The 52,850-nt window shown below is 35.9% G+C and carries 54 protein-coding genes and 1 tRNA gene (1 of these 55 only partly in view); 6 read left to right on the top strand and 49 right to left on the bottom strand.

All coding sequences use genetic code 11. The annotated features are described in order from the left end of the window. From KJA13_00565 to KJA13_00525, 9 genes are all read right to left on the bottom strand, one after another. On the bottom strand, positions 1–423 hold a 423-nt coding region (locus KJA13_00565; protein MBZ9577519.1), incomplete at its 3' end, for a hypothetical protein. Between the two features lie 183 nt (positions 424–606). Continuing rightward, positions 607–2,520, bottom strand: coding sequence for a peptidoglycan-binding protein (locus KJA13_00560; protein ID MBZ9577518.1), 1,914 nt, complete (start codon positions 2,518–2,520; stop codon positions 607–609). 202 nt (positions 2,521–2,722) lie between these two features. Then, positions 2,723–3,478, bottom strand: a complete 756-nt coding sequence (locus KJA13_00555) for a hypothetical protein (GenBank protein MBZ9577517.1) — start codon at positions 3,476–3,478, stop codon at positions 2,723–2,725. A gap of 57 nt (positions 3,479–3,535) precedes the next feature. Continuing rightward, positions 3,536–4,039 carry an RNA polymerase sigma factor gene (locus tag KJA13_00550; protein MBZ9577516.1) on the bottom strand — a complete coding sequence of 168 codons (504 nt, stop codon included), beginning with the start codon at positions 4,037–4,039 and terminating at the stop codon, positions 3,536–3,538. Between the two features lie 43 nt (positions 4,040–4,082). Beyond that, complete coding sequence (locus KJA13_00545; protein ID MBZ9577515.1) at positions 4,083–4,274, bottom strand: DeoR family transcriptional regulator; 192 nt, start codon at positions 4,272–4,274, stop codon at positions 4,083–4,085. A gap of 307 nt (positions 4,275–4,581) precedes the next feature. Beyond that, the gene (locus tag KJA13_00540; protein MBZ9577514.1) at positions 4,582–5,046 is read right to left on the bottom strand and encodes a hypothetical protein; all 465 of its coding nucleotides are present in this window, start codon (positions 5,044–5,046) and stop codon (positions 4,582–4,584) included. A gap of 472 nt (positions 5,047–5,518) precedes the next feature. Continuing rightward, positions 5,519–5,686 carry a hypothetical protein gene (locus KJA13_00535; GenBank protein MBZ9577513.1) on the bottom strand — a complete coding sequence of 56 codons (168 nt, stop codon included), beginning with the start codon at positions 5,684–5,686 and terminating at the stop codon, positions 5,519–5,521. A 53-nt stretch (positions 5,687–5,739) separates the two neighbouring features. Continuing rightward, positions 5,740–6,552 carry an S-methyl-5'-thioadenosine phosphorylase gene (locus KJA13_00530; protein MBZ9577512.1) on the bottom strand — a complete coding sequence of 271 codons (813 nt, stop codon included), beginning with the start codon at positions 6,550–6,552 and terminating at the stop codon, positions 5,740–5,742. Positions 6,553–6,560: 8 nt separating this feature from the next. Continuing rightward, entirely contained in the window at positions 6,561–7,085 is a 525-nt protein-coding gene (locus tag KJA13_00525; protein ID MBZ9577511.1) for an adenine phosphoribosyltransferase, read from the bottom strand. Between the two features lie 54 nt (positions 7,086–7,139). On the opposite strand from KJA13_00525, the gene KJA13_00520 reads away from it, so the two are divergent. Further along, positions 7,140–8,033 carry a hypothetical protein gene (locus tag KJA13_00520; protein MBZ9577510.1) on the top strand — a complete coding sequence of 298 codons (894 nt, stop codon included), beginning with the start codon at positions 7,140–7,142 and terminating at the stop codon, positions 8,031–8,033. Here the strand turns inward: KJA13_00520 and KJA13_00515 are convergent. From KJA13_00515 to KJA13_00400, 24 genes are all read right to left on the bottom strand, one after another. Further along, positions 8,030–8,755, bottom strand: a complete 726-nt coding sequence (locus KJA13_00515) for a trypsin-like peptidase domain-containing protein (protein MBZ9577509.1) — start codon at positions 8,753–8,755, stop codon at positions 8,030–8,032. The two genes, KJA13_00520 and KJA13_00515, sit on opposite strands and share 4 nt — an antisense overlap. After that, positions 8,756–11,482 carry an AAA family ATPase gene (locus tag KJA13_00510; protein MBZ9577508.1) on the bottom strand — a complete coding sequence of 909 codons (2,727 nt, stop codon included), beginning with the start codon at positions 11,480–11,482 and terminating at the stop codon, positions 8,756–8,758. It lies immediately after the preceding gene. Between the two features lie 81 nt (positions 11,483–11,563). After that, a complete protein-coding gene (locus KJA13_00505) occupies positions 11,564–11,851 on the bottom strand; it encodes a hypothetical protein (protein MBZ9577507.1) in 288 nt (95 codons plus the stop codon). After that, positions 11,844–12,077: a 4Fe-4S dicluster domain-containing protein gene (locus KJA13_00500; GenBank protein ID MBZ9577506.1), complete on the bottom strand. Its 234-nt coding sequence runs from the start codon at positions 12,075–12,077 to the stop codon at positions 11,844–11,846. The genes KJA13_00505 and KJA13_00500 overlap by 8 nt, the downstream gene beginning before the upstream one ends. 337 nt (positions 12,078–12,414) lie before the next feature. Further along, complete coding sequence (locus KJA13_00495; GenBank protein MBZ9577505.1) at positions 12,415–13,407, bottom strand: hypothetical protein; 993 nt, start codon at positions 13,405–13,407, stop codon at positions 12,415–12,417. A gap of 330 nt (positions 13,408–13,737) precedes the next feature. Beyond that, entirely contained in the window at positions 13,738–13,917 is a 180-nt protein-coding gene (locus KJA13_00490) for a hypothetical protein (protein MBZ9577504.1), read from the bottom strand. Between the two features lie 197 nt (positions 13,918–14,114). Next, the gene (locus KJA13_00485; GenBank protein ID MBZ9577503.1) at positions 14,115–15,425 is read right to left on the bottom strand and encodes a trypsin-like peptidase domain-containing protein; all 1,311 of its coding nucleotides are present in this window, start codon (positions 15,423–15,425) and stop codon (positions 14,115–14,117) included. A gap of 70 nt (positions 15,426–15,495) precedes the next feature. After that, positions 15,496–16,224, bottom strand: coding sequence for a glycosyltransferase (locus tag KJA13_00480; protein MBZ9577502.1), 729 nt, complete (start codon positions 16,222–16,224; stop codon positions 15,496–15,498). A 5-nt stretch (positions 16,225–16,229) separates the two neighbouring features. Beyond that, positions 16,230–17,222: a beta-galactosidase gene (locus KJA13_00475; GenBank protein MBZ9577501.1), complete on the bottom strand. Its 993-nt coding sequence runs from the start codon at positions 17,220–17,222 to the stop codon at positions 16,230–16,232. Positions 17,223–17,227: 5 nt separating this feature from the next. Further along, complete coding sequence (locus tag KJA13_00470) at positions 17,228–18,115, bottom strand: hypothetical protein (protein MBZ9577500.1); 888 nt, start codon at positions 18,113–18,115, stop codon at positions 17,228–17,230. Next, a complete protein-coding gene (locus KJA13_00465; protein ID MBZ9577499.1) occupies positions 18,103–19,392 on the bottom strand; it encodes a hypothetical protein in 1,290 nt (429 codons plus the stop codon). Before KJA13_00465 ends, KJA13_00470 begins: the two co-directional genes overlap by 13 nt. Before the next feature lie 277 nt (positions 19,393–19,669). After that, complete coding sequence (locus KJA13_00460; protein MBZ9577498.1) at positions 19,670–21,010, bottom strand: ComEC/Rec2 family competence protein; 1,341 nt, start codon at positions 21,008–21,010, stop codon at positions 19,670–19,672. 210 nt (positions 21,011–21,220) lie between these two features. Continuing rightward, entirely contained in the window at positions 21,221–21,907 is a 687-nt protein-coding gene (locus tag KJA13_00455) for an anaerobic ribonucleoside-triphosphate reductase activating protein (GenBank protein ID MBZ9577497.1), read from the bottom strand. 63 nt (positions 21,908–21,970) lie between these two features. Beyond that, positions 21,971–24,112, bottom strand: a complete 2,142-nt coding sequence (locus tag KJA13_00450; GenBank protein MBZ9577496.1) for a ribonucleoside triphosphate reductase — start codon at positions 24,110–24,112, stop codon at positions 21,971–21,973. Between the two features lie 170 nt (positions 24,113–24,282). After that, positions 24,283–25,212 (bottom strand): cell division protein FtsZ, encoded by a 930-nt coding sequence (gene ftsZ / locus KJA13_00445; protein ID MBZ9577495.1) that lies wholly within the window; start codon positions 25,210–25,212, stop codon positions 24,283–24,285. Positions 25,213–25,215: 3 nt separating this feature from the next. Beyond that, the gene (ftsA, locus tag KJA13_00440) at positions 25,216–26,424 is read right to left on the bottom strand and encodes a cell division protein FtsA (GenBank protein MBZ9577494.1); all 1,209 of its coding nucleotides are present in this window, start codon (positions 26,422–26,424) and stop codon (positions 25,216–25,218) included. A 3-nt stretch (positions 26,425–26,427) separates the two neighbouring features. Then, a complete protein-coding gene (gene ybeY / locus KJA13_00435) occupies positions 26,428–26,820 on the bottom strand; it encodes an rRNA maturation RNase YbeY (GenBank protein MBZ9577493.1) in 393 nt (130 codons plus the stop codon). After that, entirely contained in the window at positions 26,799–27,521 is a 723-nt protein-coding gene (locus KJA13_00430) for a hypothetical protein (GenBank protein ID MBZ9577492.1), read from the bottom strand. Before KJA13_00430 ends, ybeY begins: the two co-directional genes overlap by 22 nt. A gap of 2 nt (positions 27,522–27,523) precedes the next feature. Continuing rightward, positions 27,524–28,030 carry a GatB/YqeY domain-containing protein gene (locus KJA13_00425; GenBank protein ID MBZ9577491.1) on the bottom strand — a complete coding sequence of 169 codons (507 nt, stop codon included), beginning with the start codon at positions 28,028–28,030 and terminating at the stop codon, positions 27,524–27,526. A 33-nt stretch (positions 28,031–28,063) separates the two neighbouring features. Continuing rightward, positions 28,064–28,282, bottom strand: coding sequence for a hypothetical protein (locus KJA13_00420; protein ID MBZ9577490.1), 219 nt, complete (start codon positions 28,280–28,282; stop codon positions 28,064–28,066). A gap of 3 nt (positions 28,283–28,285) precedes the next feature. Next, a complete protein-coding gene (locus KJA13_00415; GenBank protein MBZ9577489.1) occupies positions 28,286–28,621 on the bottom strand; it encodes a histidine triad nucleotide-binding protein in 336 nt (111 codons plus the stop codon). A 65-nt stretch (positions 28,622–28,686) separates the two neighbouring features. Beyond that, entirely contained in the window at positions 28,687–29,949 is a 1,263-nt protein-coding gene (gene hisS / locus KJA13_00410; protein MBZ9577488.1) for a histidine--tRNA ligase, read from the bottom strand. A gap of 36 nt (positions 29,950–29,985) precedes the next feature. Then, entirely contained in the window at positions 29,986–30,531 is a 546-nt protein-coding gene (gene lepB, locus KJA13_00405) for a signal peptidase I (GenBank protein MBZ9577487.1), read from the bottom strand. A gap of 57 nt (positions 30,532–30,588) precedes the next feature. After that, positions 30,589–30,933, bottom strand: coding sequence for a hypothetical protein (locus KJA13_00400; GenBank protein ID MBZ9577486.1), 345 nt, complete (start codon positions 30,931–30,933; stop codon positions 30,589–30,591). A gap of 556 nt (positions 30,934–31,489) precedes the next feature. Between KJA13_00400 and pth the strand changes: the two genes are divergently transcribed. Continuing rightward, the gene (pth, locus tag KJA13_00395; protein ID MBZ9577485.1) at positions 31,490–32,002 is read left to right on the top strand and encodes an aminoacyl-tRNA hydrolase; all 513 of its coding nucleotides are present in this window, start codon (positions 31,490–31,492) and stop codon (positions 32,000–32,002) included. A gap of 4 nt (positions 32,003–32,006) precedes the next feature. On the opposite strand, the gene KJA13_00390 is transcribed toward pth, so the two are convergent. Beyond that, the gene (locus KJA13_00390; GenBank protein ID MBZ9577484.1) at positions 32,007–32,603 is read right to left on the bottom strand and encodes a hypothetical protein; all 597 of its coding nucleotides are present in this window, start codon (positions 32,601–32,603) and stop codon (positions 32,007–32,009) included. 190 nt (positions 32,604–32,793) lie between these two features. Here KJA13_00390 and dprA point away from each other — a divergent pair, with 190 nt between their 5' ends. The 4 genes from dprA (at position 32,794) to KJA13_00370 (ending at position 36,384) form a co-directional block, all read left to right on the top strand. Further along, on the top strand, positions 32,794–33,660 hold the full coding sequence (gene dprA, locus KJA13_00385; GenBank protein MBZ9577483.1) for a DNA-processing protein DprA: 867 nt from the start codon (positions 32,794–32,796) through the stop codon (positions 33,658–33,660). Positions 33,661–33,678: 18 nt separating this feature from the next. Further along, entirely contained in the window at positions 33,679–35,712 is a 2,034-nt protein-coding gene (topA, locus tag KJA13_00380) for a type I DNA topoisomerase (protein ID MBZ9577482.1), read from the top strand. Between the two features lie 13 nt (positions 35,713–35,725). Then, a tRNA-Leu gene (locus KJA13_00375) sits at positions 35,726–35,809 on the top strand. A gap of 47 nt (positions 35,810–35,856) precedes the next feature. After that, positions 35,857–36,384, top strand: a complete 528-nt coding sequence (locus tag KJA13_00370) for an exosortase/archaeosortase family protein (protein MBZ9577481.1) — start codon at positions 35,857–35,859, stop codon at positions 36,382–36,384. Between the two features lie 90 nt (positions 36,385–36,474). Here the strand turns inward: KJA13_00370 and KJA13_00365 are convergent, their stop codons facing one another. From KJA13_00365 to KJA13_00295, 15 genes are all read right to left on the bottom strand, one after another. Further along, positions 36,475–36,966, bottom strand: a complete 492-nt coding sequence (locus KJA13_00365) for a phosphatase PAP2 family protein (GenBank protein ID MBZ9577480.1) — start codon at positions 36,964–36,966, stop codon at positions 36,475–36,477. Next, positions 36,939–37,703, bottom strand: coding sequence for a bifunctional 5,10-methylenetetrahydrofolate dehydrogenase/5,10-methenyltetrahydrofolate cyclohydrolase (locus KJA13_00360; protein MBZ9577479.1), 765 nt, complete (start codon positions 37,701–37,703; stop codon positions 36,939–36,941). The genes KJA13_00365 and KJA13_00360 overlap by 28 nt, the downstream gene beginning before the upstream one ends. Then, positions 37,700–38,941 (bottom strand): serine hydroxymethyltransferase, encoded by a 1,242-nt coding sequence (locus tag KJA13_00355; protein ID MBZ9577478.1) that lies wholly within the window; start codon positions 38,939–38,941, stop codon positions 37,700–37,702. Before KJA13_00355 ends, KJA13_00360 begins: the two co-directional genes overlap by 4 nt. A gap of 158 nt (positions 38,942–39,099) precedes the next feature. Then, positions 39,100–39,333: a hypothetical protein gene (locus tag KJA13_00350; GenBank protein MBZ9577477.1), complete on the bottom strand. Its 234-nt coding sequence runs from the start codon at positions 39,331–39,333 to the stop codon at positions 39,100–39,102. A gap of 134 nt (positions 39,334–39,467) precedes the next feature. Next, complete coding sequence (locus KJA13_00345; protein ID MBZ9577476.1) at positions 39,468–40,844, bottom strand: threonylcarbamoyl-AMP synthase; 1,377 nt, start codon at positions 40,842–40,844, stop codon at positions 39,468–39,470. A gap of 40 nt (positions 40,845–40,884) precedes the next feature. Continuing rightward, complete coding sequence (gene leuS, locus KJA13_00340) at positions 40,885–43,344, bottom strand: leucine--tRNA ligase (protein ID MBZ9577475.1); 2,460 nt, start codon at positions 43,342–43,344, stop codon at positions 40,885–40,887. A gap of 349 nt (positions 43,345–43,693) precedes the next feature. Further along, positions 43,694–44,512 carry a TatD family hydrolase gene (locus KJA13_00335; GenBank protein ID MBZ9577474.1) on the bottom strand — a complete coding sequence of 273 codons (819 nt, stop codon included), beginning with the start codon at positions 44,510–44,512 and terminating at the stop codon, positions 43,694–43,696. A 100-nt stretch (positions 44,513–44,612) separates the two neighbouring features. Continuing rightward, positions 44,613–45,458: a hypothetical protein gene (locus tag KJA13_00330; protein ID MBZ9577473.1), complete on the bottom strand. Its 846-nt coding sequence runs from the start codon at positions 45,456–45,458 to the stop codon at positions 44,613–44,615. Positions 45,459–45,675: 217 nt separating this feature from the next. Beyond that, a complete protein-coding gene (locus tag KJA13_00325) occupies positions 45,676–46,851 on the bottom strand; it encodes a hypothetical protein (protein MBZ9577472.1) in 1,176 nt (391 codons plus the stop codon). Positions 46,852–47,301: 450 nt separating this feature from the next. Beyond that, entirely contained in the window at positions 47,302–47,643 is a 342-nt protein-coding gene (locus KJA13_00320; GenBank protein MBZ9577471.1) for a hypothetical protein, read from the bottom strand. A gap of 78 nt (positions 47,644–47,721) precedes the next feature. Continuing rightward, on the bottom strand, positions 47,722–49,167 hold the full coding sequence (gene metG, locus KJA13_00315; GenBank protein MBZ9577470.1) for a methionine--tRNA ligase: 1,446 nt from the start codon (positions 49,165–49,167) through the stop codon (positions 47,722–47,724). Positions 49,168–49,239: 72 nt separating this feature from the next. Continuing rightward, complete coding sequence (locus KJA13_00310) at positions 49,240–50,271, bottom strand: AI-2E family transporter (protein ID MBZ9577469.1); 1,032 nt, start codon at positions 50,269–50,271, stop codon at positions 49,240–49,242. Position 50,272: 1 nt separating this feature from the next. Beyond that, a complete protein-coding gene (locus tag KJA13_00305; GenBank protein MBZ9577468.1) occupies positions 50,273–51,538 on the bottom strand; it encodes an insulinase family protein in 1,266 nt (421 codons plus the stop codon). Positions 51,539–51,550: 12 nt separating this feature from the next. Beyond that, entirely contained in the window at positions 51,551–52,213 is a 663-nt protein-coding gene (locus KJA13_00300) for a glycosyltransferase (GenBank protein ID MBZ9577467.1), read from the bottom strand. Further along, positions 52,210–52,850: the final stretch of a glycine--tRNA ligase gene (locus KJA13_00295; GenBank protein MBZ9577466.1), read on the bottom strand. 688 nt of this gene lie beyond the right edge of the window; 641 of the gene's 1,329 nt are visible here — the last part of the coding sequence; the start codon falls outside the window, past its right edge — the gene reads right to left on this strand; its stop codon occupies positions 52,210–52,212. Before KJA13_00295 ends, KJA13_00300 begins: the two co-directional genes overlap by 4 nt.

Here is a 52,850-nt window from a genome sequence, read left to right as displayed (position 1 = left end):
ATAACCGGAAATTATAAAAGCAACTATTAAAAAAGTAGCTAAAAACATCTGCCAATCTTTCTTGCTTTTTAAAACAGAAATCAGCATTAAAAAGTACAAAACCCAAAAGCCAAATTGAATAACTCCGTCAGCTCTTTCAAAATTTGAGAAAAAAGAACGGCTTACACCAACTCCTAAAAAACCGGTAATAATCAAACCTGCTAAAAATAAAAGAGTGCTTATTACTAAAAGGTTTTTAAAATTTGGCCTGTATCTGGGCTGTTTTATTATTAAAGCGACCCAAAACAAAAAACAAAGCAATATTAATAGACGGAAAAGATACGCCTTGCCGGAAACAAAAGGGAAAAATAAATTCTTGGCTACTATAAAAGGCGGAACAGCCAAAGTGATAAATAGAAAAGATTTTGTCAGTTTCGTGAGCATTTTAATTTAAGATTATATATTTATTCCTTAGCGAATCAAGGTTCTTGAGCGAAGCGAGAGGTTCTTATTCATATTATTCTACTTTATTTAAATAATTTTTTCAAGCCAAAACAAAACTCCGGCCCCCACAAGGAGGGGTCGGAGTTTCTGATTCTTAAGTTCTGTCAAGAAACTAAAATTAGATTAATTCTTTGTCATAAGCTGTATCGGATCTGTCTTAAGCTTGGCCAAACCCCAAGTCTGAGTAGTGTAAAGAGAATCAAGCTCGGCATCGGTGGTCGCCCACTTTACATTCGTTAAATTCATAGCAGCGTTTGAAATACTACTACTAGAGAGATTATCAAGAACACCAGTAACTGTAAATGTTTCGGTTTCACCATTAACGATTTTCCAGGAATAGCTCTTTAAGTCAGCACCGCTACTAAAGACCCCTTGGGTAAGTTGGACACTGCCAGTATTAGTAGTTGTACCTGCTACAATACCACTGCTTGCCGCAGTAGAACTATATGTCCTGACGTAAATATCACCGCCATTAGCTGTAACATTCAGCTTAATTTCCGCAGGAGCCTGAGAATTATTGCTGGCATATGAAGTACCAGGAGATCTTATCGGTCCAATGGAACTACTACTCAAAGCAATTGTCGGAGCTTTCAAATAGAGATAAATACCTCCGGCATCAACAGTTGAACCGGTAATAGTGGCAGCAACAAAGGTACCAGCAGTCTCAGCGTTAACACCATTTGTATTAGCTTCCAAACTACAACTGGCATAAGCCCCTTCAGGATTAGTACCAGCTGCTTGTTTCTTAACATCTAACTTCACTGTTAAGGTTTTGGTGCTGTTTTTAGGAATAGTAAGGTCAATGTCTGCAAAAGTGGTTGAAACTGCATCACCGGTGCTGGTGCTGGCTAATATTGTATCGCCATCATAAAGTTTAGCAGTAGTGAAAACATTAGTATCAGTACCACTGGCAGTTGGTGCAACCACCATACTCCTAACAATAACATCAGCGGTTTTTGCTTTAAGATTAACTCTCATAACGGGAACATTCTCGCTAGCAGCGGTTGAGCTATATATGAACGGAGCTACATCTGGATTGTCAGCAGCTGCTGAAACCTCGATTTCACCTGTTACAGTAGCGTTAATAGTAAAGGTTCTCGTGCTAAGCGCGGAACTCGGAGAATACTGGTCTATAGCAGCTTCGTCTACACCTCGGAAAGCATTGGATTGAAAACTAACGACTATTGCCTTGCCGTCATCTATCTCAGTAGAAGTGTATAAGGCAGAAATAGTATCAGCCTTCACAGTAATAATCTTGTAGGTATCTTCGGCAATATCAATACCTAGACCAGAAATACGGACATCATATGCTGAACCAACAGTAACTTCTGAGCAGTCTTCTTCAGTTACATCAATGCTCTTGATAAGCGTACCGTCTGCATAGACAGAAAGCCCAGTGACGTATCTCCAAGGTCTGGTGTCAAAGCGGAGGTCAAGACGTTGAAGAGTAACATCAGAGTCAGTAGCTTTAACTTTAGCAGCAATAACAGAATTGTCGGTTGTATCAACATATATGTCTATACCACTAGCAGGGGTAGCGTATATTGTGGCTGTGAGATTACCTTCTTCCTCTTCCTCCTCTTCTTCCTCTTCCTCTTCACCGGCTGCAGCTAACGCGTCGTATTTTGCCTGGGAAATAGGGCCAAAATAACCCTTATATGCCCCATAGGCAACGCCATTGCCGTCCTGCCAGGCTCCTACGGCAGCTTTGGTAAGAGAACCATAATATTGGGTCTCATTGCCGGCAGAACCGGCACCACTAGCAGCTACAGTGTAGCCAGCGTCATTTAGATATTGCTGTAAACACTTAACATCCGCGCCAGTTGATCCCGGAGCAAGAGCCCTAGTAAAGGTGCAAGTAACACCTACACCTCCTCCATCCTCAAGGGCAGCTATGCTAGCTTGCAAATCTTCTAAACTAGTAGCTGCAGCTATAAGCGCTAACAGTTCGCTTACCGTTATTGCTTGAGCTGAAGAAGGAACAATCATAGCAACCATCGCTAATCCAGTAATCATCGCAATTATTTTCTTTTTCATAATTTTGTTTTCTATCAATTTAATTAGTTAATAATTCATTTGTCGTTATCGACCCCTGAGGTCTCGGTCTTTTGGGTATAAAAATTTTCTTTTGGCATCCCTCCTATGGGGGAACCCCACGTGGGCTTGCCCTCACACTAATGAAATTGGTAGTGAGGGCGCCAACTACTCAAAAAACCAAGATTAACGACTTCTTTAATTTTTAATTATTGTTGATTTGAAGTAAAATTTTCTCCAAGGCATCAGAATAATTCTCTGCCTCATAATCTTCTTTTACTTCAGCTAAAACTTCCTCTTGCTCTTCGGTTAAACTGCTATTTTCTAAATCTTCAATTAACCATTCTATCACTATTTTAGTTAGATTTGCTTGTTCTTTTTCTAATCCTGCTACTCCATATACTTCTATTAATATTTGCTTACTTTCTTCTAATTTTTGAGTTTGTTCAACAATTTCTTTTACTATTTCAGGATCTTTAGACTCCATTTTAGCCAAACTCTCCGCTGCTTTGGAAGCACTTTCCTGATATTCATTAATTGCTGGGGCTAAATTCTTTACTTCATTTTCCTGAGCAATCTTGGTTAAGTCATCCAAGCGCTTATTCGCCAGTTCAAGATCATGCTTTGGTTGGTCCTTTTCAGAAATAAAAACTACCTGGCCTTTTTCGGCAATCTTTTTTATAGAAAAAAGAGTGTCGCCAGGCACTGAATTTTGGGCAAAACCAAAAAGCCCAAACAAAATCGCCAGGACAAGCAAGGTGGCAAAAGCTGGTTTGTGCTGAAAAATAAACCTTTCTCCTCTCTGAATCTCTCTAATAAAGGAAATAAAAGAAAAACCAGAAACTGGTTTTTCCTCTCCCAAGACCTGTTCTTTAGTAAAAACAACCCAGTCCTGTCTGGGTTTAATCTGTTGAAGTTCTTGAAGTTTGCTAATAAGCTGTTTTTCAGTGAATTTAGCCATACTATAATAAGACGGATTTAAAGCTAAAATGTTACACCTATCGGTTATGCCTATCGGTTATCCATTTTCAACCTTATTTTTAAGGGATTTTAAAGCCCGATGGAGCATTACTCTGACCGCTCCTTCTGACTTATTAAGTATTTTTGATATTTCAGGTATTGATAAATCGTCTATGTAGTGCCAAATAACTACTTCTTGATACTCATCTTTAAGTCCAGTTAAAGCTGACTTAATTGTATCAAGGTCTGACCTTGATAAAGCTTGTTCTTCTAAATCTTCCCCAGGGTCAATAATTGGAACACAATCTGCTGAAACTGTCTGTGTCCTACCCTTGTCTCGATAATGGTCAATCACTAAATTACGGGCAATTTGATACAAAAAGGCCTGAGGATTCTCAATTTTCTTTTTATTATCTTTAAAGGACTGCCAACCCCGTAAAAAGGTTTCTGAACACAAATCTTGAGCAATTTCTTGAGAATTTACCTTAAAAAAGATAAAACGATAGATTTTATCTATACAATCATCGTATATTTGACTAAAAATTTTCCTTGGATTGTTCATTTTAGAGTAGGACAAAAATAACTTTGGGTAGGACATCTATGTCCTACTTTAATTTATAAAAAGTGTCGTTTCTCTCCCCTATTCTTTCAACCAGCTCCAGTTTTAATAACTGGTCAAAGTCTCTCCGCAGGGTTCTTTTTGATACATCAGGTAAAAATTCTTTAAGCTCGCCGACTTGAATTTTTTCTTTTTCTTTTAAAATTCCTAAAATCTTTTCTTTTCTGGAATCTAAGATCCTAGCGGAGGACTGTCCTCCGTTAACTTTAGCCAGTTCAGGTTCAAAACCACTCTCTATCTTATCATATTCTTCTTCAATTTCCAAGATATCAAAATAACTTACCCAATTCTGCCATCTAGCTACTTCAAAATAACTTTTAATAATTTCCAGGTTTTTTTTAATTTTGCTTGGATTAGAGACCAAATTAGCTAAAATCTCATCAGCTACTTCCCGCATCTTATACCTCAATGGCTCTTTCTTAGGAAAAAGCAAAGTCAGTTTATAAAGTTTATTAGTAAGCTCAATGAGATTTTCTTTGTTCATTTTAAGTCAATTTATCAAGTTCTTGGCTTAATTCTGCCACTTTCTCGGTAATCTCGTCAATTCCCTCTTGGATTTCAGTTAAAGCCATCAATTTTTTAACTTCTTGGTCTATTCTTTCCACCTCTTTGGCGATTTCATTAATTTCTTTCTGAATTCCAGCTAATTTAGGTTCAAAAATAATAATTGGTCCCCCTTGACCTTCCTGAACTTCCTCAACCAATCCTTCTTCTTCCTTGCCCGCTGAAGCTCCGTCAGGAGCGAAGGCGGGTCCTTTTTCCACCAAATTCTCAATATTAATTTCAGATAAATCCAGGCCTGAATCTTCGAAAAGCGATATTTTTGGACCTATCATTGCTTTTATCCTATCAAATGTGACCTCAGGGTTCTGCCAGAAAAAAACTCCAACAACAATAACCAAAAGCAAAACCAAAAAAAGAAAACCTTTATTTAAAATCTTAGAATCCATGTTTTCAACCAACAATTAATATTTCTTTATTTTACAATTCTTTAAGAACTAAACAAGAGAGTCAAGCTGTGGAAAACTTTTAGCAACAAACCGCCCCATAAAAATCATGGGACTTTTTTAAGATAGGACATTCCTTCCAAATGAGGTGTCCCACCTTGAATGAAAATAGTGCCAAGAAAAAAGACCCGAAAAGGTTTTAAAGCCCCAACGGGTCCGCTGCGAAACAACATTCCTCGAAAGGAGGAATCGAAATGAAAAAGTTAATAATCTAAAGAACTAACCTTATTCTATTTTACTAAATATCATAAAGGTTTGTCAACCTAACGCAGTCTAATCATATACAATTTTCTATCACCTGTCAGAAAAAGAGATCCGTTGTCACTTAAAAATAGGCTGTCTTATATCCCTCCGGGGATAGGATTCGAACTTAAATAAAAAATATTAAAGTTGCCTCGAAGCTGTGGAAAACTTATTAAATATCAAAGAACTTGTCAATTCCATTTATCAATACTTTGAGGAACTCTTGGCCAATCTGAGGGATTTGACTCTTTAAAATCCCTGTTCCAGCTAATACTCCCATTATAATTGCTACAAATATAGCGTAGGCATATATTCTTGGCTTGTTGTCTATGTCTATCATATTTATTCTATTATTTTATTATATCATTCTACCCCAAAACCCTGTCAGCATTTCTAACCTATTAAAGCCCGCTCAGCTTTACCACGACAGCCACAAGTTCTTCTTTCTGGGATATTTTTTATAATAGCTGATACTAATTTTTTCAGTTTGGCAGTATTCTTTTTAAAGTTTGCTAACACCTCTTCAATTGAAACCGGCTTTGTCCTACCTTTGGCATAAATTCCCACATCATAATCTGTTACTAAAGAAATATTCAAATAACAAATACCAAGTTCTGAAGCTAAAACCACTTCTGGATACTGGGTCATATTAACTAAATCTCCGCCCATTTGAGAAAAGCGCAAGCTATCAGCTAAGGTTGAAAATCTCGGTCCTTCAATTACTACCACTGTTCCTTTAGGATGAGCTTTTAGTTTTAATTTTTTTGCCTGGGCCAGAGCAATTTTTCTTGATTCTGGGCAATAGGGATAAGCCATCTCTATATGGGCTACTTGGGGGCCGTCAAAAAAAGTATCTTCTCTTTTTTTAGTCTGGTCAATAAATTGGTCACAAATCACAAAATCACCTGGCTTAATCTTTGCTTTTAAAGAACCCACGGCACTGGGGGCAATAATTCTCTCAACGCCAAGTTTCTTCATCGCAGCAATATTGGCTTGATAGGGAATTTTATGGGGAGGAAGTTGATGCTTTCTACCGTGCCTAGGCAAAAAAGCAACTTTTTTGCCAAATAAATTGCCGATGGTAATTTTATCACTGGGCAAGCCAAACTTTGTTCTTACTTCAATTTCTTTAGTTTTTCCTTCAAAAAACTCATAAAAACCAGTTCCGCCGATTAACCCGATCATTTGCTTTTTTTGTTTTGCCATAAATATTTTTATGATTGATACTTTACCAAAGACCTTATTCTATATCCCTTTAATTTTTTCCTGCCATTTAAAAAACTCAACTCAATCAAAAAGTCTATTCCAATAATCTTGCCTTTTAGTTTTTTAACTAAATCAATAGTTGCTTTCATTGTTCCTCCAGTAGCTAAAAGATCATCAATTAAGAGAACTCTTTCTCCAGCTAAAATAGTATCTTTATGCATCTCAATAGTGTTGCTTCCATATTCAAGAGCATATTTTTTAGAAACTCTTTTTAAGGGAAGCTTTCCCTTTTTTCTGACAATGGCTAGGCCTGATTTTAATTTGTAAGCTAAAGCTGCAGCTAAAATAAAGCCCCGAGCATCAATTCCAACAACCTTATCAATTCTCTTATTTAAATAAGGTTTAGCTAATTCATTAATAACTTTTCTAAAAGCTTTAGCATCTTCAATTAAAGGAGTAATATCTTTAAAATTAACTCCTTTTTTGGGCCAATCAGGAATCTCCCTAATTTTTGCTTTAATCAACTTTTCCATATCTTCGTTTTACCATACTTGATTTTAATACAAAATGATGTAAAATAGCATATTATGAAAGCAATTTATATTGTCTTAATTATTCTTGTTGCTCTTGTGGCTTATTCTTTTTTTGACCAATTTTTGAGCAGTGGGAACCTCCCCATCTATTTTCAGTTGCAGAAGAATTCTTCTCAAGAAAATTCTTCAAAAACAAATAATGCCCTTACGGCAACGGTTTCTGAGCCAATAAAACAAAGGTCAAATCCTAACCCAGCCCCGGAGCCAAGAAAAGAAGAAACAACAGAAAAAACAACAAATATCTCTCCTTATTCTGGAAAAGTAAAAATTTCAGGAATCCAAGCAAAAAGTCATTCCCATCGCTCTTTAATCACATTGAGTTATTGGCTTAGAGAAGGAGACGAAATCAATATTACCAAATGGCGCATCAAATCGCGCAAAAAAGAATTTATTATTCCTCAAGCCATAGAAAAATATAAATCCTACATAACTCCTCGTGATATCATTATCAAACAATATGGCAGAGTATATTTAATTGGCAGCTCAAATCGTTTGGGAAGAAATAAAAATTTTTGCCTTAATAAATGTTTCGGCTACCTTGATCCATACCACAGATTTTATCCTTCTATTCATACTTACTGTCCTAAACCAAGTTTAGAAGAAATTTCCCATCTTAATCCCTATTGCCAAGAATTCATCCTCCGCCTTCCAAGATGTGAAATCCCGGATTATTCTGATAACCTCAAAATAGACAGAGATTCAGAATGCACCTCTTATCTTAAAGATAACTTCAGCTATAGCAGCTGCTTTAAAAAATATTCAAAAGACAAAGATTTCCTAATGAACTATTGGTATGTTTATACAGTCACTAATATTGCCCACGAACTCCATGATACTGTTTATCTATATGACCAAAACGGCCTCCTGGTAGATAAATATCTTTATTAAAACCCAATGAAATCGCGGATTTTGCTGATTGGGATGGCTGTGACTTTTCCTCCTGAATCAATTGTGTTTAATCCTAACAATTCTCCCTTAATATTAAACAAAGCACTCCCGCTAAGAGTGTTTTTTTCAAAGATGTTAGTTCTAATATAACCATTTTTTTCATCTTGACTAAAGAATTTAACAATTCCTTCGTTAACCATTTTTAGGGGGCCGGTTTTTTCCCAGATTACCCCGACCAAAAAAACTCTTTCTCCTAATCTTAGTTCATCAAAATCAGCAAAGCCAACAGTGGCTAAATTTTTCTCCTCAACTTTTATTAAAGCCAAATTTGTTTTTGAATCTCTTTTTAAAATCTGCCAATTAGGCGTTTTGCCATCAACAAAAAAAACAAAATCCTCTCCTCGGGGAACAAGTTCTGCTAAAGTAACTATTAAACCATCTGAAGTAACAATTAAGCCAGAACCTGATAAAATTTTCCCTGATTTTAGTTTAGTCCTCACTCCAACCACTGCTTTTTCAATCTTTTCAACCGCTTCTTGAAGAGCAACGTTCTCCTGAATTGTTATTTTTTTAGTTTCACTAATGGAAACTGGAAAATTAGCAAGTTGATTATAAAAAAAAGACCCTTCTCCAAAATAAGGCCAGAGAATCTGGTCAGCAAAAATCCCCCCGACCATCCCAATTACAAAAATAACAATGATTTTTAGGATATTTTTTGACATTTAAACTGAAACTTTTTCTGTTTTCTTGCCAATTTTAACTAAGTCAGCTGGGGTTCTAATTATAATTTTTTTAGCTTCGCTATCAACTACCACTTCTTCTCTTTCTTTAACCAAGCCAGCTACAATCTTTAAAGATAAGGGGTCAAGAACTTTTCGCTGAATTACTCTTTTTAAGGGTCTGGCTCCTAAATTAGGGTCAAAGCCCTGTTCTGCCAAAAGCTCTTTTGCTTTTTCTGAAACTTTAATCTTAATTTTTTTACGTTCTAAACGCCCGGCAACTTTTTTTAATTCAAGGTCAACTATTTTCTTAATTTCTGGCCTGCCGAGATAATTGAAAATAATAATCTCATCAATCCTGTTTAAAAATTCTGGCCGAAAACTTTCTTTAAGGACTTCATTTACTTTTTCTTTTAAAGATTGCTTCTCTGCGCCTTCTCTTTCTCCCAGAAAACCAAGAGAACCCATTCTGGCAATGTGTTCAGAACCAACATTTGAAGTCATAATCAAAATAGCGTTTTTGAAAAAAGCTACTCTGCCTTTGGCATCGGTCAGCCGGCCATCTTCTAAAATTTGAAGCAAAATATTAAAAACTTCGGGGTGAGCTTTTTCAACCTCATCAAGTAAAACTACGCTGTAAGGTCTTCGACGAATAATTTCAGTTAACTGGCCCCCTTCCTCATAGCCCACGTAACCAGGGGGAGAGCCAATTATTTTAGAAACAGTATGTTTTTCCATATATTCTGACATATCCAGCCGCACTAAAGCATTTTCATCATTGAATAAAAACCCAGCTAAAGCTCTGGCGGTCTCGGTCTTACCAACCCCTGTGGGTCCCAGAAACATAAATGAGCCCAAAGGACGATTTTCTTCGGAAATTCCTGCCCGGGAGCGCCGAATAGCATTGGAAATGGCTAAAATTGCCTCTCTCTGACCAATAACTCGGTGAGAAATAATTTCCTCCATTTTCTCCAGCTTCTTTGCCTCCTCTTCCATCAATCTCATTACCGGAATCCCGGTCCATTTAGAAACAACCCGGGCTACATCCTCTTCTTCTATCTCTTCTTTTAAAATCTGGCGGTTTGTTTGAATTTTAGCTAATCCTTTTTCTGTTTTCCGAACCTCTTTCAAAAGCTCAGGAATTTTTCCATATTTAATTTCAGCTACTTTTTGGAGATTAGCTTGTCTTTGGGCAATTTCCGACTGAAAAGTAAGAGTATCTATTTCTTTTTTCAGCCCCCTGATTTTTTGAATTAATTCTTTTTCTGACTTCCATTTCAGTTCAAAAGCACGGGCTTTTTCTCTCAAATCAGCCAGCGACCGATTAAGAGCGGTTAATCTCTTTTTAGCTCCTTCTTTTTTAATTGCCTGTTTTTCAATCTCCAGTTTTTGAATTTCTCTTTTTAATTCATCAAGCTGAGCAGGCTCAGATTCAATTTCCAATCTAAGAGCTGACATTGCTTCATCCATTAAGTCAACTGCTTTATCAGGTAAAAAGCGGTCGCTTATATATCTAGAAGCGAGTTCAGCTGCCGCCACTAAAGCTGAATCTTTTATTCTCAAACCATGATGAACTTCATATTTTTCTTTAATTCCTCTTAAAATAGCAATGGTATCTTCAATTGACGGCTCCTGAACATAAATCGGCTGAAATCTTCTTTCCAAAGCCATATCTCTCTCAATATATTTCTGGTATTCTTTTAAGGTGGTGGCTCCGATTGCTTTTAGCTCGCCCCTGGCTAAAGCTGGTTTCAAAAGATTTGAAGCATCAATTGCTCCTTCAGCAGCTCCTGCTCCGACCAAAGTATGAAGTTCATCAATAAAGACAATATATCTGCCGGCTGCCCGATTAATTTCTTTAAGCAAAGCCCTAACTCTATCTTCAAATTCTCCCCGATATTTTGTTCCAGCAACTAAAGCTCCCAAATCCAAACCAATAATTTCCTTTTCTTTTAAACTTTCGGGAACATCTCTCCTAATAATCCTCTGAGCCAATCCTTCAACAATAGCTGTTTTTCCGACCCCGGCTTCTCCAATTAAAACCGGGTTATTTTTTGTTCTTCGGGAAAGAACCTGCATCAGGCGACGAATTTCATTTTCCCGGCCAATTACAGGATCAAGTTTTCCCTGTTGGGCTAAAGTAGTCAGATTCCGGGCATATTTTTCAACAACCTGGTATTTTGATTCTGGCTCAGGGTCAGTAATTCTTGTTCCTCCCCGAATTTGAGCCAAGGTTTTCAAGACAGTATCATAATCTAATTTGCCAAATTCTAAAGCGCTGGTGCCCTTGCCCGCCGTAGCCTCAGCGAAGGCAGGGCCCCCGGATTTCATAAAAGTGGCTTTATCTAAAATTTCTTTAGCTTTAGTTTCAGAACCAAGCAGGCCTAAAAATAAGTGTTCCACTGAGACAAACTCATCCCCCATCTTCATTGCTTCTTGCCTAGCTCTTTCTAAAACTTTTGCCATATCCTGAGTTAAATAAAACTGGCCAAAAGTTTGAGGAGCAGCAATGGCTGGAATTATATTTAAGGCGCCTTTAGTTTTCTTTTTTAAATTTTCTATATCAGCCCCCAACTTTCTAAGCAAAGTCAAAACAACACTTTCTTCCTGAGAAAGCAAAGATAAAAGCAAGTGCAAAGCATCAATCTGCTGTTGTCCTTTTCCTTGAGCAATAGATTGGGCAGAAAGTATAGCCTCCTGTGTTTTATGAGTAAAATTAGCTCCATTCATAATACTTCTTTTTAGCACAAATTATGCCAAAAATCAACAAAAAAAGCTCTGGAATACTCCAGAGCATATATTATTTAAAAATCACTTTTTTACTTTGATCTTGGATGTCTTTCCAATCAAAAATACTACGAGAGTTGCTATTAAGACACCAACAATATTTACTATTACAGAAGCTACACCGGTTTCCATTACTACAAAATCCCAGGCACCATAGTAAGGATCATCACTATCCCTTGTACGGGCCTGAATAATTGCAATAATAAGAAATATTATGGTTGTTACCAACCAAAGCCAAGGTACCACATTATAAAAAATCCAAACAATCGTCTCCATTTTCTTTCTCCTTTCTAAATTTTTCGCGTCAATCATATTCTTCTACCTTAATACAAGTGCCTTCTGGGCAAATCACACCGCAGTTAGCACATCCAGTGCAATTTTCTTGATTAACTACTTTGGCAAACCTATAACCCTTTTCATTGGTTTTTCTTTCTTTGGACATTTCTAAAACTTTTTTAGGGCAAAAAGTTACACAAAGTTCACAACCCTTACATCTTTCTTTATCTATTTCTATTTTATATCTTTTCTTAATTGCCATTCTTTTTCCTCTCTATAATTTTAAAAGTACGTTCTTTGCTCACCCTACAACATCATCAAAAATTTGTCAATTAAAAAAGCCCCTGGTTATTTCATCAGGGGCTTTTACTTTAAAAACGCAGATTACGGTTGGGTTTCACATCACTATTGGCTCGCAGATTCTGTTTGGGTTCCACATTTTCCATGGCTCGCAAGCTTTCCTTGGGTTTCAACAGACATCTGGCTCGCATACCTCCTCTGGGTTTCAAGTTTCCTGTGGCTCGCAAATTTTCTTTGGGTTTCAACAGATATCTGGCTCGCAACTACTCCTTGGGTTTCATATGTCCAATGGCTTAGAATCAAGCGACCTGTCTTTTCTTATTGGCCTTCAAGACATCTCTCCAGGTAACAATGTCCTCATGCTCAAGCTTGTCTTTTACATAAGGTCCGATTACTGACAACCCTGCCAGTTCCCTGGAGGCCACCCAGTAATGCTGGAGGAAAATCTTGACCATCTTGCGCCGGGCTCTGTTGTGAGCATGGAGTAATTTCAAGGTAGTATCACTTTTCTTATAGGGTTTTCCATAATTTCTTTGAAGCTGGCCCCGACTAAATCTCCGGTTAAGCTGACGTTCTTTCTCTTTGAGGTATATCTCGTAGTATACAGGTGACTTCTTTTTTATCAAACAGTCAGCGATATTCCAGGCAAACGTCTTCAACCGGCCATCATAATCATTCCTCCGGCCTTTCTTTCTTCTAGGAGCTACCCCTTGCTTGCCACATTTTGGGCACTTGCCGTTAACATTGGCAGGAACAGGTAGAATTTTATCTTCAGTCTCCTCAACGCACTCAGGACATATCAGGTGCAAACCACAATGCCTCCATAAAGACGATACTCTATCGTAGCGCTCGCAGTTAGCAAACTTAGCGATTAAATTTGAAGCAAGTACCCCACCAATACCAGGGACATGAGAAAGAAATTCTTTCCATACTGGCTCAGCTAAAATGAAAATTCTCATCGGACCTTTGTGGCTCTGTTCCAGTGATAAGGCCTTTTTGGCAAGCTCTAGGGCTTTACTTAGATAATCACTTTCCTCTTTGGTTATTTTACCTTGAGCAAACATCATCTCAATAAGCTTTAAAAGATTACCATCCCTGTACTTACTATCAAAGGTTCTTTCTTCTTTCTTTTCTTCTGGTTGGTCAAAGGGAATACCCTCGCTGATATGACGCACCAAGCTGCGAATCCTATTCATCGTACTTTTACGCACATCCTGATGGTCAGCGTATCCTCCTGCAATTGTTCTTCCAATTTCACTAATTACTCGGCTATCTTTTTTTGATTCTTTCATTTCAATTCTCCCTTCTGCGAAATTTTCGCAATAATATGTTGGGTTTCATTCTTGTCGTGGCTCGCAAAATTACTTTGGGTTTCAATGGAGTTTTGGCTCGCAACGTCCCTTTGGGTTTCATTTTCTGACTGGCTCGCATACACATGATTGGGTTTCAATCTTCCCTTGGCTCGCAGAATTCTTCTGGGTCTCACTGCCATTATGGCTTATATTATCAGAATCAATCCATATTCACCTCCTTTCTTGTTTTAAAAGAGCAGTTTTAATTCGTAAATTTGTATTTTAATTATACATTTTAATAAAAAATTTGTCAATTAAAAAAGCCCCTGGTTATTTCATCAGGGGCTTTACCTTTGGGTTTTGGGAATGATTGCATTTCCCACTACCTTTGCATGTTGGACAAACAAGTTTTTCATCAAACCTATTCCTACCACTACCTCTGCAACTAATACACTTGTTTGTTCCTTTACACCTTAAACAATTTCCTTCTTTATCAAATATTGCATCCATCTTTAACTCCTTTTTAAAGAACGTTAAAAATAAAAAGCCCTTTTTGAGAAAAGGGCTAATTTGGAAAATTTTATTTATTTTTACTCAAAATCCAAACCAGCCCTTCTTGCAAAAAAGGCAAAAAAGAAATTAAATCTTGGGCTAGTTTGTTTCATAATCCTTTATTTTTACTTATTCAAAAAAACTTGTCAAGTGGATTACTCGCTTCTCTCGCCTAGAGTGGCTTCAACGGTTATTTCTTCCCAGTCCCCGTCTGTTGAAGAAGGAGGTCTTAAAATTTTCAAAACTATTTCATCTCCGGGATTATATTTCATAATAATTTTTGCCAAGGTATTCTCAGCAGTAATTTTCTCATTATTAAACTCTAAAACAATATCCCCTTCTTTTAAACCAGCTCTCTGGGCAGCTGAATCCGGCCAAACAGCCGGCTCTCCTGGCCCTCCATCAACAATCAAAGCCCCATAATCTACTGATAAATCATTTTCTTCTTTAATCTTTTCGCTTATCAAAACATAACGAACTCCCAAAAAAGGATAGACAATTTTACCTAAACTTCTCACCTGCTCAATATCTTTTTTGGCTTTGTTAATCGGAATAGCAAAACCAATACTTTGAGCCTCCAAAGCCATCGCCGTATTTATTCCAACTACCTCACTTTTTAGATTCAAAAGAGGGCCGCCAGAATTTCCTTTGTTAATCGCAGCATCTGTTTGAATAACATCTTCCAGAGTTTCAACCAGTCCCCCACCCGAGGCTGTAATAGTTCTTCCTAAACCAGAAATCACTCCAACTGAAACAGTGTTTCGAAACTCTCCCAGAGCATTGCCAATAGCAATTACTGTTTGGCCGCTCTCTAATTTATCCGAGTTGCCTAATTTTACTGTTGGAAATGACTCTAAAACAAACTCGCCGCCATCATCTACTGTTTTTTCTTGTTCAATTCTCATTACTGCCAAATCCTGAATAGGGTCTCGAGCTAAAACTTTTGCTGAAAATTTTCTGCCGTCATTAGTAAAAACCGTGTATTCCGCCTCTTCATCCAAAACTACATGCTTGTTGGTCAAAATCATCCCGTCTTCGGAAACAATAAACCCTGTCCCTCCTCCAATTTCTTTTTTTTCAGTGCCCTTCTGGCGATACTGAGGAACCTGAAACCCAAAAGGACCCGGTTCAAAATATTCCTCAAAAATTGGTAAATCTTTGGAAATAATAATGCTAACGACAGCTGGTGAGGCATTTTCCACTACTTTAATAATTGTCTCTTCTTGAGAAGTTTGAGGAAGATATTCTTCAATCGTTTCTTTCTCAACAAGCTCTTTTTCAACCGCTGACGGTAAAATATTTAGTTTTTCTAAATAATCTTTAATCTGAAAATAGAAAAAAGCGCTAGAAATAGCTCCGGCTAAAAAACCAAAAATAATGGAAACGAAAACCACCAAAGCAATTAACTGAAGGGGTTTTTTCTTTTTCCAAGATAAATTAAATTTTGGCAAATCGTATATTGACATATTATAATTATTGCAGCCTACGTTGCAATTATAGCTTGTTTTTCCTTTTTTTTAAATAGTCCAAGGAAAATCAACGCACATCAATGTGGTCTTTTGTAAATGGTTTGCTAAAAAAATAGGCCCAAACCACATTAAGAATATACCTAATCAATATTTTTAATACTCCTTCTTTTTTTAGACGGCGAGCCGAACTTTCAACTGAAAGATGAAATTTGTATCGAACTTTACCTGTTTTTCTAATTCTTAAAGCAAGGTCAGTATCAAGTCCATAAAAAATTTTTTCATTAAAACCCCCCACTTTCTTAAAGGATTCTTTCTTTATAGCAGAATTGCCACTAGTTATGCTGGCTCCGAGATTTAAAAAACGATTAAAAATAAATTCTGTTGGCATAGCTATAAATAAAACTGCTAAAAGAAAAGTAAATTTTGGAAAAAATCCACCATCTTTATAAAGATAGGGTCCGGACAAAGCTACTAGTTTTGGGTTTTTATTAAACTCCTTTAAAATTTTTTCTAAATGGTTCGGGGGTAAAACTACATCGGCATCAACAAATACCAGAATTTCTCCCTTGGCCTCTTTTGCTCCCCGATTATAAGCAATGCTTAAACCCTTACGATTTTCGTTTATCAGCTTTACCTGGGGAAAATTATTTTTTACTATTTCTGGTGTTCTGTCAGTACTAACATTGTTAACCATAATAACTTCAAAATCAACCGTCTTTTTTAAAAGAAAGATAGATGCAAGACAATGAGAAATATATTTTTCTTCATTATAAGCTGGAACAATGATTGATATCATAATTTTTAAAACAACTTCTTTGCCTCCTCCCAGATTTCGGGCTTATTTTGTTTTATTTTCAGCCAATACCACCATTCGGTTCCCCAAAGATAAAATTCTCTGAGGCCGGTCTTTTTAGCAAATTTAATATTCTTCTGAAATCGCTCTAAGTCCATACTTTTTTCTTGTTCTTCTAAAGACGAATCATAAAGTAATTTGGGACCCCAGGGTTCTGTTTGGAGTTCAACGCAAATCACTTCTTTGCCAAAAATTCTCTTAATAATTTGGGCTTTTCTATGATAAAAAGTTGAAGGGAAAAAATGAGTAAAATAAATTTTAAATTCTTTAGACCAAACCCTCCTATAGATAGTTGTTCCAACCATATCTCCATATCTGGCTGCCCGAGTCCATAATGAAAATTCCCCACTCTCTGAAATTATTATCGGTCTTTTTCGTAAATCTAAGGATTTTACTAAATCAATTTCTTTTTTTAAGAATTTTTTATCATACCAGGGGCATTCTCCAAAAGAAAAAAATGGTTCGTTTTCCACCTGCCAATATTTAATTGCTTCTGACTCTCGGTAACGCAAAACAATTTCTTCAACCAACTTTAATATTTTTTCTTGCTGTTTTTCTTTACTTAAATTAACCGCCCATTCAGGAATATGACACTCTGGCCAACGAGGAGTTTTCATCCCTATTACCAAAATAATTTTCGCTTCTCTTTTTTCTGCCTCTCTAATTTGCCAATCCAAATCATCAAAATAATAATTTCCCTCCTCTCCTCCAATGAAATCCCAATGAGCAGCTATTTTAATATCTCTTGCCCCTAAATCATCCAATATAGCTAAATAGGTCTCTCTCCAGTCCAAACCTAATCCCTCAGTATGTTTTTGGGAAAAATTAACCCCCCAAATGATATTCTCTGCTTGTTTTGGAAAGCCAATGAAAAAACAGCAAATAATGATTAAAAATAAACCTAAAATTACAACTAAAAAATAGATAAACATTTTTTTCATTTTGTTTATTTAAATACTAAAAAAGCAAGCCCTAATCCTATAAGCAAAATAGCAATAACTTTCTGTAAAATAACTTTCTTTGAAAGCCCTTCTTTTAGAATTAAAGCTGTTAGAATAAATAAGAAAACATATTGGATGCCTTGAAGGGCATTAATAATAGATAGATAAGCCAATCCTGCCAAAGCAATTGCCCAATTTTGTAAAATAAAGGCTCCGGCTCCCATACCTTGATTAAAAAGGAAAAAAGCACTGGTTTTTTTACTAAAACTGGATTTCGCAGAAAAAATTTCCTTTCTGACTTCTCTAAAAAGAATAAAAAATAAGGCAATCAGAAAAGCGCTAATTCTTATCCAAATAAAACCGGTCCAAAAAGGAAGCATTAAATATACATATTTTGTTAAAACAAAGGTTAAAGCCAAAAGAAAAGCGGTAAGTGCCGAGATTTTAAGACTTTTTACCCCCCAAAATTTTTTAGCTGGCTCGATGGTAATCAAAACGCTTCCTAAAAGAAGAAAGAGAAAAGCTAACAACTCCCAAGGCCCTAAAATTTCTTTTCCTCCAGAAAAAGAATAAGTTAAAGCAAGAGTAAAAATCGGTAAAAATCCACCAACAGCTGGAATTATTCTGGAGACTTCAAACTTTTCCAAACCCTCATAAAGTCCTAAAAGGGCAAAGATATAAATTGCTCCTGTTAATAAACAAAAAAGTATCCCAAGAACCCCGGGGATTGAAAAACCAACAAAAGGAATCAAGAACAAAGCTAAAATCCCCAGAACCCCTACATAAAAAGCATATATCTTTGGATTTGGAGGACCTTTTAAAAGATATTTATCCCCCAAGGCAACAATCGCAAAAAGGAAATAAGCTAAAATTATGAGTGCTAACCAAAGCATATTTTTTTAATATTATAAGTTCCTAATTTTTCTACTTCAATAAATCCATCCAAAGCAGCTTCGGCAAATCTTCCGCTATTTAAATAATCAAAAATCCACTGATTAGCATACCTTGGATTTTCCTGTAAAATTCCTGCTCCTATTGCCCGCAGCCATTTCCGATTAAAATCCTCCTGAGACCCAATAGAGGGAGCAATGATAGTTGGAATTCCCAAGCCAGTGTAAAAAGATAACTCGCTTGGTTTCGTCCAAAGAATATCTGTTTTTCTTAATTTTTGATTGAAAGTTTCAAAATAATTTTCTATTTTTTCAGAAAAAACTATCTCAATAGTCCTATCCAGCTTATTCTCTAACCCAAGCTTCTTAATATTTTCCAGAAAATATTCTTTAACATTTTCTCTTATGCCAGCTGATAAGATTATCCTAATTCTTTCTTCTCTAATCTTTTCAGCCAAACTTTTGACATATTCAATGACTATTTCTTTTTGAGCTCCGGCTCCTCCAATAGAAAACATTACGGTTAAGGGATGGTCTGAATTTTTAGGAAGAGCTCCTATATGTTTATCAACCAATGGTTTGTACTTCTGATAAAATCTTCCTTGAGGATCTAAATTTAAAACCCGATAAGCCAAATCTTTCTTTAAAATTTCCTGTTTTTCTGTTCCAATATTTTCTATTGGCAAAGGAAAACCAGTTAAAAAAATATTCTCTTCTTTTACCCCGTAAAGCTTTAGCCGATTAACCACCCAGGAATTAGGGGCAAAATACTTTATTTTGCTTTTTGCTGGTTCCAAGGAAACCCAAGCCCTAGAAATATCAGCATCACAAACAACACAAAAAATATCTTCTGGGTAGTTAAAAACCTCAGCCATAAAAGCCGGGGTAAAGAAAGTGGTTATTAATGGTAAAGGATTCTTTTTTAACTTTAAAATTAAATCTCTCCCCCATCCTTTTTTAATTGTAGAGAAGATTTTTTTTAAGCTAAAGGTTGGTTTGGATAAATCTCGGTGAGGGTAAAAAGTAGGAATTTTTTGAAACTTATCAAAAATTGAGAAAGCTATATTACCAATTAAAGGAATTCTTTTAAACCTTGAAATAGATTCATAAAATCCCCTGGTTGACTCCCAGACTTTTTTATCCTTTTCTGGAATTCCCTGATAATCATTGGCGTTTATGACTTTTCCATCAGGGACAAAATTTCTTAAAGGATAAGCAGTTCTCTGATGGCCATAGCCCATATTAACTGCTACTATCCAAGCATTGTCGCTTTCAAACATATTATCTTATTATACCTTATTAATCCAAAATTTCTAAGGGATTTGACAAGCTCTTTTGCTATATTAAAATAAAGATAGGTCTTCGTACTCGGTGAGGAAAGGGATTTTAAAACGGTTTGCCCTTTCCTTGCCTCGTTGTTCTTTTAAAATATTAGTCCTATACATTTCTTTAATCAACCTCCTTCAAGAAATGTTATGCGGGAACCCGGTAAGGATTATATCCTTATCGGGTCTTTTTTCTTTCTAAAGAATTCTACGAGAACAGTTCTCGTAGAGATTAGTAATTCAGGAATTTCAGTTTTTCTCTTTTATTTAATCTCCAAGCCAGAAAGCCTAAAATTAGATAAGAAATTATCAGCCAAAGCCAGTGGACGTTTTCAAAAGTTTTGGCTGCCCACCCAGCCCGAGAAAAGAAATCTACAATTTTTGTTAGATAAGTTAATAAAAACCAGCAAGGCAAAGAAAGAATCATTCCCAAGGGTTGCCAGAGTATTCCTGCCAAGCCAAAAATAAAGCCGAAAGTCATAATCCAATAAACAAAGGGTAGAATTAAAACATTAGTTAAAGGAGCTACTAAAGATATCCTGCCGAAATTATAAACCAAAATTGGTAAAGTGAAAATTTGGGCAGCAAAGGTCATTGCTATAATCTCTTTTAACCTAACAAGCTTTTGGGGAATAAACCTTAGCCATCTTCTAAAAGTAGAGGATAAATAAATAATCCCCATTGCTGCTAAAAATGAAAGTTGAAAACCAACATCATTCAACAAAAGCAAAGGATTTATAACAAGCATTATTCCTGCTGCCATTACTATAGCCCGAGAACTTACAGATTTTCTGCCAATTTTTTGTCCTAGAAGAAATAAACCACCCATGATTCCTGCTCTGACACCAGATGCTTGAAATCCTGTCATAGCAATAAAAAGAAAGATAATAATTATTGAAATATAAAATGCCTGGCCCCGCCAAAATCCCAGCCAGAGCAACAAAGACATTAAAATGCCGCTTAGTATAACAACATGCATGCCGGAAACTGCTGTAATATGACGAACACCAGCAATATTTAATTTCTCTTTCAAATCCTGAGACATTCTATTTTTATCTCCTAAAAGCATTGCTCCTAAAATTGAACTTTTGGGAGGCGATAATGAGCTGTAAACGCCTTGTCTTAATTTATCTTTGAAAAATAAAATTCCTGCATAAGATGCAGAAATAAAGTTTTTATACTCTTCCCTACTTAACAATTCAACTTTTGGATAATAAACCACAGAATAGATTCCATCTTTAACTAAATAATTTTTATAATTGAAATCTTCAAAAATAGGAGGAGTTTGCAACTTACCTGTAATCTTTAATTCATCGCCGTATTTATACTCAGGATAACGTCCAACTGTTGCTAAAATCTTCCCCCTATCAACTTGTATTGTAAGCTTTATATTATTTTCTCTAACATCCGGTTCCTTCACTACTGCCCCAATCAAAGTAATTTCTTCTTCTGAATCGTTATATTTTCTTAATTCATAATTCTTAATTCTTAATTCCAACACTTGGTATCTCCAAATCCCTAAAATTAAAAAGACAAAGCAAAAGCAAAAATAAAAAATCTTTGATTTATCCACAGTTTACTTTTTACTTATATATTATAAAATAAATATAGTAACTTTAATTCTCTCTTTAACCTTTTTAGGAGGATCTAATTATGGTAAAGAGAAAACGGCTGGCTACGGCAAGTACTCACTTTTACTAAGTAAAGAAGAAAAACAAAAGTGAATTAGTCGTAGAGCACAGCCAACGAAAAGGCCGGGTTTATCTAAAAGCTCGGCCTGTTTTTATCTAATTTGACAAACTTCAAAAAATGGAGAAATTGCTTTTTTAATCTCCGAGAGATATTTTTCAGAATAAGGTTTTATTTTTTTAAATTTTGGGTCAATGGTTTTTTCTGGCCGAAAGTTTTGAAGATAATATTTTTTAGCTGGGGAAATCCATCTGGCAATTTTCAAGATATCTTTTTTCTCCAAAACAGTAGGTATTACCGTGGTCCTAAATTCACAATCTATTTTGTCTTCTTTCAATATTTTAATGCTTTTTTCTATATTTTCAACTTTTGAATATAGTTCTGAGTATTTTTCCTTGGGAAGTTTCACATCCATAGCTACATAGTCAATTAAATTATTATCAATTAACTTTTTTAGCATCGTTGGATTAGAGCCATTAGTATCAAGTTTTACTGAATATCCAAGTTTTTTTATTTCTTTGGCAAAATTTGGCAAATCTTTATTAATGGTTGGCTCTCCTCCACAGACCGTCACTCCTTTCAATAATCCTTTTCGTTCTTCTAAAAACTCAAAAAATTCTTTCTCTGAGATTTTAGGTTGCTTTTTAATTTTTTCTGGAAGAACAAGCTCCGAACTGTAACACCAGGGACAGCAAAAATTACAGCCAGCCAGAAAAACCGTGGCAGCTAATTTGCCAGGATAATCTATTAAAGTAAGTTTTTGTAATCCGCCTATAATCATTAGTTAATTAAATAAAAAAATCCCTTTAAAGTCAACGAGTTCAGGGATATACTTAGAAAGTAATTATACTTTTATTTTAAACTCTTTCCTCTCTTTAAATTCCCGGCGCTTGCCAATATGCCATTGGGACACGGGACGAATGTACCCCACAATTCTTGAATAAACCTCGCAAGGCTGCTTGATTGTGCATTTCGGGCAATAAAAGTGTTCTCCAGTCAAATAACCATGACTAGGACAGATTGAAAAGGTTGGGGTCAAAGTAATATAAGGTAAATGGAAATTCTCAAAAACTTTTTTAACTAAATTTTTAGCCATCTGGGAATCATGAATCCTTTCGCCCAAAAATATATGGAGAACTGTGCCTCCTGTATATTTACATTGAAGTTCATCTTGGAGTTTTAAGGCATCAAAAATATCATCAGTATAGTTAACCGGCAGTTGAGAGGAGTTTGTATAATACGGTGCTTCTTTTGTACCGGCAGTAACAATATCCGGATATTCGTCTTTGTCAGCTTTTGCCTGACGATAGCTCGTCCCCTCGCCAGGAGTAGCTTCAAGATTATATAAATTCCCGGTTTCCTCCTGATATTTAATTAATCTTTCCCGCATAAAATCCAAAAGTTCAAAAGCAAACCTTTTTCCCCGACGAGAACCTACATCCTCTCCAATAAAATTCAAAAGAGCTTCATTCATCCCTATTAACCCAATAGTTGAAAAGTGGTTTCCAAGGTAAGAATTTCGTATTTTTTTAACCGAAGCTAAATAAAATTTTGAATAAGGATAGAGGCCTTTTTCCATAAAATTATCTAAAGCTTTCCTCTTAATTTCCAAACTCTCTTTAGCTAAGTCCATTAGATTCTCTAATCTTTCAAAAAACTCTTTTTTGGTTTTAGAAAGATAACCAATCCGGGACAGATTTATAGTTACTACACCCAAGCTTCCTGTTAAGGGCTGTGATCCAAACAATCCTCCTCCTCTCATATAGAGTTCTTTCTTTGACAAACGAAGCCGGCAACACATCGAACGGAAATCCTCTGGACGCATATCTGATTGAATGAAATTCTGGAAATAATTAACCCCGTACTTTGCGGTTGCCTCCCACAAAGGATTTAGAGCCGGATTATCCCAATCAAAATCTTTAGTTATGGAAACTGTTGGAATAGGAAATGTAAAAGGTCTTCCTTTAGCATCACCTTCCATTAATTCTTCGTAAAAAGTCCGAATAAACATATCCATCTCTTCCTGAAACTCGCCATAGGTCTCTTTTTGGGGCTCGCCTCCAATAATTACTGGCTGCTTAGCCAGAAAAGAGGGTGGCTTAATATCAAGAGTTACATTTAAGAAAGGGGTCTGGAAACCAACTCGAGTGGGCACCATACAATTATATAAAAATTCCTGCATTGCTTGTTTAACCTGAGGGTAGCTTAAACCATCATAACGGATAAAAGGAGCAAGGAGTGTATCAAAATTAGAAACAGCTTGCGCACCTGCCGACTCACCTTGGACTGTATAGAAGAAATTTACCAACTGACCTAAAGCTGTTCTGAAATGTTTTGCTGGACGGCATTCCAGTTTTCCTGACACCCCTCTAAATCCTCTCTTTAGTAAATCATAAAGATCCCAACCCATACAATATGTACTAATACTTTCTAAATCATGGATATGGAAATCTTCGTTAAGAGCCGCTTCTCTTATCTCTTTAGGATAAATTTTGTTTAACCAATATTTCTTAGAAATATCTGTAATTGCATATTGATTCAAACCCTGCAAAGAAAAAGTCATATTAGCGTTTTCGTAAACCTGCCAATCAAGTTCTTGCAAATATTTATCAATCCTTTCGCTTGACTCATCAACAACTGCTACTGCCTCGCGGATTCTTCTTCTTTGCTCACGGTATAGAATATATGCTCGGGCGGTCTCAACTAAGCCATCCAAAATTAAAACTTCCTCAACAATGTCCTGAATCTGTTCTACTTGAGGAATTTCATCTTTTTTAAAGCGACGATTTAAAAATTTAACCACCCTATCTGAAAGTTTTTTTGACCTTTTCCCATCGCCCTGACCAGTTGCAGTTATGGCTTTAAAAATAGCATCAGTAATTTTTTCTTGCTCAAAATCTACAATCGTCTCATCCCTTTTTTTTACCTTCGTAATTTTTCTTTTGGAAAATTTTGGAAGGTGAACTTTGGTAATTCTATTTTTCATAAAAAATAAGAACCATGAAACGCTCTCGCGTTTCAGAACCTTGATTCGCTAAGGTATATAAATATATAGTCTTGAATTAAAAATCAATTATTCTATTTTAACTCATAAAAAAAACGGGTCAAGCCCCGTTAGAAACCAAAAACTGTGGATAAGTCCCTAATTTCTCTTTTTTAGAACCCTGTGGCGATTACCGTCACTTTTATCTCTCCTTTTTTTAGTTTCTCATTCTGAATTGCTCCAAAAATTACTTTTGCTTCTGGAGAAACCTCCTGAGTGATAATTTTAGCCACCTCATCTATTTCAGACAAACTAATATCTTTGCCTCCAGAAACATTAAATAAAACTCCCTTTGCTCCTTTGCAAGACAAACCAAGCAAAGGAGAACTAAGAGCTTTCTGAGCTGCCTCTTTTGCTCGCTCTGAGCCCGTAGCTTTTCCTATGCCAAACAGGGCAGAGCCAGAGTCCTTCATAATTGCTTTAACATCAGCAAAATCAATATTAATTATTCCAGGCAGGACAATCAAATCAGAAATCCCCTGAACTGCCTGTCTTAAAATTTCGTCACAAACCCAAAAAGCATTTAAAACTGTAGTTTTTGGTTCTAAGATTGAAAGTAACTTATCATTGGAAATACTAATTAAAGTGTCAACTTTTCCTCTAAGTTTTCTCAAACTATCCCGAGCAATTTCCATCCGTTGAATTCCCTCAAAAGAAAAGGGCTTGGTAACTACAGCCAGTGTTAAGGCTCCTGATTTTTTAGCGATATCAGCCACAATAGGAGAAGCCCCGCTTCCACAGCCGCCGCCCATACCGCAAGTAATAAAAAGCATATCTGAGCCGCTTAAAACTTCTTGAATTTCCTCTCTTTGTTCTTTAGCTGCCTCCTTCCCTGTTTCAGGATTCATCCCTGTTCCTAAACCCTTGGTTAAATTTTTGCCAATCCGAATTTTCTGATGGGCTTTAGTTCTCTGAAGGTCTTGGGCATCAGCATTTACGGCAACTAATTCCACACCTTTAATTTTACACCTCATCATCCGGGAAATTACATTTGACCCTGAACCTCCCACTCCAACTACTTTAATTTTTGTATTTGAAGTCATGGTCTATGGTATAAAAACTCTAAATATCTTTTTTAATTTATTTTTAATTCCTTTTCTAGAGCTTGGAAAATTCCCTTGTTCCTCTTCCGAATCAACTCCTTCTAAAATTAATCCATAAAGAGTAGATAAGCTCGGGTCCTCTTGAAAGGCGGGAGAAACTTGGGAAACTCCAATGCGACAGGGCAGTTTTAATTCTTTTTTCGTCAATTCTCTAATCCCTGGTAGCTTTGCTCCTCCTCCGGTTAAAACTACTCCAGCCGGAAGTAATCTTTGACGAGAAATTTTCTTTAATTCTTTATTAGATATCGCGAAAATTTCCGAAACTCGAGCTTCAATAATATCTGCTAATGCTTTTTTTGAAAAAATAAGTGGCTCTTCCTGCTCAATTTTTATTTTCTTTTTCTCTTTAGAAGACGCCAGGCAACTTCCAAATTCCAACTTTATTTTTTCTGCGGTATCAATATCTGTTTTGAGGCAAATGGCAATGTCACCGGTAATATGACCTGACCCGATAGGAAAAACAGCGGTATGGATTAAATTCCCTTCTTCAAATACTGCTAATCCGGTAGTCCCGGCTCCAATATCTAAAACGCAAACTCCCAATTCTTTTTCTCGGGGAGTTAGGACTGCCCGGGCGCTAGCTAAAGGATCAGGAAATAAATAGTTAATCTGGAAACCGGAATTTAAAATACTTTGGCTGGAATTTTTTAAATAAGGAGAAAAGCCACAAAGAATCAATGTTTCTGCTTCTAATCTTACTCCTTCCATTCCTATCGCCTCCCTCACCCCTCCCTCTCCATCAACAATAAACTCTTTGGGGAAAACTTCAATAATTTCTTTATTTGAAGGAAGAGAAATAGCCTGGGCAGCCTGTAAAACCCTTGCAATATCTTCTTCTGAAATTTTTTGGTCGGCTCGAGAAACAGAAACTAATCCTCGAGAAGAAGTGCAAAATATATGCCCTCCTCCAATGCTGGCATAAACGTTGTCTATTCTTCGGCCACAATCTTGCTCAGCTTTTTCCTTTAAAGAAGAAACAATTTCTGCTACTTTGGGAACATCAATCACCACTCCTTTTCTAATTCCCAAAGAAGCTTGCTGGTTATAGCTCAAAATTTCAAAATCTGCTTCCCCGGGTTTTTTAGAAACAGTAAGCAGCTTTATACTACCTGAGCCAATATCTAAAGCAGTTATAATGTAAGGCCTTGGCATAAATTAAATTTGAGATAAATAATAACTTTGTTTATTCTCCATTACCTCAGCTTCTTTTTTAGTTTTTTCGTGCTCATAACCCAAAAGATGTAAAATACCGTGAATTAAAACCTGAGCTAATTCTTTTTTAAATGTTGAATTATATCTCTTAGCATTCTTCTTAACCTCCCTGAGGCAAATAACAATCTCATTTAATCCATTATCAAAAGATAAAACATCCGTTACCTTGTTCTTGCCCCGATATTTCTTATTTAGTTTTCTCATTTTCCCCTGGCCAACGAAAACGATAGATAAACCAACTTCTTTTCTATCTTCACCTTTTAAAACTTTTTTTGCAACCCCTTTTAAAAATTCCTCATCAACAGAACTGGTAGTTAAGTTGTTAATTTCGAGCATTTTAATTGTTTTAGGTTCTCATAAATTAAGAAGCTGAAAGTAACAGAGAACGGGGTAATAAATATGTAAATAATATTTCTAACAAAAGGAATGAATCCAACAATGCAAAGAACTAAGATAATAAGAAAAGTTAGCGCCAGATATCTCCAAAAAACCTTCCACCAATATCCTTTTATTAATTGCTTACTTCTAAAAAGAGCCTTCATTCCTTTTATATCTTCTGAGACTAAAACATAGCCCGCTAAACTAAACCAAAGACTAAAGATAATTCCAGGAATAATAAAAAGCAAAAAACCCACCATTGTAATAAGCCCAACCAAAATAGAAATCCACCAATAGGAAAGTATTTTAGACCAACCCTTAGTAAATGATTCTTTAATGCCAATTTTCTGATCTCTTTCTTTGATAGCATAGAGCAAAGCTATAGACGCCCAAAGATTAACAACAAACGCCATAATCCCCAAAACAATCATTACTGACAAGGTAAGGGGTAACAAAATAAGGCCTAAGGATTTATAAAAGGCAATAAATGATAAATTAAAAAATAAAGGCAAAAGAAAAAAGGGGATAAAAAGCAAATAAACAAGAAAGGGGATAACCGCTATTCCAAGAAAAACTCCAATCCTACTTTTATAAATCTGAAAGGTTTTCCTTAATAATTCACCTGGCCCAACTAGAGATGAAACCTGTTGATTTTCCATATTTATGTCTCTTCTGTGGTTAATAACTCTTTTACAACTTTACTTACTAGTCCTCCATCTGCTTTTCCTCTAACTTGAGGCATCATCTCTGCCATCACCCTTCCCATATCTTTTATTTCCGTAGCCCCAACTTTTTCAATAACTTCTTTAGCTATTCTTTTAATTTCTTGTTCCGAGAGCTGCTCTGGCAAATACTTTTCTAAAACTTCCATTTCTGCTTTTTCTTTTTCAGCAAGCTCTTTTCTTTCGCCTTTCTCAAATCCTAAAATCGCTTCTTTTCTTTTTTTAATCTCAGAAGAAATAACTTCAATTACTTCCTCGTCTGTTAAATTAGATTTCTCAGCAAGTTCTTTCTCAGTTAATTCTGGCTCCTCTTTGGAAATTTTATATCTCTTTTCCTTTTCCTTACTCAAAATAGCAGCCAAAAGCATCCGCAGAGTAGAACAGGTGATTTCATCACCTCTTTTAAGAGCTTGATTAAGATCGCTTTGAATTTTATCTTTTAGCATTAATCTGCTTACCCCGTTAGAAGTCAAAGATTTCTAACGGGGCTTACCTAATTTTTCTAATTTCTCGTATTCTCTTTTCAATTGTTCTCTTCTCAGAGCTGATCTTTTTTTCATCTGACGACTTTTTGCTCTTCCCCTAAAACGGGTTTTTCTGGCCCGAAGCAAAATCCCGCTTTGTTTCATTCTTCTTGAAAAGCGGCGAACTAAGCTCTGTGATGTTTCTCTCTCTTCTTTTTTTATTTCTAAAGGCATATTTCAAGGCATCCTCATTGGTCTTCCAGCTAAGAGATGCAAATGTAAATGGTCAATTAGCTGCCCAGCGCTCCTGCCAACATTAATTATTAATTTATAGCCCTTTAAGTCTTTTTCTTTGGCTATTTTTTTGGCAGTTAAAATTATCTCCCCCATTAATGTTTTATCTTCAACTCCAAGATGGTCCACTGAAGGAATGTGTTTTTTAGGAATAATTAAAAGGTGGACCGGGGCCTTGGGATTAATATCTTCAAAGGCCATAATTTTTTCGTCTTCATAAACAAAATCTTTGGGTATCTCCTTATTTGCAATTTTACAAAAAATACAATCTCTCGTCATATAAACATATTAACATTTAAACAAAATTCAAATTCAGAATGTTTAGATGTTTAAATGCTAAAATGTTAAGATGATTTCTTTAGTTTCTTTCTCATCGTTGCTACTACTTTATCCAGCTTCACTATTTCCTGCTTCCCGCTCTTCATATCTCTGATTATAATTATCCCTTCCAAAGATTCTTTCTGTCCAAGAATAAGAGTATATCTTGCTCCAACTTTATCAGCTCTGCTCAACTGGGCTTTTAAAGAATCCCTACCAAAAGATTCAGCAACCCTTATTTTTGCTTTTCTAAAATCTTCCAAAAGCTTCAAACTTTTCCTCTTTGCTAAATTACCAAGTTGAGCTAAAAATATCTGAGCTTCAGCTTCTTTATCCGCCCGTTTTATCTCTTGGGACTTCATCAAATTTATAATTCTTTCTATTCCGACTGCCGCCCCGCAAGCTGACGTTTCCTTTCCCCCCAAAAGCTTAACTAACCTATCGTATCTTCCCCCGCCTGCTAAAGCGTTCTGGGAACTTTCTTTCTTTTCAGCTGCCCCAGGAAAAATTTCAAAAACAGTTTTAGTATAATAATCAAGGCCTCTAACTAAATAAGGATTAAGATTATAAGGTATTTCAATTTCGTCCAAAAATTCCAAAACCTCTTTAAAATGTGAGTGGCATTCTTCACAAAGATGGTCAAGTATCTGAGGCGCCTCAGCTTTTATGGGCTGGCATTTTTCTTCTTTGCAATCTAAAATTCTTAAAACATTTTCTCTAAGCCGTTTTTTACAATCAGCACACAATGAGGCTTCCCTTGTCCTGAAATAATTTGCTAAAAGTTTTTTATAGTAGGGCCGGCAATTACTATCTCCAATACTATTTACCTCAACAATTAAATTCTTTAATTTAAGTTCTCGCAAAATATTATAAAAAATCTGGATAATCTGAGCGTCTATTACCGGACTTTTTTCTCCTAAAACCTCGAAGCCGAATTGCCAAAATTGACGGTATCTGTCAGCCTGGGGCCGTTCATGGCGATAACAAGGGCCAAAATACCAAAGTTTTAATGGTTGAGGCAAGTTTTGCATGCCATTTTCAATATAAGCCCTAACTACCGGAGCAGTCCATTCTGGTCTCAAACTCAAAGAATCTCCTCCTTTGGTTTTTAAACTATACATTTGCTTTTTTACAATGTCAGTGGCCAATCCAATCCCTTTGGAAAAAAGCTCTGTTTCTTCAACAATGGGAGTATCAATTTTTCCAAATCCATAAAAATCAGCAATATTGGAAACTATATCATAAATCTTTTGATAATATTTCTGCTCTTCTGGTAATATATCGCGCATCCCGGTTGGACGTTGAAACTTGGGTTTTCTCATAAATCAATACGAAGGGGCCTCAAACTTGGCCGCAGCAACAAATGGCCAAGCTCTGAAAATTACCCGGCCAATAATATTTTCTTCAGGCAAGGCCCCGAATCTTCTTGAATCAAAAGAATAAGAACGATTATCGCCCAAAACAAAATATTCATTTTCAGCCAAAATAACCTTGGTATTTCCTGATGTCGATAAATCAGAAAAGAGATATTCTGATTCGTCTAAAACTTGGGAGAAGCCATCCTTATAAATTATTGTCTCACCATCTTTAATCTCCACGGTTTCTCCTGGAAGACCAATAACTCTTTTGATAAAACGTTGGGAAGGATTTTGGGGAGATTTAAAAACTACTACCTCTCCTCTCTGAGGAGTCTTAAAGCGATAGCTAATCTCATCTATAATCAAATAATCGCCATTTTCAAAACTCGGGTTCATTGACTGACCCCTCACAAAAAACGGTTGAAATAAAAAATATCTAATCGGAACTACTATTACAGCAGCAATGACAACTATTTTTGCAATCTCCCAGATGAATATGAAAAACTTTCTCATGATTTTTCTATTATAGCAAATATTATTTATTTATGCAATAAAAAATAAGGGCTATTTCTAGCCCCTTTTATCCTCTCCTAAGTTCACTGCCTCTGTCTCTTCTTTTTTTTCTTTAAAAATCGATCCAAATATTCCCTCTATCTCTTCTTTGATGCCCTGCATAATCTCCTGTATAAATTCTTTGGTTTCGGTGTCCAAAATATCTGAATTCTCTTCAATTATACGAAAAACACGAGGGAAAATTCTCTGAATAATTTGCCCATCTACAGATAAAAATTTTGTGAGTCTCTTATCAACCCGTTTAATTTTCTCCTCAAGTTTAGTAATGCGTATATGCGCCCATATACCTACTAAAACTATTATACCAAAACCAAAGATCAGCCATGGAATCATTGCTCCCATTTCAGGTCTCCTTTCATTTTTGATTAATAATACTCTTAAAGAACGATATCCTCCCTTCTAACAAAATTATTAATCCTTGTCAAATAAAAAGAGCCGAGGTATTATCTCGGCTCACAAAGCAATAGACATATTGTCTTTGCTTGGCCACGCTGCCTGTTCTATGGGAAATTGTCGTTACAACAGGATGATGGCCTGCTCGAGGCACCTTCGTCTTAGCCCCTTAGCTACAACTGCCAGGTCTTTCTTCTTTTTTGCCGAACCGTAGAACAAAGTTTTCTCGTACATAATTTCTACCCAACCTTTCTTAACATGTTTGTTCATCGAAAGATTCATAACATTTTTGTTTAGCCCTGACAAGCTAAAAAACTAATTAACCTCCTTTCTTATACCCTGTTGACAAAACATAAAAACTGGTTTTGTACATCATTCTACTCCAAGAGCCAGATTGCTTTTTCAAAGGAACAATAAAGAACTGTTTTTTTAGTATAATCCCGTTAAAAAATCCTGTCAATAGTAATTTTTCCACAAGAATAATTATTTGGTATAATAATACAACATGACAATTATTGTAGGTCTTGGGAATCCCGGGAAAAAATATATATATACTCGGCATAATATTGGTTTTCAAGTTGTTGATGAATTTGCCAAGGAAAATAATTTCCCTGAATTCAGATTATCTAAAAAATTCAACTCTCTTGTTTCAGAGAGTATTTTAAATAATGAAAAAATAATTTTAGTCAAACCCCAAACTTTTATGAATAAATCCGGCGAAGCAGTGAGCGCTTTAATTAACTTTTACAAAACTAAAGAAATAATTATAATTCACGACGATATTGATTTGCCTTTAGGAAAAATTAGAATTTCTAAAAATAGAGGCGCAGCTGGCCACAAAGGCGTGGAATCAATAACTAAAGAAATTGGCACCAAAAACTTTACAAGATTCAGAATTGGAATTTCACCCAAAATAGGAAAATCAAAAAATGTAGAGAAATATGTTCTTCAAAAATTTGACAAAGAAGAAGAGAAAATAATAAAACAAGTTATCAAAGAAGCAATAAAAAAAGCTTAGCCAATCATTTAGCTAAGCTTTCGGCACCAACGATATTCAATTCAACAAAATAAATTACTGCCTTTTTCTGCTTCTGGCCCCTCACCCAAACTTCACCATCTACTGCAACTGCTCGTCGGATTGAACGTTCCGGTCTAGCCTCATCTTCGAGGACTACAATTTTAGGATTCTTCTTTTCTGGCTCATTTTCTTCAGCTTCTCTTACAGGTATCTCTAAAGTTACAAAATCACCAGGAAAAACAGGACCAAGAGACTTGATATGAGCTTCTCTAAAAGGAGCTAATTTACCATTAAGTTTAGGATACTCATCTGTTTGTTGGACTAACCAAACTCCCAAAAGCTGAGCTGCCATGTCTCCAAACTCCATTCCTCTAGTGATTGGCTTTCCGCCAATTTCATGTCCCGCGCAGATTTCTGGTCTCATTAAAAGTTCACCAATAATTTTCTTGCGAGTGAATATAGCTCGGTCCAAAAGAAGCATTCTTCCCGTATGAGGAAGAGTTGACTTGATCTGTTCTGTATCAATAACTCTTTTTTCCCTCTTTAAAAAACTGGCCCCGCCTATAATAAACCTTTTTACTCTTTTTTTAGCGTCTTTCATTGCCGCCTTCTCCTTTCTTTATAATTTGTCAATGTGCTTTGTAATTTTAATTCAAGATTAAATAATCATACAATAGCGAATCAAGGTTCTGCGGGCAAAGCGAGCAGGTTCTTATATAATACCAAAGAATTAAAAGAATTTCAAGTTTTTTTTATTTTACCCCGTTAGAGGTTAATGTTATGATTTAAGAATGGAAAAAATAACAATAGAAGACAAGGATTATCCAGAACAGCTTAAAAGAATCAAAAAAGCACCGAAAATTCTCTATTTTAAAGGCGAAATTAAACCAGATGAATTATGTTTCGCCGTGGTCGGCACAAGGAGATGCTCTTCTTATGGAAAGCAAGTAGCCCTGGAAATTGCAGGTAACTTAGCTGAATCTGGACTTACTATTGTTAGTGGTTTAGCTCCGGGAATTGATACTTTTGCCCACACAGCAGTAGTTGAGCAAGGAAGAAGAACAATTGCTGTTCTTGGCACCGGTCTTGATGAAAAAAGCATCTATCCAAAAGAAAATATTAAATTAGCCAGAAAAATTGTTGATTCAGGAGGCCTTTTAATTTCAGAATATCCTCCGGGAACAAGAGGTACTCGCTTCACTTTCCCTGACAGAAATCGAATAATCTCAGGTCTTTCTTTGGGAACATTAGTAATTGAAGCTAAAGAAAAAAGCGGGGCTTTAATTACTGCTAATTTTGCTTTTTCTCAAAAAAGAAAGGTATTTGCCGTGCCAGGCCCAATTTATGCTTTAAACTCTCGAGGCCCCCACATCCTGATAAAAAAAGGAGCTAAGCTCCTTGACAAAGCTGATGACATCTTGCAAGAATTAAATTTACCCGCCCACCTCGCTTCGCGAGGCGAGGTGGACGGGTATGACAACCAAACTCTTGAAGAAAATCTGATTTTAAATACTCTAAAAGAAGAATCCTTGTATATTGATAAAATCATTGAAAAAACAAAATTAAAGGCAACCATTGTAGCCAGTACTCTTAGTGTTTTAGAAATAAAAGGAAAAGTGAGAAACTTAGGAAGAAATATTTATGCCTTACGGCGTTAATCGAAAATTGGAAATTTTATGAACCTCGTTATTGTCGAAAGCCCAACTAAATCAAAAACCCTTCAAGGCTTTTTAGGGCCCAACTATACAGTTAGGTCTTCTTTTGGGCACATCCGAGATTTGCCGGAAGATGAGCTTGGTGTGGATATTGGAAAAGATTTTAAACCAAAATATATTATTCCTCTAAAATCAGAAAAAGTTATTCGGACTCTAAAAAGCGAAGTTCAAAAAGCCAAAATAACTATTTTGGCTACTGATGAAGACAGAGAAGGAGAAGCTATTGCCTGGCATCTTTCCCAAGCTCTTGATTTAAAAAAACCAGAAAGAATTGTTTTTCATGAAATTACTAAATCAGCAATTGACCAAGCCCTGAAAAATCCCAGAGGAATTAACAAGGATTTAGTTGACGCTCAACAGGCACGAAGAATCCTAGACAGAATTGTTGGTTATAAACTCTCGCCTTTTTTATGGAAAAAAGTGGCCCGGAGGTTATCTGCTGGAAGAGTCCAATCAGTCACGGTAAGATTAGTGGTGGGAAGAGAAAAAGAAATTGAAAATTTTGTTCCTCAAGAGTATTGGACAATCGAAGCTTTGCTTAAAAAGCAGAAACAAGAAAACAAATTTAGCGCCCTGCTTGTCAAAAAAGATGATAAGGCAATTCCCAAACTTGGTATTAAAACAAAAAAAGAAACAGATAAGATTGTTAAAGATTTGGATGGAGCTGAATATAAGGTTGGAAAAATTGAGAAAAAAGAAGTAAAAAAGAATCCCCTACCGCCATTTACTACCAGCACTCTCCAACAAGAGGCCTGGAAAAGATTTAAGTTTCCAGCAAGATTTACAATGGGTCTTGCACAGCAACTTTATGAAAAGGGACATATTACTTATCACCGAACCGATTCTTTAAATCTTTCTAATCTTTCTCTCTTTGCAGCTAAAAAATTTATTGAAAAAAATTTTGGCAAAGAATATTGGGCAGGATTTCTAAGAAAATATAAAGCAAAAGGCAGGGTCCAAGAAGCTCATGAAGCAATCCGTCCTACCTTTGCCCAAAAAACACCAGAACAGATAAAATTAGAGAAAAACCAGCAAAAACTCTATGATCTTATTTGGCGGAGATTCATTTCATCACAAATGGCTCAGGCGAGATTCGATTCGACTGTCGTCGAAATCGAAGCAAGAAACAAATATACTTTTCGAGCTAGTGGGCAGATTATGAAATTTGATGGATTCTTAAAAGTTTATCCCCTTAAGTTTGAAGAAAATGAATTACCTGACTTAAAAGAAAAAGAAATATTAGATTTAATCAAACTTATCCCCTCTCAACATTTTACCCAACCTCCCCAAAGATATAGTGAAGCTACTTTAATCAAAGCTTTGGAGCAAAATGGAATTGGTCGCCCTTCAACCTATGCCCCAATTTTATCAACAATTCAAAACAGAAATTATATTGAAAAAGATGAACAAAAGAAATTCTGTCCAACCGAAATTGGAATAGTGGTTAATGACCTTTTAGTAAAACACTTTCCCAAAATTGTAAATATTAAATTTACCGCGGAGATGGAAGAGGATTTAGACGAAATTGCCCAAGGAAAAGAAAAATGGGTTGAAGTTTGCCAAGATTTTTATGGCCCTTTTGAGAAAAATCTCCGGAAAAAATATCAAGAAGTTGATAAGAAAGATATTACTGAAAAGCCGACTAAAAAGAAATGTCCGAAATGTGGAGCTCTTTTGGTAATCCGCTTAGGGAAATTCGGAAGATTTTATGCTTGTCCCAATTTCCCAAAATGTAAATATACTGAATCCTTAGAAGAAAAAACCTTGGGGATAAAATGTCCTAAATGCGGCAAAGGAGAAATTACTGAGAAAAGGACTAAAACTAGGAAAGTATTTTATGGCTGCAATCAATTTCCAAAATGCGATTTTGCTTTGTGGGACAAGCCTATAAATGAAAAATGCCCAGAATGTAATACACTATTAATTGAAACAAAAAAGAAGCAAATCAAGTGCTCCAATAAAGATTGCCAATTTGAGAAAAAAGTGGTAGAATAAGAAAGTTAAAAAAGCCTGGGTGGCGGAATTGGTTTACGCGCATCGCTCAAAACGATGTGAGAGCAATCTCATGTGGGTTCGAGTCCCACCCCAGGCACAAAAAATAGAACGTTAAAAACTTTATACTTGAAAGCGAGGAATAAAATGACAAACTCTAAAATATCTAAAATTATTGTGTGGTTTCTGGCCAGCTTAGTTTTAATTGCCTTTCTTCAGTCTTATTGGTCCACACTTGAGGATGCCGTAGCAAAACCTTTAGTGCGCTGGACTGTTTTATCAACCGTATTCGGCTTGGAGATAATAGGCTATGAAATTATCCAAGAAGATAATATTATCCGTATCGGTGATATGAGAGTTAAAATAACCAAAGGCTGCAATGGATTGAAAATAATAATTGCCTTTTTGATGTTCAGTAGCTTAGTGACATTGTTGGTTAAATCTTCGTGCTGGGAAAAACTAATTGTCCTGGCCTCAAGCCTGCCCATTGCTCTGCTTTGTAATACAATACGAATAATAATCATTATGCTCGCTTTAACTCTCGGTAACGAGCATTGGGGGAAAATAATCCATGACTTTAGTGGAATTGCTGTGCCAGTAGGGTTAATAGCGATATATACTGAACCTTGGTTTTTAAAAAAACTTACCACTCCTCCAATGAAAAAAAGCCCATAATAATTACACGGAAAAAAGTTGAATAAAGCATCTCAGCCAAAAATAAATGCCTCGTTCGCGAGGCATTTTTTTATTATTGAGATAATTGCTTTATTTGAAAATCTTATATAGCAACCAGCCAGAGAGAATGCCAATGAAAGCGCCAGCGAGAATATCAGTTGGCCAGTGGATGCCGGTAAAAATTCTAGCTAAACAAATCAGAAAACTGGCTATAAAAAATAGAATTCCTATTTTTTTATTATGAAGATAGACAATAAAGGAAAGAGCGAAAAAGAAAGCTGCATGACCAGAAGGAAAAGAAGCTTTGTTATGAGTCAAAAGCAAATTAACATTGTTTTCAACAAAAGGCCTTGACCGTGACCAAAGCCAGCGAATAAGCTCTACAACAATAAACCTTGCCAAAACAGCAGAAATAATTGCCTGAAAAACCATCTTCCAGTACTTTTTAAGTTTCAATAAAAATAAAAGCAAACAAAAAACTACAACATATTCAAAATATTCAGCGAGATAAATACCTAAAGTATCAAGCCAAAGCCATCTACCAGCGAATTGATTTATTTGTTGGAATAAGTATAAGTCCATACTAAGTTTTTAAGCAAGCAAGCAATGGTCATAGGACCAACGCCTCCGGGAACTGGAGTAATATAGCTTGCTTTTTTAGAGACGCTTTTGAAATCTACATCGCCGGCTGCTTTCCTCTTTTTATTGTGAGAAAAACCAACATCAATTATTACTGCTCCTTTTTTAACCATATCTCCGGTAATAAAACCCGGTCTGCCCACTCCGGAAATTATAATATCTGCTTTTTTGATTTTATTAATATTGTAGAACTTGATTTTTTTATTTTTAAACCATTTAGCCAAGGGTCTCCCAACCAATCTTCCGTGTCCTACTAAAACTATGGTTTTTCTTTTCAAAGAAATTTTATACCTCCTCAAAATATAATCTATAGCGCAAACAACCGGCGAAACAGCTTCAATATTTTTTTCTGAAGGAACAAGGCTTAAGAATTCTTGAACATTAAATTTCTCTGGCAAAGGCAATTGAATTACAACTCCAGAGATAGTAGGGTTTTTGACAATTTTCTTAATTTCTTTTTTCAGTACTGAGTTACTAATCCTTGCTGGAAATCTAAATAATTCAAAATCAATCCTAACAAACTCACAAGCTTTCTTTTTTTCTCTAATAAAGATCTTTGAAGCTGGGTCCTTTCCAACAAAAATTACAGCTAATTTCAATTTCAGTCCCTTTTTTTCTATTTCTCTTTTAAGGTTCTTCAAAATCTTCTTAGATATTTTTTTCCCATCTAGAATCTTCATGGCAAAAGAAATTTTCTACAAAGTTTTTTAACTTCTTTCCTAACTCTTAAACAATTTTTAGCATCAGAAATAACTTCATTAATCCAAAAAGTAATTTTTCTCATTTCTTTTTCTTTCATTCCCCTGGTTGTTATAGCTGGTGTGCCTAAGCGAATTCCAGAAGGATTAAATGGAGGATTGGGATCAAAAGGAATAGTATTTTTATTAACAGTAATGCCAGCTTTTTCCAGCCGGTTTTGAGCTTCTTTTCCTGAAATTTTCTTATTCCTCAAATCAATTAAAATTAAATGATTATCAGTGCCAGCAGTGACTAAATCAAAGCCATATTTTAAAAGTTCTGAAGCTAATATCTTACAATTTTTCACAATCTGCTTTCCATATCTTTTAAAACCTGGTTTTGATGCTTCTTTTAAGCAAACAGCAATAGCAGCTATATTATTTTCATGAGGACCACCTTGAAGACCAGGAAAAACTGACTTATCAATCTTTTGAGTAAGCTCTGGATTTTTTTTTAATCCTTTTCTAGTAACCATTATCATTCCACCCCTAGGACCTCTTAAAGTTTTATGAGTAGTAGTTGTAACAATATGAACATAAGGAACAGGACTGGGATGAACTCCAGCAACAATTAATCCTGCGATATGAGCGATATCAGCTACAAGATAAGCCCTGACTGAATCAGCAATCATGCCTAATTTTTTCCAGTCAAAAATCCGAGGATAAGCAGTAGCTCCAACCCAAATAAGTTTTGGCTTTGCTTTTTTAGCTAACTTTCCTATTTCTTGATAATTAAGCAAATTTGTTTTTTTATCAACTCCATACTGAACAGATTTAAAATACTTTCCGGAAAAACTTACTTTCCAGCCATGGGTTAAATGGCCTCCATGAGGAAGAGACATTCCCATTACAGTATCTCTTGGCTCTAAAAGAGCGAAATAAACTGCTTGATTTGCTGGTGAGCCAGAATAGGGTTGAACATTAACATGAGCTACTTTAAATATCTTCTTTGCTCTTTCCTGGCAAAGGGCTTCAATCTTATCATAGAATTCCAAGCCAGCATAATATCTTTTTTTAGGATATCCTTCAGCGTATTTATCAGTTAAAACAGAACCCAAAGCCTCTCGTACCGCTGGAGAGGTATGATTTTCAGAAGGAATCATCTCCAGCGTAGTTTTCTGCCTTTCTTTTTCTTTTTCAATAAGCTCTGCAATTTTTGGGTCGATTTTACTAAGCTCCATATTCTTTTATTTTACTACATTTTCGATTAATGTTAAGAGAACTGTTCTCGTAGAGCTCTACAGGAACAGTTCTCAAAATATTAAAAAATCAAAAATAAAAAGGCCGAGCATCACCTACTCGGCTCTGGTGTAATGTGCAGTGTTTGAAATGTACTTTATCATGTGGCTTTCTTAATACCTTTCTTAACGGCTTCCTTAATCCATAAAAGTCCAATACTTGTGAAAGTTATACCAGGCACAGCTGCCACAATCCCAGCAATCGCTGTTTTACTCGGATCAGATGCTTCCCCGGAAAAAGTTATATAAATTAATGCTACCGCGAGCATCAGAAAGAAAATTCCTGGCATCAAAATCATTTTTACTTTCATTTCTACTTTCGTTCCTACTTTCATTTTTCATCTCCTTGATATTTATCTACTATTGGTTTTTAATTAACATTTTGCGAAGTTATAACTACTTCACCATAACACTTACACTGTGTCATAGGTTGACAGATTTGTCAGGGATTTTGCCGGGAGATATACTATTATCTCCCCTTTCTTAAAATTTTAGGTTTCTTCTCACTAAAATCAACTACGGTTGAAGGGAAACTTTTTGACAGGTTGCCGGCATCCAAAATTAAATCTGGTTTAACTTCTTGTTCCTCAAATTGTTCTAAAATTTCTCTAATTTTTGTTGAAGAAGCTCTGCCAGAAATGTTAGCTGAAGTGCTAGTCAGAGGTTTGTTTATTTTTTTAAGAATTTGGGCAACTAATTTATAATCCGGGATTCTTAGACCAATTGTTTCCTTCCGGCCAAATAATGTTTTTGGTAAACTGCACCTTTCTTTCCTTTTTAAAGCTACTGTTATTTTCCCGGGCCAAATTTCTTCCAAAAATTCTTCCAAATTTTTGTTCATCAGAGCCAGCTTTTTTGCCATCTTCATATCCTTAACAAAAATAGGGATAGCTTTTTTCTTATCTCTTCTCTTTATTTCAAAAACTTTCTCTACTGCTTTATCATTAGTGGCATCAGCCAAAAGTCCATAGACAGTATCTGTAGGACAAACTACAACCTGTCCCCTTTCAAGAAATTCTACAGCTTTTTCAACTACATCTCTCGCCCGGTAAGAAATAATTTCAAAATCTTTGTGTTTCCAGAAAAGTTCTTTAAACTTTTTAAAAGACCTTAAAAAGTAAGAAATCTTTATTATATCTGCCGGATTGCCAAAATCCAACCAAAAATCCTTAATTTTCTGAATTTTCACTTTCTTTTTTCTTGCCAAAAGATTAATAGCATCTGTAATTTCGTACTCGCCCCGAGGAGATTTCTTAATTTTTCCAAGCTTATCAAAAATATCAAAGGTAAATTTATAAAGGCCGGTATTAACTAAATTACCTATAAACTCTTTTGGCTTTTCAACAATTTTTAATAAAAATCCATCATCTCCAACAAGAACACCATATTTTTCAGGATTTTTTTGATAAATACCGGCGACATAACTATGATTTCCTCCAATATTCATTGCTTTTAAATCTCTAACAGAATAAAGATTATCTCCGCAAAGATAAATAAATTGGCTTTTTTTAACAATGTCTTTAACACACATCAAGGGACAGGCAGTGCCATACATTTTATCTTTTGGTCCTAAAATCTCATACTGACTGACCATCCTAATTTTATACTGACTCTTTCTTAAACTTTTAAGAGGCGGTTTGTATCTATTTAAAAATTCTTCTATTAACTCTTCTTTAAAACCAGTCACCAAAATCAAATCTCTATAACCTGCTAAAAAAAGATTATCTAAAAGATAAGCTAAAAAGGGTCTTTTTTTGACCCTAATAAGATGTTTAGATTTTTCTTTGGTAAGATGAAGCATGCGAGTCCCCTGACCCGCAGCAGCAATAACTACTTTTTTAATCATAGAAGCATGTTTAAAGTGACACTTTGGTAAATTAATTTTTTCATACTACAAAATTAATTAATTTTCCAGGGACAAATATTGTCTTTTTAATTTTCTTGCCTTTTGTCCATTTTATTATTTTTTCTTGGATTAAGGCAAGCTCTTTTGCTTTCTTTTCAGATATACCAGCTTCGACTTCTATTTTACCACGAATTTTACCATTAATCTGAATAACTAAAATTACTTTCTTTTCTTTAATTAATTTCGGATTATACTTAAGCCATTCTTGATTACAGCATAATCCTTTAATCTTTGCTCTATACCAGAGCTCTTCTGTAATATGCGGAGCAAAAGGGCACAAAAGAATCAAGAGTAATGAATAATAATTCAGAGAAATCTCTTTATAGCTACCCATTTTGTTAGTTAAAACCATTAAAGCAGAAACCGCTGTATTATATTTCAAGCTCTCAATATCCTCCCCTACTTTTTTAATTGTCTTGTGAACTAATCTTTCCAACCCAGGGCCATCGCCTAATTTTTGGCCAACTTTATATTGCAATTTCCAAACTTTCTCCAAAAACCTTCTTACTCCTTTTACTCCTTTTGTATCCCAGGGAATCATCTGCTCAAAAGGGCCCATAAACATTTCATAAACTCTCATAGTATCAGCTCCGTGTTCTTTTACAACCTTTTCGGGATTAATCACATTGCCTTTTGATTTTGACATTTTAATTCCTCCTTCCCCGAGAACTATCCCATGAGAAGTTCGTCTTTTATAAGGTTCTGAACCAATAGATTTTGGCACAGCTTTAATATCCCATAAAAATTTGTAAATAAAACGAGAATACAATAAATGCAAAGTAACGTGTTCCATACCGCCATTATACCAATCCACCGGCATCCAGTGTTTCAGCAACTTTGGGTCAGCTAATTTCCTCTCATTTTGAGGATCACAATAACGAAGATAATACCAATTAGAACCGGCCCAATTTGGCATCACGTCAGTTTCTCTTTGCCCTGGGTCCCCACATTTAGGACATTTAGTATTCACCCAATTTTTAACTTTTGCCAAAGGTGACTCACCTTTTTCAGTTGGCTTGTATTCCTTAACTCTGGGCAATTTAACTGGTAGATCGTCTTCCAGCACCGGCTGCCAGCCACACTTCTCACATTTTACCATTGGTATTGGCTCACCCCAGTATCGCTGTCTGGAAAAAATCCAATCTCTTAGTTTGTAGTGAACTGCTTTTTTAGCTAAATCCTTTTTAGCTAACCACTGGCCCATCCTCCCTCTGGCATCTTCTGATCTCATTCCAGTGAAACGTCCCGAGTCGATTAAAATACCTTCTCCTTCATAAGCTCTATCTAAAACTCTGGGTTTGGCATTTTTGGGTTTGATGACCTCAATTATGGGAAGATTATAGCGTTTAGCAAAATCAAAGTCACGCTGGTCGTGAGCTGGCACTGCCATAATTGCCCCGGTTCCATAATGCATTAGCACATAATCTGCCACAAAAATAGGAATTTCCCTGTTATTAACCGGATTTATAGCTTTAACGCCTCTAAGTTTTATACCAGTTTTTTCCTTATCTTCGGTAGTTCTCTCTTTCTCTATTTTCTTTTTTGATTTTTCAATATAATCTTTAACCTGTTTATAATTTGTAATTTTATCTTTAAGTTCTTCAATTAATGGATATTCCGGTGCTAATACTAAATAGGTACATCCAAACAAGGTGTCTGTCCTAGTAGTAAAGACGGGAATTTTGAATTTTGCTGGATTGAACGAAGTGAGAGACTCCCCGGAGGGTTGGTTTTGAATTTTGAATTCAACTTCTACTCCCTCTGACTTGCCTATCCATTCTTTTTGGGAAATCTTAACTCTTTCTGGATAATCAACCTTATCTAAATCTTGAATTAATCTCTCAGCATATTTGGTAATCTTCAGCATCCACTGCCCTTTTTCTTTTCTGACTACTTTCTCCCCGCACCGTTCACACTTGCCGTCAACTACCTCCTCGTTAGCCAAGCCAATCTTGCAACTCGGGCACCAGTTAATGGGCATTTTTGCTTTGTAAGTTAAGCCCTTTTTAAATAATTGGACAAATATCCATTGAGTCCATTTATAATAAAAAGGGTCAGTAGTATTAATCTCTCTGCTCCAATCAAAAGAAAGGCCTAAGTTTTTCTGCTGGCGTTTAAAAACAGCTGTATTTTTTTTAGTGGCGATTGCCGGATGAATTCCGGTTTTGATAGCATAGTTTTCTGTTGGCAAACCAAAAGCATCCCAGCCCATGGGAAATAAAACATTAAAACCTTGCATTCTTCTTTTCCGAGCCAAAACATCCATAGCAACGTAGCCTCTGCAATGACCAACATGAAGGCCTTCACCAGAAGGATAAGGAAACTCAACTAAAACATAAAACTTTGGCTTTTTTGACCTATCAAAAGCCCGAAAAACATCCAATTCCTCCCACCTCTTCTGCCACTTTTTCTCAATTTTCCTCGGATTATATTTCTCCATATTCTAATTTTTTATCATAACATAATTAGCTTTTTTAAAAAAGTTGACAATCTAAAAATAATGGCATAATATAGAAGTAGTTACTTAAACAAGTAAATAATAGTTTATCTCTCTAAAAAAGAAGGGCACTAAAATGAACCCAATGAACCCAACCACCCTAACCATTGTATTAATTATTAGTTATATTATAATCTTTGGAGTTCCTTTAATACTTTGGGTTTTCTTTCTGAAGGCTCAAAAAGAATCTAAAAACTCCCAAAATAAAAAAATTCAGAAAAGGCCTGTTCGTGAAATCGAATAGGCCTCTTTCTTTCGGAGCTAAGCTAATTCGAGGAGCTAAGCTCCTTAATTATATTCCGAATAAATTTTTGGCGTTTTGGGAGGTAGTTTCAGCCACTTTTTGGAAATCTAAGTTTTTTATTCTGGCAATGTCTTGAGCAATGTATTTTACAAAAATCGGCTCGTTACGTTCAACTCCTGCTTGTGGTGGCGTAAGATAAGGACAATCGGTTTCTATTAGAATTTTCTCCAAAGGTGCTTTCTCAATCACCTCTTTTAAATCTAATTTGTAAATTATCCCATTAATTCCCAAATAAAATCCCATTTCTAAATATTCTTTTGCTTGGTTCCAATTTCCAGTAAAGCAATGGATAACGCCTGGGACTTGATGATTTTTCAAAATCTCCAGCAAGTCATTATGGGCCATTCTACAATGGAAAATTACTGGCAGATTTAATTCCTTAACTAAATCTAATTGTTTCCAGAGAACTGTTCTCTGTTTTTCTTTAAATAATTCAAGTTTTCTTTTTGTTTTCGGCTTGTAATAATAATCCAAACCAATCTCTCCAATTGCTACTACTTTTTCTGACTTCGCAAGCTCTTTATATCTTTCGTTATCAAAATCCTCTCCGCTCGCTACAAAATTACCCTCTTCGGGATCAGTTTTTATTTTGACTATTCCAGCTGTTGAATAAATAGGATGAAGCCCAATTGTTGCATATATACCTTTTTCATATTTTTCAGCAATCTCAACTGCTCTTTTGCTTGTCTCATATTTTGAGCCAACATTTATCACCCAAACATTTTCAGCCAAAGAACGCTCAATGACTTCATCTAAGTCACCTCTAAATGCATTAAAATTAAGATGCGCATGAGTATCTATTAGCATTACTCTATCTTATCAAAGACGAAAATGATTTCAAATAAAAAGCGCGGATGAGTATTGACTAATCAATATTCCCACGCTTTAAGTACGGTATATCTATGAATTAAATATCGGGGATAGCTTTTCTTGCAGCCATTTCTGTTTGTAATAAATCATAAGCTTGCTGTATATTATTGTCTATGATCGCATACAAAATCCCAAGACGGCGAAGCTCGCTACCATAATATACAGTAAGCCGCGAACACTCTTCCTCACTGATTTCCACGGTATCAGAATCTTGCAAAGCCTCGTTCCGATAGCAAGTCGCGTTTAGATCTGTTCGAAACGTTCTAAGTTTTTCTTCATCAACGATTTCTTGATACTCAAAACGAGCAAGGTACAAATAAACTATCGCTTTTCTGTTGGCCCGATATAGCGCTTCAAAATTAGCCACATTTGAATCATTGGCACATGTCTCTGCTTTCTCATGCGCTTCCTGAAGCGAATCCTTGATAGCAGTTTGTATTTCCTCAGATATAACTTCGGATTCAAAGGTAATAATTGATTCATCTGTGAACGGCTTCGTTTTGGTGAAAAATTCAGCGATTGCTTCTGAAGCCTTTTCTATAGCCTCACGAGCGTTTAGTTCATCGGCTTTTTCCAAATCCCTCACTACACGTTTCAGGTCTCCCGCAATATTACTCCTTGAAAAGAAAAACAACAAGGGTATATGCCGATTCTCCATGTGTCTGACATATTTATATAATATCTCCACATAATCAGCTTTAGCCTGAATATAATCCATACCTGGCTCAGTCGTAAACTCAATAGACAAAATAAGACTGTCGGTCACGTTGCGTAAATTTAACGCCCTTGCCTCTCTTCTCACAACACCAATAAGATAGAGACAACATAAAATCAAACAGGCTACTACCAAGATTCTGATTGTATTTGTTTGTTTGCTAATCATTTTTTCTCCTTTCTGATTTCTGAAATTCTATATCCATATTCACTTGTTAAAAAAACAGTCTTTGATTGCCTACATTACCAAACCCATAAATTTCTGTCAAGTTTTTTAACAAGTGAAAAAGCGCTCCGTTAAGATAAGAAGCGCTTTATAGCCGTAGGGATATTCCCCTTTACTTTGGTTTACTCTTGCTGTTGGCAACAACCGTAGCTATGAATAGCTACGAGCCGTCTCCGATGAGCTCCCAACTCAGCCGGGGATAATCCTGACCTTCGAGAATCCACCAGATATCCTCGGTGCCATTTACGCTCTCGACTAGAAAATCCCAGCCAGCATCAGAAAACGTGCTCTCGGTCTGCATCTCGGCCGTTGTTTTACCCGTCCCAGCACTCGCTGTCTGTCCGCTGGTTTCAATATCCCAGAAAGAAGCCATAACCTCACCACCCCAAAAATTTTCTCCCACCAGGCCACCGACATAACTATCTCCCGAAACGTAGCTGGTTGAATAGCAGTTGATGATTGTGCCAGAACGATTATATCCCGCCAGGCCTCCGACATAACCATCTCCCAAAACGCTGCCGCTCGAATAGCAGTTGGATATCGTACCATATGTGCTCCCCAAGTAGCCTTCGTACCCATTTTCTCCCACAAGGCCACCGACACGCCGATTTCCCAAAACATAGCTGGTTGAATAGCAGTTGGTGATTGTGCCCTCATTATTTCCCACCAGGCCGCCGACATCTGTTGTTCCTGAAACGCTGCCGGTTGAATAGCAGTTGGTGATTGGGGCACAATCATTGAATCCCGCCAGGCCGCCGACACGCCAATTTCCCGAAACGTAGCTGGTTGAATAGCAGTCGGAGATTGTTCTCCACTTATTCCATCCCACCAGGCCGCCGACTTCGTCATTGCCAGAAACGCTGCCGCCCTGGGCATAGCAGTTGGTGATTGTGCCAATATTGATTGCGACCAGCGAGCCAACGCAATTTCCTGTTCCCGCATCAATATTTGGGTCAATCAATCCCAAATCCTTAATTACTGCATTTCCTCCCATAACGTACCCGAAAAGTCCTATGTAGTCTGTATCCGTAGAAGTGTAGCTGAAGTTTGAGATTATCTTGCCGCTGCCGTCAAAAACGCCGGTAAATGGCTTGTGGTCTTGCCAAGTTCGATAGTATCCGATGATGTTAAAATCTGTTCCCGTAACGCCGCTCAAATCAATATCTGCCATGAGCTTAAAGTGCCTGTCCCAATCGTTGGGCTCGGCCCCAATTGCATTCACCTGCTCGGCCGTGTAAATCAGGTAAGGGTCACTGGGGTCTCCGGTGCCGCCGCCGTATTGTGCCTCGGCCGATCGGCCGAATAGAAAGATGGCAAGCAATACAAGTAACGGCATTGTTAATTTACTGCTTTGTTTGCAAGTTATTAATTGAGGCCATTTGCATGAAGTAAACATTTTCTCATTCCTCCAAAGAACTCTGTTAATCTTCCTAACAATATTCCTATCATTTTACAAAACCTTAAAAAACACTTTTGCTTCACTTTCACCTCTTTTCTGAAATTCTATATCCATATTCACTTGTTAAAAAAACAGTCTTTGATTGCCTACATCATACCAAATCCATAAATTTTTGTCAAGTTTTTTAACAAGTGAAAAAGCGCTCCGTTAAGATAAGAAGCGCTTTATAGCCATAGGGATATTCCCCTTTACTTTGGCTTACCACACCTTTCACAATTACCGTTTTTCTTAGTAAGTGTTCTTCTGTTACAGATATTACAATGCGTTTTCTTCTGACTAGGACGTCTATTTCTCTGTCCCATTCAAATCCTCCTTTCAATATCTTTGTTAAATAACAAGTTCAACGCTTCCATCTTTAACCCATTCATTGCTAGCGCTTAAAAAATCGTGGAGCTTCTTTTCATCATCAATTGATATTATCACTTTGTTATCTTCAACAGCGAAATGTCTTCCGTCACTATATTTCTCTCGCAGCTCCTCGGGAGATTCTATTTCATCACTAAGCCGACAGCTAAAACGAAAATACTCAGCTTCTGATAAAACTTTTTTAGTAAAAGAAGAAAGGTTTCCATCATTTAAATTAAGTTTTGGAAACACTTTACTAATCTTATCTTTTTCGCCAAGGATAACCTTCCTTAATTTCTCTCTCAATTCCTGGAACCCATCCATAAAAGACCTCCTTTCATTTTTAGCTTTCTTTATTTAATTATTAAGCACGCTAATTTTAATTTTAAACAAGCAAAAATATTAGTCAAGTCTTGGAAATAACAGTTTGCCTCTTTTGTTTTTAAATTTTCCAGATTTTTCATCTCTCTCTATTCCCTTAGTAATTCTCTCTGAGGTCTCTGGTAAAAACGGCTGAAGTAATTCAGCTATATTATTCAAAATAACTAATAAATTACCTAAAACTTGAGGAGAATTTTCTTTTTTCTCCCAAGGCCTTTCCTTTTCAATATATTTGTCACAAAAACTAATCAAATCCCAAATTGCTCTCAATGCTTCATTGAATTTAAATTCTTCTAATGCTTTTTTATAATTTCCCCGGGTTTCTTTTATTTTGGGCTCTACGATTTTAAGATTATCTTCTTTAAAACTTACCCCTTCTGCCATTACTCTAACTCTGGCAAGCAAGTTTCCGATTCCAGATGCTAAATCAGAATTATATCTTTGCTCAAATTTTTCATAAGTAAAGTCGCCGTCCTCGGTTGGAGGAATTTCCCGCAAGAGATAATATCTAACAGCATCTATTCCATATTTCTCAACAAGCTCAAAAGGATCGATCACGTTCCCCAAAGATTTTGACATCTTCTGTCCCCCCACAGTAATAAACCCATGAACAAATATCTTCTTTGGCAATGACAATCCTAAAGATAAAAGCATACCTGGCCAAATTAAAGCATGGAATTTTAATATATCTTTTCCGATACAATGTACATCAGCTGGCCAGTATTTCTTGAATTTGTCACCATTCTCTGCGAAACCTAAGGCTGAAATATAATTCGGGAGCGCATCTCCCCAAACATAGATTATTTGGGTATCATCATCTGGGACTGGGAATCCCCAATATTTTTCTTTTGCTCTGGAAAAACTAATATCCCCAAAACCTGTTTTAATATAACCTAAAACTTCATTCTTTCTGGTTTCGGGAATAATTTTCAATTCATCTTTTTTTATTGATTTTTCAATCTGATTCAAATATTTAGAAAGACGAAAGAAATAGTTTTCTTCTTCAACTAATTCTGGCTCTATCTGATGATTTGGACATTTACCATCCACTAAATCTTTTTCTGTAATAAATGCCTCACAACCAGAACAATAAAAACCTTTATACTTTTTTTTGTAAATATCGCCGTTTTCTTTTAATTTTAACCAAATTTTTTTTACTGTTGGCCAATGCCTTTTTTCATCAGTAGTCCGAATAAAATCATCGTTAGAAAGGTTTAACGTTTTTTCTAATTTTTTGAATTCTGCTGAAATCTCATCAGTAAATTCTTTTGGATCTTTGCCAGCTTCTTGTGCTGCTTTTTTAATTTTTAAGCCGTGCTCATCTGTTCCAGTTAAGAAAAAAACATCCTCGCCTAAAATGCGGTGATAGCGCGCCAAAACATCTGCCTGAACCGCCTCCAGGGCAAATCCTATATGAGGCGGGGCATTGGTATAAGGAATACTGGTTGGAATATAAAACTTTTTCATATATAAGACATTCTATAATCTTAAAAGGAGGGTTTAACCTCCTTTTATTTTAGCATAATTTTAAGTTTTTATCTAAACCACTTCGGCTTTTTTGTCTTTTCTTTTTTGGAGGAATTCGCGGAGGAATTCAAATAATATTCCAGACAAAGGAACAGCTAAAATTGCTCCCAATAATCCCCAAAGTTTTCCTCCAACAACTAAAGAAATTAAAACTAAGGCAGGAGGAAGCCCAACAAATTTTTTCATCAATATCGGAGACAAAATACTATTTTCAATCTGCTGAATGAGGGCAAAAGCAACTAGAACAAAAATAGCTTTAAACGCCTCCGTTGGGAAAATAATCAAAAAGAGGATAATACCGGTTAAAAGAGGCCCCACATAAGGAATAAAATTAAAGACACCGGCGAACAATGCTAAAGTGAAAGGATATTTTACATTAAAAAGTAAAAAAGCAACATAAGAAACAACTCCAACAAATAAACAAGCTAATATCCTTGCCCCAAACCAACCTGAAACTTTTTTTTGGCATCTTGTCCAAACATCTAAAACCTGCACTTCATATTTTTTGGGGAAAAGAAGAATTAAAGCCTTCTCAATCGTTTTTTCTTCCAAAGAAAGAAAAATTGCCGTAATAATAACAAATAAAGTTGTGAAAACTCCACCAAAAATAGTAAATAAAACACTAAAAATATTATCTGCCATTCCTTCCAAAGTACCTCCCAGAGCTTTTAGAAAACTCTCAATATTTTCAAATGCCTGAAAGCCAAGCCCTTTTAGGAGAGGAGAAATTTTTTCAAAATACTGGGGGAAAGATTGCAAAAACCCTTGAATTTCAGAAGCAAATAAAGGGGTTACTAAATAAACTAAAAGACTTAAGAGCCCAAAGAAGCCAACATAAACAAGCACGACCCCAAGAATACGGGGGATTTTTCTTTTCTGTAAAAAATTAATGGCTGGATTAAACAAAACTGAAATTGTCAAAGCAAAAATAAACCAAATCAGAATATCTTTAACTGAATAAAGGACGTAAAAGCAAACAGCAGCAATAGAAATTTTCAGAATTGTTCTCCAAGAGATGTCTAAAATTTTTTCTGTCTGATCCATATTAAATCTTTAATAGTTTTTCGAACCTCTTTTTATTTTTAAACGGTCCTATCAGGGCTAAATTTAATTTTTGGGGCTGAAAAATATCTTTGCTAAGTTTCAAGATATCATCAGTACTTACTTTATTAATTTTAGCATAGATTTCTTTTTGGGTTAAAATTTTATTTTCCAGAAGTTCCTGTATTCCGTAAAAAGATGCCTGAGCATCAGAAGCTTCCAACTGTAGGGTCATTTTCCCTTTGATATAATCTTTTACTTTTTTCAGTTCAGCAGCCGGGATTTTTTTCTGAGAAATTTTTTTGTATTCTTTCAAGATAGTTATGATAGCTTTCTCAACATTTTCATTATCAACACCTGCCTGAGTAACCAAAAATCCGGTATCCGGGTCAACCGAAACCTCAGTGGTTATATAATAAGCCAAGCCCAATCTTTCTCTTACCCTAATAAATAATCTTGAGCTCATCATTCCACCTAAAATTATTCCCAAAATCTCTTGAGCGTATCTCAAAGGATGAAAAAGATTATATACTCTCACTCCCAAGCAAAGGTGAGTTTGGTCGGTCTTTCTTTCTTTTAAAAGACATTCCGGTCCTGTTTGTCTTTCAATAACTTTCGGTTTTTTTAGAACTCCGGCACTTTTTATCTTGGAAAAATATTTTTTAACTTTCTCTATTATCTGAGAATCTTTTATTTTCCCTGCTATGCAAACAATAGTATTTGGAGCAACATATTGAGTTCTCAGATAATCTGCCAATTTCTGGCGAGAAATACCGAGCACGGTTTCTTTAGTTCCGGCAATATTCCAGCCAGCAGGCTGGTCTCCGTATAAAAGTTCTCTCCATAAAATTTGGGCATAAGACATCGGGTTATCAAAGAGCATATTAATTTCTTCAAGAATTACCCCTTTTTCTCTTTTAATTTCTAAGGGATCCAATTTGGAGTTTAAAAAAATATCAGAGACCCAATCTAAGGCTAAGTCTAAGTGGCTGACATCAAGCTTTGCAAAATAGCCAGTATATTCTTCACCGGTAAAAGCATTGTAAATTCCGCCCACCTTATCTAAAGTTTCAGCAATAGCTATGGTATTGGGACGTTTTTTTGTCCCCTTGAAGAGCATATGTTCTAAAAAATGAGAAATACCATTTATTTCCTTTTTCTCATATTTGGAACCAGTCCCAGTCAATACCAAAACAGTCACTGCTTGAGTGCTTTTTTGAGGAACAGTAATAATCCTTAAACCATTTTTAAGAGTAGTTTTTTTAAACATTTATTCACCTAGTTAAAACTCTTTTCTATTCGTTAATATTAAAACTCTAATTTTAAAAAGTTGCCAAAACATTTTCATTCTATTTTTAAACCCTTTTAGCAAACCCCATTTTTTCTCTTTTATTACCACGGTTAAATCTTTTAATTCAGGATAAAGCACTTTTAATTTTTTCTTCCGGCAGTAATAATTCAAAGATGTTTCAACAGCAAATCCCTGGATAAATCTTTCAGGTATGCTCTCAAATACAAAACGCTTCATTGCTCTTTCTCCTCCAACAGCTAAAAGAGGATCAATTTTAATAAAAAGCTTTGGTAGACCCCCGTAACGTTGCCTTGCTCCAACGCACATTACAGCCCTATTTTCTAAAACAGGCCGGACTACTAAAGAAACGTGCTCTGTTGTCAAACCAATCAAATCAGCATCAAAAAAAGCTATTATATCAGCATCAGTGCTTTCTACTCCTTTTTTCATTGCATTCCCCTTACCACTGCCTCCTTTTTTAGGCAATTTTATCACTTTAACCCCCATCTCTTCACCTATTTCAGCTGTCCTATCTTCAGACCCATCATCCACTAAAATAACTTCATCAAGATCTTTTGATTTTAAAAGCACTTTCAAAACATTCCCTATATTTGCCTCTTCATTTAAAGCCGGAACAATAGCCGCAACTTTCATTTTCCTAGTTTTTCTTTTAAAACTTCTGCTAAATCTTTAATTTTTACTCTTTTTTGCTTCATTGTGTCGCGGTTTCTAACAGTTACATCATCCTGCTCTAAGCTTTCAAAATCCACGGTCAGGGCAAAAATAGTCCCTATTTCATCTTGCCTTCTGTATCTTCTGCCAATTGAACCAATCTCATCATACTGACACATAAAATAGGGCTTTAATATCTGATAAACTTCTTTTGCTTTCTTTACCAATTTTGGTTTATTTTTCACCAATGGCAAAATTGCTACTTTGATTGGAGCTAAAGATTTATGGAGGCGAAGCAAAACCTCAACCTCTTTTGCAGCTTTAGTAGTTTTTGTCCTGCCGCCGCTTACCTCCTGATAAGCATCACACAAAAAAGCAAAAAGAGACCTATCTACCCCAACCGAGGTTTCAATAATATGAGGGAAATATTTTTTCTTGGTTTCCTCATCATAATATTTCAAATCCTCTCCGCTGTGTTTTGAGTGATTAGATAAATCCCAATCCACTCGATTATGAATTCCTTCAATTTCCTGCCAACCAAAAGGAAATTTATATTCAATATCCAAAGCCCTCTTTGCGTAATGAGGAAGTTCTTTTTCAGAAACCTCTTTTATTCTCA

The sequence above is a fragment of the Patescibacteria group bacterium genome, from assembly GCA_020148045.1.
GTDB lineage: Bacteria > Patescibacteriota > Minisyncoccia > Minisyncoccales > GWA2-38-27 > JAHCRG01.
The sequence above is the reverse complement of the archived record's forward strand: the minus strand, read 5'-3'. Positions and strand labels throughout refer to the sequence as shown.

What these genes read in the sequence shown, in the direction of transcription:
- KJA13_00560 (MBZ9577518.1), bottom strand. Translation starts at nt 2,520, where the DNA reads ATGAAAAAGAAAATAATTGCGATGATTACTGGATTAGCGATGGTTGCT.
- KJA13_00555 (MBZ9577517.1), bottom strand. Translation starts at nt 3,478, where the DNA reads ATGGCTAAATTCACTGAAAAACAGCTTATTAGCAAACTTCAAGAACTT.
- KJA13_00550 (MBZ9577516.1), bottom strand. Translation starts at nt 4,039, where the DNA reads ATGAACAATCCAAGGAAAATTTTTAGTCAAATATACGATGATTGTATA.
- KJA13_00540 (MBZ9577514.1), bottom strand. Translation starts at nt 5,046, where the DNA reads ATGGATTCTAAGATTTTAAATAAAGGTTTTCTTTTTTTGGTTTTGCTT.
- KJA13_00535 (MBZ9577513.1), bottom strand. Translation starts at nt 5,686, where the DNA reads ATGATAGACATAGACAACAAGCCAAGAATATATGCCTACGCTATATTT.
- KJA13_00530 (MBZ9577512.1), bottom strand. Translation starts at nt 6,552, where the DNA reads ATGGCAAAACAAAAAAAGCAAATGATCGGGTTAATCGGCGGAACTGGT.
- KJA13_00525 (MBZ9577511.1), bottom strand. Translation starts at nt 7,085, where the DNA reads ATGGAAAAGTTGATTAAAGCAAAAATTAGGGAGATTCCTGATTGGCCC.
- KJA13_00520 (MBZ9577510.1), top strand. Translation starts at nt 7,140, where the DNA reads ATGAAAGCAATTTATATTGTCTTAATTATTCTTGTTGCTCTTGTGGCT.
- KJA13_00515 (MBZ9577509.1), bottom strand. Translation starts at nt 8,755, where the DNA reads ATGTCAAAAAATATCCTAAAAATCATTGTTATTTTTGTAATTGGGATG.
- KJA13_00510 (MBZ9577508.1), bottom strand. Translation starts at nt 11,482, where the DNA reads ATGAATGGAGCTAATTTTACTCATAAAACACAGGAGGCTATACTTTCT.
- KJA13_00505 (MBZ9577507.1), bottom strand. Translation starts at nt 11,851, where the DNA reads ATGATTGACGCGAAAAATTTAGAAAGGAGAAAGAAAATGGAGACGATT.
- KJA13_00500 (MBZ9577506.1), bottom strand. Translation starts at nt 12,077, where the DNA reads ATGGCAATTAAGAAAAGATATAAAATAGAAATAGATAAAGAAAGATGT.
- KJA13_00495 (MBZ9577505.1), bottom strand. Translation starts at nt 13,407, where the DNA reads ATGAAAGAATCAAAAAAAGATAGCCGAGTAATTAGTGAAATTGGAAGA.
- KJA13_00490 (MBZ9577504.1), bottom strand. Translation starts at nt 13,917, where the DNA reads ATGGATGCAATATTTGATAAAGAAGGAAATTGTTTAAGGTGTAAAGGA.
- KJA13_00485 (MBZ9577503.1), bottom strand. Translation starts at nt 15,425, where the DNA reads ATGTCAATATACGATTTGCCAAAATTTAATTTATCTTGGAAAAAGAAA.
- KJA13_00480 (MBZ9577502.1), bottom strand. Translation starts at nt 16,224, where the DNA reads ATGATATCAATCATTGTTCCAGCTTATAATGAAGAAAAATATATTTCT.
- KJA13_00475 (MBZ9577501.1), bottom strand. Translation starts at nt 17,222, where the DNA reads ATGAAAAAAATGTTTATCTATTTTTTAGTTGTAATTTTAGGTTTATTT.
- KJA13_00470 (MBZ9577500.1), bottom strand. Translation starts at nt 18,115, where the DNA reads ATGCTTTGGTTAGCACTCATAATTTTAGCTTATTTCCTTTTTGCGATT.
- KJA13_00465 (MBZ9577499.1), bottom strand. Translation starts at nt 19,392, where the DNA reads ATGTTTGAAAGCGACAATGCTTGGATAGTAGCAGTTAATATGGGCTAT.
- KJA13_00455 (MBZ9577497.1), bottom strand. Translation starts at nt 21,907, where the DNA reads ATGATTATAGGCGGATTACAAAAACTTACTTTAATAGATTATCCTGGC.
- KJA13_00450 (MBZ9577496.1), bottom strand. Translation starts at nt 24,112, where the DNA reads ATGAAAAATAGAATTACCAAAGTTCACCTTCCAAAATTTTCCAAAAGA.
- ftsZ (MBZ9577495.1), bottom strand. Translation starts at nt 25,212, where the DNA reads ATGACTTCAAATACAAAAATTAAAGTAGTTGGAGTGGGAGGTTCAGGG.
- ftsA (MBZ9577494.1), bottom strand. Translation starts at nt 26,424, where the DNA reads ATGCCAAGGCCTTACATTATAACTGCTTTAGATATTGGCTCAGGTAGT.
- ybeY (MBZ9577493.1), bottom strand. Translation starts at nt 26,820, where the DNA reads ATGCTCGAAATTAACAACTTAACTACCAGTTCTGTTGATGAGGAATTT.
- KJA13_00430 (MBZ9577492.1), bottom strand. Translation starts at nt 27,521, where the DNA reads ATGGAAAATCAACAGGTTTCATCTCTAGTTGGGCCAGGTGAATTATTA.
- KJA13_00425 (MBZ9577491.1), bottom strand. Translation starts at nt 28,030, where the DNA reads ATGCTAAAAGATAAAATTCAAAGCGATCTTAATCAAGCTCTTAAAAGA.
- KJA13_00420 (MBZ9577490.1), bottom strand. Translation starts at nt 28,282, where the DNA reads ATGCCTTTAGAAATAAAAAAAGAAGAGAGAGAAACATCACAGAGCTTA.
- KJA13_00415 (MBZ9577489.1), bottom strand. Translation starts at nt 28,621, where the DNA reads ATGACGAGAGATTGTATTTTTTGTAAAATTGCAAATAAGGAGATACCC.
- hisS (MBZ9577488.1), bottom strand. Translation starts at nt 29,949, where the DNA reads ATGCGCGATATATTACCAGAAGAGCAGAAATATTATCAAAAGATTTAT.
- lepB (MBZ9577487.1), bottom strand. Translation starts at nt 30,531, where the DNA reads ATGAGAAAGTTTTTCATATTCATCTGGGAGATTGCAAAAATAGTTGTC.
- KJA13_00400 (MBZ9577486.1), bottom strand. Translation starts at nt 30,933, where the DNA reads ATGGGAGCAATGATTCCATGGCTGATCTTTGGTTTTGGTATAATAGTT.
- pth (MBZ9577485.1), top strand. Translation starts at nt 31,490, where the DNA reads ATGACAATTATTGTAGGTCTTGGGAATCCCGGGAAAAAATATATATAT.
- KJA13_00390 (MBZ9577484.1), bottom strand. Translation starts at nt 32,603, where the DNA reads ATGAAAGACGCTAAAAAAAGAGTAAAAAGGTTTATTATAGGCGGGGCC.
- dprA (MBZ9577483.1), top strand. Translation starts at nt 32,794, where the DNA reads ATGGAAAAAATAACAATAGAAGACAAGGATTATCCAGAACAGCTTAAA.
- topA (MBZ9577482.1), top strand. Translation starts at nt 33,679, where the DNA reads ATGAACCTCGTTATTGTCGAAAGCCCAACTAAATCAAAAACCCTTCAA.
- KJA13_00370 (MBZ9577481.1), top strand. Translation starts at nt 35,857, where the DNA reads ATGACAAACTCTAAAATATCTAAAATTATTGTGTGGTTTCTGGCCAGC.
- KJA13_00365 (MBZ9577480.1), bottom strand. Translation starts at nt 36,966, where the DNA reads ATGGACTTATACTTATTCCAACAAATAAATCAATTCGCTGGTAGATGG.
- KJA13_00360 (MBZ9577479.1), bottom strand. Translation starts at nt 37,703, where the DNA reads ATGAAGATTCTAGATGGGAAAAAAATATCTAAGAAGATTTTGAAGAAC.
- KJA13_00355 (MBZ9577478.1), bottom strand. Translation starts at nt 38,941, where the DNA reads ATGGAGCTTAGTAAAATCGACCCAAAAATTGCAGAGCTTATTGAAAAA.
- KJA13_00350 (MBZ9577477.1), bottom strand. Translation starts at nt 39,333, where the DNA reads ATGAAAGTAGGAACGAAAGTAGAAATGAAAGTAAAAATGATTTTGATG.
- KJA13_00345 (MBZ9577476.1), bottom strand. Translation starts at nt 40,844, where the DNA reads ATGATTAAAAAAGTAGTTATTGCTGCTGCGGGTCAGGGGACTCGCATG.
- leuS (MBZ9577475.1), bottom strand. Translation starts at nt 43,344, where the DNA reads ATGGAGAAATATAATCCGAGGAAAATTGAGAAAAAGTGGCAGAAGAGG.
- KJA13_00335 (MBZ9577474.1), bottom strand. Translation starts at nt 44,512, where the DNA reads ATGCTAATAGATACTCATGCGCATCTTAATTTTAATGCATTTAGAGGT.
- KJA13_00330 (MBZ9577473.1), bottom strand. Translation starts at nt 45,458, where the DNA reads ATGATTAGCAAACAAACAAATACAATCAGAATCTTGGTAGTAGCCTGT.
- KJA13_00325 (MBZ9577472.1), bottom strand. Translation starts at nt 46,851, where the DNA reads ATGCCGTTACTTGTATTGCTTGCCATCTTTCTATTCGGCCGATCGGCC.
- KJA13_00320 (MBZ9577471.1), bottom strand. Translation starts at nt 47,643, where the DNA reads ATGGATGGGTTCCAGGAATTGAGAGAGAAATTAAGGAAGGTTATCCTT.
- metG (MBZ9577470.1), bottom strand. Translation starts at nt 49,167, where the DNA reads ATGAAAAAGTTTTATATTCCAACCAGTATTCCTTATACCAATGCCCCG.
- KJA13_00310 (MBZ9577469.1), bottom strand. Translation starts at nt 50,271, where the DNA reads ATGGATCAGACAGAAAAAATTTTAGACATCTCTTGGAGAACAATTCTG.
- KJA13_00305 (MBZ9577468.1), bottom strand. Translation starts at nt 51,538, where the DNA reads ATGTTTAAAAAAACTACTCTTAAAAATGGTTTAAGGATTATTACTGTT.
- KJA13_00300 (MBZ9577467.1), bottom strand. Translation starts at nt 52,213, where the DNA reads ATGAAAGTTGCGGCTATTGTTCCGGCTTTAAATGAAGAGGCAAATATA.